The following is a 56,605-nucleotide window of genomic DNA, read 5'->3' as shown; positions in this document are numbered from 1 at the left end:
TGCCGGCGAGTGCCTGGGAGACCGTGGTGCTGCCTGCGAGGATCCCCGGGTATGCGCCTGCGGATCTCGACGATCTCATGACCTCAGGTGAGGTCGTGGTCGTCGGTGCCGGTGCGGCGTCGCCGACGGATCCGCTGGTCATGCTGCTGCCCGCGGACCTGGCGCCGCTGCTGGTCGCCGCGACCGAGGGATCCGATGTGCCGCTCGGGCCGGTCGCGCAGCTGATCCGTGACCGGGTCGCAGGGGGAGGGGCCTTCCTCGCCGCGGAGATCGGGCGTGCGCTCGGGGAGGCCGAGGACTCTCCCGACAGTCCGTCGCATGATGCGGTGGACGCCGCGATCCGTGAGCTCTTCGACGCGGGCGTCCTCATGCCCGATTCCTTCGCTGCGGTCCGGGCCCGGCTGGCCGGTACCGGGATCACTGACGTGGCTGGTCACCGGGGTGGGGCAGTATCGAAGGGCGCGCACAAGGCGCCGCGGCGCGGACGCGGTCGGGGTTCCACCGCGCGGCTGCGCATGGGTCGCACCACCTTCGCCCAGACCGTGAGGTCGGAGGAGGTCCGTTCGCGCCGGGCGGCGATGAACGCCCATGCCGGGGTACCGGGACGTTGGTCCCTGGCGCCCGCGCCCGGTGGTGCAGCGGCCGACCGCGCAATCGCCCGTGGCGAAGCCTGGCTCGACCGGTACGCGGTGGTGACCAGGGGCTCCGTTATGGCGGAGCACACCGAGGGAGGCTTTGCTGCGGCGTACCGGATGCTCACAGCCTGGGAGGACAACGGCACGGTACTGCGCGGGTATGTCGTCGACGGTCTCGGTGGTGCACAGTTCGCATCACGGGAGGTCATCGACCGGCTCCGCGAGATCGAGGAGGACGCGGTAACTGACCCGGGCGTTCCGGTTGTGCTGGCCGCCTCGGACCCGGCGAACCCCTTCGGCGCGGCGGTGCCGTGGCCGGAGGTTTACGGGGCAGGTGGTGACTCTCCCGGTGGTGCCGGGCGACCGACCCGTGGCGCCGGAGCGTTGGTCGTGGTACAGGACGGCCGCCTGCTCGCCCATCTCACCCGGGGAGGACGCAGTGTGCTGCTGTTCTCTCGACCGACGCTTGGTGAGGGTGATGGTGCCAGTGGTGTAGGTGCCGGCAGTGCTGCCGTTGCCGCTGATCCGGCGGATGTGCAGGCCGTGGTGACGGGGTTGACGGCTCTCATCTCGGCCGGACGCCTGTCCCCGGTGACCGTGGAGAAGATCAACGGCACAGAGGTCATGGCGCTGGGTACGGCGACCCGGGCGTGGACCGAGGCGGGTGCCCGGTTCACCCCGAAGGGACTGGTCGTGCGCTGACTCCCGCGCTGACCCACTCCGCACTCTGACGGTCGGATCCTCGAGTGGAGAAGGCGTCCGTCTCAGTCCCGGGACGGGCGCTTCCGGTGCGTGTCCTCGTTGAACAGTGCGGTCATCGCATCGAGGAAACCGATGACCGCCTCGCGCGCCTCGGCGGGGACGCCGCGCGCCACCTCGAACATGGCTTCGTGCATCGGGCCGGCCCACGCGGCAAGTTCCCGGTGGGAGCGCTCAGTCGCGCCCAGGAGGACGGCCCTGCGGTCCTCGGGATGGCTGTTGCGGGCCATATGGCCGGACCCGGTGAGCCGGGTGATGAGCTTCGCTGTGGCAGCGGTGCTGATCCTGAGCTGATCAGCGAGCTCCCTCGCGGTCAGGGGGTGACCGGACCGCTCGGCGGCGATCACACGGCGCAGGGCCTCCAGGTCGGTGCCGTTCATCCGCATGTCCGCGCCCAGCCGACGCCGCATCTCCTGGTCCGCGGTGCGGAACCGGCGTACTGCGGCAAGCAGTGCGACCGGCGGTGCCTCTTCGTCGTACCAGTATTCCCGGGGCATTCACGGGTCCTTCCGCGCCAGATGTGTCACAGGTTTCCCAATATACAAGGCCCAGGATAAGCCCACGGGGGAGGTGGGGAGGGTATTGAGGTATGCGCTTCGCCATTATGCTAACTTGGTTAGCGTTATCGAGAGGCTATGTTGACCGGAAGGAGACACCCTATGACCACCGGGCCCGCCACCACGCTCGTCTGGTTCCGCGACGATCTCCGCCTCGCCGACAACGCTGCACTTCAGTGGGCTGCGCAACGGGGTCAGGTCATTGCGGTCGTCATCGACGAGGATGCCGCTGCCACCGGGGCCCGCCCGCGCGGTGCCGCGGCATCCTGGTGGCGCGACCGGAGTCTCTCACAGCTCTCCGGGCGTCTGCTCGACCACGGTGTCCGGTTGCTCCACCTGGCGGGGGACCCGGTGGAGATCATGACGACCCTTCCCGGCATCCTCGACGTGGACGCGGTCGTGTGGAACCGGCGGTATGAGGAACCGCTTCGGGCCGTCGACCGTCGCGTCAAGGACATTCTGCAGGGCGGTGGCAACGAAGTCCACAGCTTCCCCGGCCACCTGCTCACGGAACCCTGGCAGATCACCACCGGGGAGGGCCGACCCTACCGGGTCTTCACCCCGTACTCCCGTGCCGCGGCGCCGGTCGCCCAGGACGCGGTGGAGCGGTTGGTGGAAGCCACGGCGCAGGCGCCCGATGCACTGCACGGTCCCGAGGGGGATCTTCCCGAGGTTCCGTTCCACTCGGTCCGGTCGTCGGCCGCTGCGTCGTGGACCGCGACTCTGGCAGCCCACTGGACACCGGGTGAGGAAGCGGGGCAGGCGACCCTCGCTGCGTTCGTGACAGGTGACCGGAGGACGACGGCGACCGGTAGCCCCGGTTACGCCGACGGGCGTGACATCCCGGATTCCGACGCGACCACCAGGCTCTCTCCGCACCTGCGTTTCGGTGAGGTCAGCCCGCACCGGGTGTGGTTCGCGGTGGCCCGTGCCGTGGCTGCCGGTGACCTGCCTGTCGCAGACGGCACGTCACTGCACAGCGAGCTGTTGTGGCGGGACTTCGCGTGGCAGCGCCTCTACCATAGGCCCGATCTCGCAGCCCGGTGTGTCCGTGAACAGTTCACACAGTTTCCGTGGCGGTGGGACAATTCTCTGCCCGGGGACGTGAAGCACCTCGGTGATGCCACAGCCCTGGCGCAGGACCTGTCGGCGTGGCGTTCCGGGACCACCGGCATTCCACTGGTGGACGCAGGCATGCGGGAACTCTGGACCACAGGCTGGATGCACAACCGGGTGCGGATGGTGGTGGGCAGCTTCCTCACGAAGAATCTGCTCATCGACTGGCGCCACGGTGAGCAGTGGTTCTGGGACACCCTCGTCGACGCAGACCCTGCGTCCAACCCGTTCAACTGGCAGTGGATCGCCGGATGCGGCGACGACGCCTCCCCCTACTTCCGGATCTTCAACCCGGAGACCCAGCGCAAGAAGTTCGATCCGGAACTCGGGTACGTCAACCGGTGGGTCCCCGAGTTCGCAGGCCCGGAAGCGGCGCACGCGGGGCCGTACCCGCCGCCGATGGTCGACCTCAGAGAGTCGAGGCAACGCGCCTTGGCCGCCTACGAGTGTCTCAACGCCCCGTGACCTGTTCAACTGTGTCCGTTACCGTCAGGAAGATCTGTGAATACCCTCGTCAACACGCACCCCGTCGATGCCCTGCTGTTCCTTTCCTTCGGTGGTCCGGAGCGGGCCGAGGACGTCGTCCCTTTTCTGGAAAATGTCACCCGCGGCCGGGGTATACCCCGCGCCCGGTTGGAGGTGGTCGGTGAGCACTACTTCGCGCTCGGCGGACGTAGCCCCCTCAATGACCTCAACCGCGAGATCATCGCCCATGTCGAGACCGAACTCGCCTCACGTCACCGTGACCTGCCGGTCTACTTCGGCAACCGGAACTGGCATCCGATGGTCGAGGACACCGTGGAACGGATGGCCGACGACGGTATCCGTAACGCGCTCGTCTTCGCGACCTCGGCCTGGGGTGGATATTCCGGGTGCCGCCAGTATCACGAGGACATAGCCAGAGCCCGCCGGGCGGTCCTGGAGCTCGGCAAGACTCCGCCCCGGCTTCAACGGCTGCGGCAGTTCCATGATCATCCGCTGTTGATCAACACTTTCGCCTCCGCTGTCGATGACGCCCGGCGCTCCCTCGGTGACCCGGGTGACCTCAGCGACAGGGTCGTGGACGCCGATCTTGTCTTCACCGCCCATTCCGTGCCGGTTCGTGCAGACCGGGAATCAGGTCCGGCCCAGGGTGATGGCCACCTCTACTCAGGTCAGGTCCGGGAGTCCGCACGGTTGATCCGGGCGGCGTCCTCGTTCGGAGATGCCACGGACGCGGATGTGGAACTGGTATGGCAGTCCCGTTCCGGTCCGCCGTCGGTGCCGTGGTTGGATCCGGACATCTGCGACCATCTGCGGGACCGGGTGAGCCACGGCAACCGCCGCCCGGTGGTGCTGTGCCCCGTGGGATTCGTTTCGGACCATGTCGAAGTGCTGTGGGATCTGGACACCGAGGCGAAGGAGGTTGCCGATGAGCTGGGGATCGGCTTCCGACGGGCCGCTACTCCCGGGCCGACGCGGTCCTTCGCACAACTCGTCTGCGATCTCATCGATGAGGTTGTGGTTTCTGACGATGTATCGAACACCGCAGGTGCAGGCGACCGTTGCGGAACAGTGCCCAATTACGGCGGTGCCGTCAACGGCTCACCGTGTGCGGTCGGGTGCTGCGGGACCTGAACAGCGGCGGCCCACTCCTGTACGTCGGTCGCGGCGTCCTACAACTCCGTCAGGTCCAGGTGTCCGGACACGGTGCTCCGGTTGAAGTCCGAGGTTCCGGTGGCGAAGGCCACGGAGTGCGCGTCGAACGGTCTCAGGGCCGAGACCGTGTCGTTGCCGAGACCGATGGTGAAGCCGGAGACCATTCCCACCAGTGCTGCGACGAGGGCGACGACAACCCCGATCATGGTGAACCGGCCCCAGGCGGAGCGCAGTTCCCGTAGGGCGATGAACACTGACATCTCACTCTTGTGACATTCTGTCGCTATGCATGGCGCAGTCGCCCCCCCCCGGGCCGGAGGACGCCATTCTCAGACGGGGCCGACCGGGGCGTCGGGGGCAGCTCTGAGTCGGGCAGGGCCTGCTGGAGCCCATGCTGACCGGAGAACGCCTGCGTCAGGTTGCAGTGCACATAGGCGATGACCGCGGACCGACCCTCCACGTCAAGCCTATAACCCGCAGTCGTCGTCGGTGGCGGTGGAGTAGTCTCCCCGGTGACATGGTCACCGCAGGAACCGACGGATGACTGAACCGACGGAGGTCAGAGAGGAGCCACCCATGCCCGAAGGCGATTCCGTCCTGCAGCTGTCCAACCGCATGCAGTGGATGGGCGGCCGCACACTCACCCGCTCCGATATCCGCGTCCCCCGTTTCGCCACCGAGGACCTCACCGGACGCACCGTCACCGAGGTGTGGCCCTACGGGAAACACCTGTTCATGGACATCGGCGGGCGCGTCCTGCACACCCACCTGAAAATGGAGGGCGTCTGGTCGATCCACACCGCCGGCACCCGGTGGAGGCGCCCCGGCCACACCGCCCGCGTCGTGCTCGGCTTCGCACCGCAGCATGCCGGCGGCCCGGAGATCGAGGTCGTCGGGCATTCACTGGGTTTCGTGCGTCTCTTCGACCGAGACCGGTACGGGGAAGTCGTCGCCCATCTCGGTCCTGACATCCTTGCCCCGGACTGGGCGTCCACTCCGCCGGACGGCATCTCGGGACGCGACGAGGCACTGCGACGCATTCTCGACCGGCCAGAACGGTCCATCGGCGCTGCGCTGCTTGACCAGCGCAATGTCGCCGGCATCGGCAACGAGTACCGGGCGGAGGTCTGCTTCCTCGGCGGCGTCGACCCACGGCGTCCCGTCGGAACGGGGGAGGTCGCCACGACCACCGCCGCGCACCTGCTCGACCTCTCACGTCGGGTGATGTGGGAGAACCGCCTGGAACCGCGGCGCCTGTTCACCGGCGACCGACGCCCCGGCATGGGCAACTACGTCTTCGGACGCGCGGAGAAGGCCTGCCGACGCTGTGGATCCCCGATCATGAAGAGCTTCCTCGGCGGGGTGGACGCCGACGGTGACGAGGGCGAGCTCGAACGCGTCATCTGGTGGTGCCCGGTCTGCCAGGCGGAGTGATTTCGCCAGATCGGTTGCCCCACCCACATCGCCCTCGCCCCCTTCCCGGATGAGGTGCGCGTCGAGAGGGCGGTCGACGACGCTGAAACCACCCTGTCGACGCGCACCTGTGGCGCCGGGAGGTGCGGAGCGGGGCGTGGGGAGAGGTGAAGCGCGTGGCGCCCGGGGTCAACGGTTCTGCAGTGCTCTCCTGATCGCCTTTACGACGAGTTCCCGCATGTCTCCCGGGCAGCGCAGATGGGACTTGGTGAACCGGATCACCTCCCACCCCAGGTCACGCAGGGCATGGAACTGGTTGAAGTCGACCTCGGTCTGCGCTCCCTCTGAGTGGTGACCCCCGTCGTAGTACAGGGCGATCTTCAGCTCCGGGCATCCCAGGTCGGGCAGAGTTCTCGGGGTCCATCCGCGGTGTGCGTCCGGAAGGAGATCGACCCGGACCTGTGACTGCCACCGGTACGGTTCCGGCAGGAGGTCCCGGACGATCAGGCGCATCGCCGTCTCCATCGGGGACTGGGCGCCGTCATCGGCGAGATCCAGAAGCGGAGCCAGGATGTCGCGCGGGACGAGCCCCTTCGACGCCGCGAGGATCTCCGCCCGGGTGATCCAGGTGGCCTGCGCGAGAGCGTCCAGGAACTGCACAGCGCATCGGCCTTCCCTGGACATGTCGGGGATGTCATGGACCCACCAGCTGTGGCGACCGTTGAGGATGGTCCACAAACACTGGACGGCTGCCACCGGCGGTGTCACCACTTTCATCTGTGGAAAAAGAGGACACGGTGTGCATGTCTCCAATCCCGGAGGGAGAGGGCGGAAAACCGGACGTAGCGGTGTTTTCGCTGCTGACGTCGAGATCAGTGATCCGTTGCGACGGTGGCCGGCGAGCAGCAGCACGGGAGCGGAATCGCCCCAGTCGGGTCCCAGACCGTGGATGTCTGCGGCCTGCCAGCCGCCGATCACGGCGTCCGGATGGTTGAGATGGTTCGCCCAGGCCCGGGTGACGCCGTCGACCGCGAAGCCCCCGAAGGCGGAAGGGTCATGGTCCTCGGGGGTGGGGATGACAACGCCTCGCGCGACGGCAGTGAAGTCGTGTCGGAGCTTCCAGTCGGTGACCGCGCCCTGCGCCGCGAGTGCCGTGCGCTTCACCGGTATGACGCTCGGCATGGTCCGTCGTGTGTGGTCGGGGCCCCGTCCCGGTGATCTGCCCTGTCCCTCTTGACGCCCTGAGTTCCGCATGTGGTGTCTCCGTTCGGTGCCCGCATCGGTATGTGTGCAGCGCAGCACATCACGGAATCCCGGAACTGTCGAGAATCGGGTCCGGCCCTGTGGATAACTCACTTTCAGTTCGTCGCACCCCTTGTGGATGACGCCATGCCGGATCCGATGCAGGACTGACGACGCCAGGTGCGCGCCGAGAGGGTGGTCAGCGAGGCTGAAACCAACCAGTCGACGCGCACCTGGCGGGGAGAGGGAGAAAAAGTGACCTAACGCACCCGGCAGGGAGCAGGTAGGAGGGGAGGGGGACGCCGCTACCGCACCCGGCGGGACCTGATGTGCTCCACCAGGTCATCGGTGGAGGCGTCGCCGGTGTCCACGGACAGGGAGCTGCCCTCGGTCAGCAGGGGGAGCAGGTCAGAGGCCCGCTTCTTGCCGAGTTCCACGCCCCACTGGTCGAAGCTGTTCACACCCCACACCAGGCCCTGGACGAAGGTGATGTGCTCGTAGAGGGCGATCAGCGCACCCAGCACCCGCGGGGTGAGCTTGTCGGCGAGGATCGTCGTCGACGGCCGGTTACCCGGCATGACCTTGTGCGGGATCAGCGACTCCTCGACCCCGGCCTCACGCAGTTCCTCCTCGGACCGGCCGAAGGCCAGGACCTTGGTCTGCGCCAGGAAGTTGGCCAGCAGCATGTCGTGCATGCTGGTCGACCCGTCGGCGGCGACCAGGTCGTCCTGCGGGTTGACGAAACCGATGAAGTCGGCGGGGATCAGGTGGGTGCCCTGGTGCAGCAGCTGGAAGAAGGCGTGCTGGCCGTTGGTGCCCGGCTCACCCCAGTAGATCTCGCCGGTTTCCGTGGTCACCTGCGAGCCGTCGAGGCAGACCGACTTACCGTTGGACTCCATCGTCAGCTGCTGCAGGTAGGCGGGGAAACGCCCCAGGTCATGGGAGTAGGGGAGCACCGCATGGGACTGCGCGCCGAGCACGCTGGTGTACCAGACCCCGAGCATGCCCATGAGCACGGGCACGTTCATCTCGAGCGGTTCGGACGAGAAGTGGTCGTCGACCTCGCGGAACCCGGCGACGAACTCCATGAAGTCCCGGGGTCCGATCGCGGCCATGAGGGACAGTCCGATGGCGGAGTCCACCGAGTAGCGTCCGCCCACCCAGTCCCAGAAGCCGAACATGTGCCGGGTGTCGATTCCGAACTTCGAGACCTCGTCGGCGTTCGTCGACACGGCCACGAAGTGCCTGGACACCACGGCACGCACGGCGTCCTCGTCGGAGGTGTCGGTGCCGAGCCTGCCCAGCAGCCAGCGACGCGCGGCGTGGGCGTTCGCCAGGGTCTCCGAGGTGGTGAAGGTCTTCGAGGAGATGACGAAGAGGGTGGATTCGGCGTCCAGTCCGTCGAGCGTCTCCATCAGGTCTGTCGGGTCCACATTGGACACGAAGTGCGGGGTGATCCCCGCCGTCAGATAGGGGCGCAGTGCCTTGGCCGCCATCATCGGGCCCAGGTCGGACCCGCCGATGCCGATGTTGACGACCTCCTTGACGGTGTGGTTCGTCGAGCCGCGCCAGGAACCGGAGCGCAGTGCCTTGGCGAAGTCACGCATCCGGCCGAGGACGTCGTGGACGTCCGCGGCGACATCCTGACCGTCGACCGACAGGTCCTGGTCCACCGGGATGCGCAGCGCAGTGTGCAGCACCGCCCGGTCCTCGGTGACGTTGATGTGCTCGCCGGCGAACATCGCCGCGCGGCGCTTCTCCAGCCCCGAGGCCTGGGCAAGACCGGTGAGCTTCCGCAGCAGCGGGAAATCCACCAGGTTCTTCGACAGGTCGACATGCAGTGGTCCGCAGTCGAACGAAAGGTCTCCGGACCGGCCGGGGTCGTCGCGGAACATGTCCCGCAGCGTGGTGTTGCGGATCCGCGCAGTCTCGTCGACCAGAGCGTTCCATTCAGGGAGGGACGTGAGTGGCGTCATGTTTTCCACGGTAACCTACTCTGCCCCGGTCTCGCCGTGGGCCCCGCCGCCGACGCCGCCGCCGAGCGCGGCGAGGACGTCATCGTGCAGCAGCCCGTTGGAGCCGACCGCCGAACCCTGGTCAGGGCCGGGGACCCCGGACAGCGAGGTGAAGGTCCCCCCGGCCTCCCTCACGATGATGTCGAGTGCGGCGAGGTCCCACAGGTTGACCTCGGGCTCCGCGGCGACGTCCACGGTTCCCTCGGCGACCATGCAGTAGGACCAGAAGTCGCCGTAGCCGCGAAGCCGCCAGGCCGAGTCAGTGAGGGTGATCAACTCGTCTCGCAGGCCGGCGTCCCGCCACCCGGTCAGGGAGGACAGGGAGACCGAGGCGTCCGCCACGTCGGCGACCTTGGAGACGTGCATCCGACGTGCGGTGTCGGTTCCGCCGGCGCTGAAGGTACGCCAGGCACCCATACCCTCGGCCGCCCACCAGCGCCGTGCCAGAGCGGGGGCGGAGACCACACCCACGACGGGGACGCCGTCAACGAGCAGGGAGATCAGTGTGGCCCACACCGGAACGCCGCGGACGTAGTTCTTGGTGCCGTCGATGGGGTCCACCACCCACTGGCGTCCGGCCTTTCCGGCATCGCCGCCGAACTCCTCGCCCAGGACGGCGTCCTCGGGACGATGGGTGGAAATGAGGTCGCGCACCTTCTGCTCGGTGGCGGTGTCCGCGTCGGTGACCGGGGTGAGGTCCGGCTTGGCATGGACCTCCAGATCGCCGGCGCCGAACCGGTCCATGGTGATGGCGTCGGCGGCGTTGGCGATGTTCAGTGCCAGATTGAGGTCGTCGGCGTACGTGTGGTTCGGGCTCGCGGCCGGAGGCTGACTCATGGCCTACAGAATAGGCGGGGGCCGAAATGCCTGCAGTGTGAGCCCGGCGGAATCTGGGGTCCGTGCGGCGTCCCCGGTCTTCCGTCGCCGTGGCCCCCTGCGCCGGGATGGGCACCGGGCGGATCCACGGTGAGGCGGAGGGGGTGCGGGAGCAGCCGGTCCGTCCGGGTGATGGCGTGGAGTCGGCCCGGGCACATCGTCGGTGACGCTCACCCGGCCGAGAACACCACCACGGACTGTCCGAGGACGGGGTAGGGGCCGGTGCCGTCCCAGGTTCCTTCTCCGGTGCTGTCCCCGGTACGACCCGAGGGGGTGGTCTCAGCATCCTGAACCACCCTGTCGGGTCGCTTCCGTGACTCGTTGAGGACGCCGGGACGCGCAGAGTCGAGTTCGAGCGTCCAGGTACGACTGTTGTCGTCACCACCGACCGGGCCGCCGACACCCTCCTCAGCACTGCCGCCCTCGCCTCCACTTCCACCTGAGGGCAGGGACACCTCGGCACCACAGCCGGTGTTCACCACCAGAGCCACGGCACCGCAGTTCGCCTCGCCGTCGGTGTCCCCCGCCGTGCCCCGCAGGATCACCCCGACCGGGCGGCCGTCGGTCGCGTGCCAGTCGGTGTCGGTCATCGGGGTGCCGTCGACGCGGAACCACTCCACGTCCCGGTGCCCGTCGGCGCGGAGCCGCCCGTGGCGGTACGCCGACTGACGTAGCACCGGCAGCCGTCGACGAAGAGCAATGAGTTCACGGGTGAAGGCCAGCAGGTCACCGTGGACCCCCGACCAGTCGACCCAGCCGGTGGGGTTGTCCTGCACATAGGCGTTGTTGTTCCCGCCCTGGCCGTTGCCCAGTTCATCACCGGCGAGCAGCATCGGCGTCCCCTGGGACAGCAGCAGCGTGGCGAGCATCCCGCGGACGCGCCGTGCCCGGGCCTCGACCACGCCCGGGTCGTCGGTGGGCCCCTCGGCCCCGAGATTGTCGGAGAAGTTCTCGCCGTGGCCGTCATTGCCGTGCTCGCCGTTGGCCTCGTTGTGCCGGTCGTTGTAGGAGACCACGTCGGTGAGGGTGAAGCCGTCGTGGGCGGTGAGGAAGTTCACGGAGGTGGTCGCCGGTGCCGCCGGCCAGCGTGTCGGACCGTCGAACAGCCCCGCCGAGCCGAGCAGCAGAGACCCCAGGTCGGTCACGCCGGGACTGTCCCCACGCCACAGCCGGCGTATCCCGTCGCGGAACCGGTCGTTCCATTCGGCCCACGGCCAAGGGAACTGGCCGAGCCGGTAGCCGTCCGGCCCGATGTCCCAGGGCTCGGCGATGAACCGGACCTGCGAGAGCACCGGGTCCTGGGCGACGGCGCGGAAGAACGCGGCATCCGGGGTGAATCCGGCGGAGGATCCCACCCCGACACGTCCGAGGGTGGCGCCGAGATCGAAGCGGAAACCGTCGACGCCGATGTCCGTCACCCAGTACCGCAGACTGTCGGTGACCAGGCGGAGCATCGGTGGACGGTCGACGGCGAGAGTGTTGCCGGTGCCGGTGTCGTCGACGAACTCGGGTCCGTCCATGAGGTGGTAGCCGTTGTTGTCCAGGCCGCGCAGCGACAAGGTGGGACCCAGTTCGTCACCTTCACCGGAATGGTTGTAGACGACGTCGAGGATGACCTCGATCCTTGCGGTGTGGAGGGTGTCGACGAGTTCCCGCAGTTCCCGGTCCGCGGTGACGCCGCTCCGGTCCGTGGCGTAGCGGGGTTCGGGAGCGAACCAGTTCACCGGCTGGTAGCCCCAGTAGTTCGTCAGCCCGCGGTTGACGAGGAATCGGTCGTCGATGAAGGTCTGCAGCGGCAGCAGTTCCACCGCGGTGACGCCCAGGCCGGTGAGATGGTCGATGATCGCCGGATGAGTCATGCCCGCATAGGTGCCGCGCAGGTCCTCGGGCACCTCCGGGTGCGCGGCAGAAAGACCTCTGAGGTGGGACTCGTAGATGATGAGGTCGGCAGCGTCATGCCGGGGGCGTTCCGGCCGGGATGACAGGGAGGACAGGGAGGACACCCCGGGGATCACACATTTCGGCACGACCGGCGCACTGTCCCGTGGGTCGGCGTCCCCGTCATCGGTGAAGCCGGACATCAGCGGATGCCAGGTCAGCGGGGTTTCGATGATCCGCGCGTACGGGTCGATGAGCAGCTTGGCGTGGTTGGCGTAGCGGCCGGTGTCCGGGTCCCACACACCGTCGACCCGCAGGCCGTAGCGGTCGCCGGGCCCGGGGCCGGTGATGCGGGCGTGGCGGATTCCGCCGGAACGCCAGGGCAGGGGGACGCGCAGCTCGGTGTCTGTCCCGTCGTCCCGCGCCGTGAACAGGCAGAACTCCACGGTGGTCGCCTCCGGAGCCCACACCGCGACATTCACGGCGTCCCCGTCGACGGTCACCCCGAGCGGTGCAGGTGTGCCCCGTGAGACGGTCAGTCTGCTCACCCGACCAGCTCCCCGAAGAGGTCGGCGTAGCGGGACGCCGAGGTGCCCCAGTCCACCGGGGTGGTCATCGCGGTACGTCGCAGTCGGTCCCAGGCGTCCGTATCGCGGTACAGGTCGGCGGCCCGACCGAGGGCGAAGCCGAGACCACCGGCGTCGATCGTCCCGCCGAGGCGCACGTCACTGAAGCTGAACCCGGTGGCGGTCCCGGCATCGAGATTCTCCGGGGTGGCGTCGGTGACGGTGTCGCGCAGCCCACCGGTCGCGGCGACGAGCGGCAGGGCACCGTAGCGCTGCCCGTAGAGCTGGGTCAGCCCGCACGGTTCGAACCGTGAGGGCACGAGCACCAGGTCCCCGCCCGCGTACATGCGGTGGCTCAGGGCCTCGTCGTAGCCGATCCACACACCCATCGCCCCGGGGTAGCGGGCGGCCAGCTCACCGAGGGCGAACTCATAGCCGGGATCGCCTGAACCGAGCACGGCGACGGTCCCGCCGGCATCGAGGAAACCGGGCAGTGCGTCACACAGCAGGTCGACACCCTTCTGGTGGGTCAGCCTGGTGACGACGACCGCCAGTGGCCCGGGGCGGTCACCGGCAGGGTCCAGCCCGAACTCGGCGAGCAGTGCCCCGCGGTTGGCGTCCTTCCCTGCGAGGTCGGACGCCGAGAACGGCGTCACCGCGGGATCGGTGGAGGGATCCCAGGCTGCGGTGTCGATGCCGTTGAGGATGCCGGTCATCTCGCCACGGTCCAGGCGCATCGCCGCGACGCCCTCCAACCCGAAGCCGAACTCCGGGGTGGCGAGTTCCGTGGCGTAGCTGGGGGAGACGGTGGTGACCCGCGAGGCGTGCACCATCCCGGCCTTCAGCGTGGAGACCAGACCGTGGTACTCCAGGGACTCCGGGTGGAAGTCCCAGGTCGGCAGTTTCAGCCGGTCGAGCTGGTCGGGGCCGAAGATGCCCTGGAAGGCGATGTTGTGCACGGTCACCACCGTGGGGACGTCACAGCCGGCGTACTTCAGGTAGGAGGGCACCAGCCCGGCCTGCCAGTCATGGGCGTGCACCAGATCCGGACGCCACCGGTCGGCCGTGCCCTCCACCGCCAGCCGTGCCCCGACCCAGGACAGGGCGGCGAAGCGCACATGGTTGTCATGGTGGTCGTGGCCGTCGACGGAGTAGGGGCCGCCGGGTCGGTCGAACAGGTGCGGGGCATCCAGCACCATGAGATCGAGTTCGGTGCCGCCGGTACCGCCGGTGGTCCGGTACACGCCGCGCCGCACCGTCGCCGGACCACCGAAGAGGTCTTCGGTGGCCCACACCCGGCGCAGCGTCGTCCCGGCCTCGGCCAGTTGGGCGAGGACGCCCGGGTAACCGGGCAGCAGGACACGGGTGTGCCATCCCAGGGGTTCGAGGGCGGCGGGCAGGGCGCCGACGACGTCGGCGAGACCACCGGTCTTGATCAGCGGTGCGCATTCGGAGGCGACGGAGAGGACGCGCCGGGTGCGGGGACAGGGAGACATGCCGGTCACTGCCCCAGCTCACCGCGACGGTCGAGCATCGGCTGGGTCACCAGGGTGATGCCGGACTCGGTCCGGCGGAACCATCTGGCGTCCTCCTCCGGATCCTCGCCGATGACCAGCCCCTCGGGGACGACCACACCGCTGTCGACGACGCAGTTCGTCAGCCGGGCGCTGCGTTCGACGTGCGCGCCGGGCAGCAGTATCGCATGGTCGAGTTCGGAGTAGGACCGCAGGCGCGTGTTGGTGAACAGCATGGAGTTCTTCACCTCGGCACCGGAGATGATGCAGCCGCCGGAGACCATCGACTGGACCGCGGAGCCGCGGCGTCCGTCCTCGTCATGGACGAACTTCGCCGGCGGCACCAGCTCGGAGTAGGTCCAGATCGGCCAGGAGTTGTCGTAGAGATCCAGGTCGGGGATGAAGGCGGTGAGGTCGATATTGGCCTGCCAGAATGCGTCGACGGTACCGACGTCACGCCAGTAGGGTCGGGTCTCATGCCCGGTCATCACGCAGGACTCGCTGAACCGGTGGGCGTAGGCGGAGCCGTCCTTGACGATCTTCGGGATGATGTTGTGGCCGAAGTCGTGGGCGGAGGTCGGGTCGTCGGCGTCCTCCCGGAGCAGTTCGCGCAGGAAGGACCACTCGAAGACGTAGATGCCCATGGACGCCAGGGACATGTCCGGGTGCCCGGGCATCGACGGCGGGTCGGCCGGCTTCTCAAGGAAGTCGACGATGCGGCCGGTGACGTCGGTGTGCATGACGCCGAAGCCGGACGCCTCCTCCCGTGGCACGGTGAGGCAGCCGACGGTCACCTTCGCACCGGTGTCGACGTGCTGACGCAGCATCAGCTCGTAGTCCATCTTGTAGATGTGGTCGCCGGCCAGGACGATGACGTACTTCACGCCGTAGTCGTCGACGATGTCGATGTTCTGGGTGACGGCGTCCGCGGTACCCGCGTACCACTTCTCCCCGGCGACGCGTTGGGACGCCGGGAGGATGTCGAGGAACTCATTGCGCTCGGCGCGGAAGAAGCTCCAGCCGCGCTGCATGTGCCGGATCAGTGAATGGGCCTTGTACTGGGTGGCGACGGCGATCTTGCGGATACCGGAGTTCAGCGCATTCGACAGGGCGAAGTCGATGATCCGTGACTTACCTCCGAAGTACACCGCCGGCTTGGCGCGCCGGTCCGTGAGCTCCTGGAGCCGGGAGCCGCGTCCACCGGCGAGGACGAAGGCCATGGTCTGGGCCGTGAGCCGTGGCTGCGCGCCGACGGGCATGCCACCGGATTCCGGTCGAGGAAGGTCTGCTGTGGTCATGGTGTTTCCTCCGTGATGTCAGGTGTGGAGTCAGGTGTGGAGTCTGGTGCGGTGTCAGGTTTCTCGACGAAGAAGATGGCGGACAGGGGCGGCAGGGTGACCAGGGCGGAGTGTCTCTCACCACCACAGGGCACGGCGTCGGTGGTCACGGCGCCGCAGTTGCCGACGTCACCGCCGCCGTAGAAGGACGAGTCGGTGTTGAGCGCCTCGGCCCAGGTGCCGGCGGCGGGGAAGGGCAGGCGGTAGCCGGAGCGCTCCACCGGGGTCAGGTTGAGGACCACGACGACCCGCGGATCACCCGGATCACCGTGGCGTACCCAGGCGAAGACCTCGTCGGCGGCCTCCGGGGTGTCCGGGGAACCGGACCCGTCGGCGTCGACGATGAGCCAGTGGAACCCGCCCGGGTCACCGTCACGCCGGTACAGGGCCGGTGTGGTGCGGTAGAGCCGGTTGAGGTCCCGGACCAGGGACTGCACCCCAGTGTGGCCGGCGTCGTCCAGGCAGTTCCACTCCAGCTCACCGGCGAAGTCCCACTCGGCGACCTGGCCGAACTCGGTGCCCATGAACAGCAGCTTCTTGCCCGGATGCCCCCACATGTAGCCGTAGAAGGCCCGCATGTTCGCCAGCCGTGCCGCATGGTCGGGGCCGCCGGGCATCCGGCCGTACATCGACCCCTTGCCGTGCACCACCTCGTCATGGCTGACCGGAAGGACGAACGCCTCGGTGAAGGCGTAGGTCAGCCCGAAGGTCACCTGGTTGTGGTGGAACCTCCGGTACAGCGGGTCGCGGCCGAAGTAGGTCAGCGAGTCATTCATCCAGCCGAGGTTCCACTTGTAGTCGAAGCCCAGCCCGGCGGGGCGTCCGTCAGCGTCCGGTGGCCCGGTGACGCCGGGGAAGGTGGTGGATTCCTCGGCGATCATCGTGGTGCCCGGGAACTCTGCGGCAGTCTCCGCGGTCGTGTCCCGCAGCATGTCGATGCCCTCGTAGTTCTCGCGTCCGCCCTCGTCATTGGGCACCCACTCGCCGACGCGACGGGAGTAGTCCCGCCAGACGACCGAGGAGACGGCGTCCACCCGCAGCCCGTCGAGGTGGTACTCGTCGAGCCAGTAGAGGGCGTTGGCGGTGAGGTAGTTCGCCACCTCCGGGCGCCCGTAGTTGAAGATCCAGGTCGTCCAGTCCGGGTGGAAGCCGCGGCGCGGGTCGAGGTGCTCGTAGAGGGCGGAGCCATCGAACCGGCCGAGGCCGTGGGCGTCGGTGGGGAAGTGGCCGGGTACCCAGTCGGCGAGCACCGCCAGACCCCTGGCATGGGCGGCGTCCACGAAGAAGGCGAAGTCCTCCGGCGTGCCGTAGCGGTTCGTCGGCGCGTACAGCCCGATCGGCTGGTAGCCCCAGGATCCGGGGAAGGGATACTCCGAGACCGGAAGCATCTCGATATGGGTGAAGCCCAGGTCGGCGACATAGTCGACGAGGTCCACGGCCAGTTCCCGGTAGGTCAGTGGGGTGCCGTCGGCGTGCCGGCGCCAGGACCCCAGATGGACCTCGAAGATGCTCACCGGCCGGTCGCGGTTGCCGACCCCCGGTGTGGTCGGGTCTGTACGGCGGGTGATCCACGCGGCGTCCTGCCAGTCGTGGACGCCGAGACGACGCACGACCGACCCGGTCGCCGGGGCGGGCTCGGCGCCGAACCCCACCGGATCGGCCTTCTGCGGCAGCTGCCCCCCGTGCGCGTCCAGCAGGTCGTACTTGTACACCGCCCCCTCGCCCAGGCCGGGCAGGAACAGTTCCCACACCCCGGTCGAGCCACGCAGCCGCATCGGATGGGCCGACGCGTTCCAGGCGTCGTGGTCACCGACCACACTTACCCGTGACGCCTCCGGGGCCCACACTGCGAAGTGGACGCCGTCGACCCCCTCGTGCGTCGTCACATGCGCCCCGAGGACTTCCCACAGCCGACGATGTGTGCCTTTTCTCAGCAGCTCCTCGTCAGCCGGGCCGATGACCGGGCCGAAGCGGTACGGGTCCTCGCGGAGCTCGGTGGCCCCTTCGCCGTAGCCGATCCCCGGCCAGGTCACCCGCAGCCGGTAGTAGGGCAGGATGACCCCGGTGAAGACGCCGGGGGCGTCCGGGAACGGGGTCAGGTCCACCTCGTCGGTGTCGTTGACCACCGCGACCGCGGACGCGCCGGGGATGTACACCACGACGTGGCGTCCGTCGGAGGTCGGGCCGAGCACGGCGAAGGGGTCGCGCAGGGTGCCGGCGACGATGTGCGCGGCATCCTCGGCGGTGAGGACGCCACCAGGGGGAGGGCGGCCGGTCACAGCGCGCTCCTGACGTCCCAGATCTTCTCCATGTACTCGCGGATCGACCGGTCCGAGGAGAAAAATCCCATCCGCGCCACGTTGATCAGGGCCTTGCGCTGCCACTGTGCGGTATCGCGGTAGATCTCGTCGACCCGGTCCTGGGCGGCATCGTAGGAGTCGAAGTCGGAGGCGACGAGGAACCAGTCACTGTTCCACATGTTGTCGACCAGCCCGCCGTAGCGGTACATCTCGCCGGGGCTGAAGGTGCCCTCGGCGACGGCCTGCAGCACATCGCGCAGCGCCTGACTCTGGTCGATGGCCGCACGGGAGTGGTCCGGCATCTGACGCCGCTCGGCGACCTCGTCGGTGGTGAGACCGAAGAGGAAGAAGTTGTCGGCGCCGACCTGCTCGCGGATCTCCACGTTCGCGCCGTCGAGGGTGCCGATCGTCAGCGCACCGTTGAGGGCGAACTTCATGTTGCCGGTGCCGGACGCCTCCATGCCGGCGGTCGAGATCTGCTCGGAGAGGTCCGCCGCGGGGATGAGCTCCTCCGCCATGGAGACGTCGTAGTTCGGCGGGTAGATCACGCGCAGGTGGTCGCGGGTGTCGGGGTCGTTGTTGACGATCTCGGCGACGTCGTTGATCAGCCGGATGATGTCCTTGGCGGCCTCGTAGCTGGCGGCGGCCTTGCCGCCGAAGATCTTCACCCGGGGCACCCAGCCCTTCCCGCCGTTGGTCGGGTCGCGCTTGATGCGCTGCCACCGGGCGATGGTCCAGAGAATGTTGAGCAGCTGGCGCTTGTACTCGTGCTGACGCTTGATCTGGATGTCGTAGAGGGCGTCCACCGGCACCTCGATGTCGTGATGCTCCTTCAGCCAGGCGACCAGCCGTTCCTTGGCCAGCCGCTTGGTCTCGCCGAAGGCGTCGAACAGACCCGGGTCGTCGAGATGGTCCTCGATCTCGGCGAGCCGGTCAAGGTGGGTCTCCCACCCCTCGCCGATGGTGTCGGTGACCAGCTCCGCCAACGGGGGGTTCGCCAGCTTCATCCAGCGCCGGGGCGTCACGCCGTTGGTGACGTTGAGGATTCGGCCCGGATGCCGCCGGTCCATCACGGGGAACAGGTCCCGCTTGACCAGGTCGGAGTGCAGGGCGGAGACACCGTTGACCTTGTGGCTGGTGACGAAGGCCAGCTCACCCATCTTCACGTGTCCGTCACCGATCAGTCCGACCCCGTAGGGGCGTGGTCCGCACAGTTCGATCTCGCGGTGGTCGAGGCGCTCGATGATCTCCAGGTGGCGGGGCAGGGTCTTGCCCATCAGCCCGATCGACCAGCGTTCCAGGGCCTCCGGCAGCAGGGTGTGGTTGGTGTACCCGAGGACCTGTGTGGTGATGTCGGCGGCGGAGTCGAAGTCGAAGCCGTGCTCGTCGACGAGCAGGCGGATCAGTTCCGGGCCGGCGATCGCCGGGTGGGTGTCGTTCATCTGGATCGCCACGAACTCCGGCAGACGCGACAGGTCGGAGTGCGAGGTCAGGTAGCGCCGCAGGATGTCCTGGACGGAGGCCGAGGTGAGGAAGAACTCCTGGGACAGGCGCAGTTCCTTGCCGCCCTCGGTCGAGTCGTTGGGGTACAGCACCTTCGACAGGGCCCGTGCCATGGCCTCGTGGTTGGACGCCGCGACGAACTCTCCGGCATTGAAGCGGTCCAGGTCGAAGAGGTCGGCGGTGGGCAGTGCGGCCCACAGTCGCAGCGTGTTCGCCCAGTTGCCGCCGTAACCGATGACGGGCGTGTCATGGGCGGCGGCCTGCACCCGGGCGCGGGGGTGCCAGACGCGGTGTCCGTCCCCGCCGTCCTCGACATGTCCACCGAAGCCGACGTCGTAGGCGGACTCCGGCCGGACGAAGTCCCACGGGTTCGGCGTAGCCAGCCAGTCCTCCGGGGTCTCGATCTGGCGTCCGTGGTCGAAACTCTGCTTGAACAGGCCGTGCTCGTAGCGCAGGCCGTAGCCGAAACCGGGGCAGCCGAGTGTGGCCATGGACTCCATGTAGCAGGCCGCCAGCCGGCCCAGACCGCCGTTACCGAGGGCGGCGTCCGGCTCATCGTCGGTGAGCTCGGCGAAACTGAGGCCCAGCTGGTCGAGTGCCTCTTCGGCGACGTCGCGCAGCCCGAGATTGATCGTGGCGTCCTCGAGGAGACGTCCGATGAGGAACTCCATGGACAGGTAGTGGACGCGCTTGCGGTCATCGGTCCAGGTCCTGCGGGTCGATTCGAACCAGGGGGTCACCGCCCGGTCGCGGATCGTGTGGGTCAGGGCGAGTCGCCAGTCGGTCTTCGAGGCGTTGTCAGGATCCTTGCCGACGGTGAACTGGAGGTGGTGCAGCAGCCACCAGCGGAACGTGTCGGCGGTCGGCTCGGGCAGCGTGAGATCGTCACGGTCAACGCCACGGACGGGGATTCTCTCGGACATGGGGCTCCAGGTTGTCCTCAGGGGACACCGGCGTCACGTTCGGCGGGGCCCGGCGTCCCGACCGGATGGTTTCGTCACTCTACATGCGATCCTAGGCCAGCCAGCCAGACGGTGCAGTCCACCGGGACCGAGGTGGTGACACCCGGGCGACTTGCGGCGATGACCTGTCTGTCCGCCGGAACCAGCCAGTCGTCGGTGCCCAGGTTGGCGACGATGAGAACGCTCCCGTCGGCCTCTTCTGTCGGTGTGACCTCCACAGCGACGGTGTCTGTGACGGTGTCTGTCCGGGTCTCGAGGACCCGCGCCGTGCCGTCGGCGATCCCGAGCTCCTTCCGCAGGTGCAGCAGCGAGCGGTACAGCTCCAGGGTGGACGCCGCGTCCCCGGTCTGCCGGTCGACCGCCAGGTCGGCAAAGATCTCCGGTTGCGGGAGCCACGGCGCTGCCTTGTCCGCTGCCGGGTTCCGCACCTCGTCGGCGGACCAGGGAACCGGGACGCGGCAGCCGTCGCGTCCCAGTTCCGGTGTGTCCGTGCCACGGGTGCGGAAGAAGGTCGGGTCCTGGCGCCTGTCGTCCGGGATGTCGAGGACCTCGGGAAGTCCCAGCTCCTCGCCCTGGTAGAGGTACGCCGAGCCAGGAAGGCCGAGCATGAGGGTGGTCGCGGCGCGGGCCCGGTCCAGGCCGACTGTGCGGTCCGGCTCTGTCACCGGGCCTGCGAGCTGGGTGACCGCCTCCTCCGGAGCGAGTGCCAGGCGGGTGGCGTGCCGGATGACGTCGTGGTTGGAGAGCACCCAGGTCGTCGGCGCGCCGACGGCGTCATTGACCCGGTAGGACTCACCGATGACCTCGCGCAGCGCGGCGGCGTCCCACCGGGTATCGAGGAAGGAGAAGTTGAAGGCCTGGTGGTGCTCGTCAGGGCGGACGTACCGGGCGATCCGGTCGATCGGCTGCACCCACGCCTCGGCGACCATGATCCGCTCGGCGGTGTCTGTGCTGTAACTGTCCAGGATCTTCCGCCACCGGCGGTAGATGTCGTGGACGCCGTCCCGGTCCCAGTAGGGCGTGGAGGTGGACGCCATGGCCGCGTCGTCGGTGCCTGCCTCGGCGTCGCGGATCTCCACGTCCGGCAGGCCAGGCTCCTTGATCATCCCGTGGGCCACATCGACCCGGAAGCCGTCGACACCCCGGTCCAGCCAGAACCGCAGGACACCGTCGAAGGTGTCCCTGACCTCCTGGTTCCCCCAGTTCAGGTCGGGCTGGGAGGAGTCGAAGAGGTGCAGGTACCACTGGTCGCCGCCGGTCGCTCCCTCGGTCTTCGACCACGCTGCGCCGCCGAAGTTGGACTCCCAGTTGTTCGGCGGGGTGTCCGGGTCATTCTCGTCGATGTCGCGGAACATGTACCGGTCGCGTTCCAGGCTCCCGGGAGCGGAGGCCAGGGCGGCCTGGAACCACTCGTGCCGCTCACTGGTGTGGTTCGGAACCAGGTCGACGATGACGCGTAGACCGAGGTCATGGGCAGTGGCGATGAGGGTGTCGGCGTCGTCGAGGGAGCCGAAGAGGGGGTCGACATCGCAGTAGTCGGCGACGTCGTAGCCGGCGTCCTTCTGCGGGGAAGGGTAGAACGGCGAGATCCACACGGCGTCCACCCCGAGATCGCGCAGGTAGGGCAGGTGCGCGGTGATGCCGGGGAGATCACCGAGGCCGTCGCCGTCGGAGTCCGCGAAGGAACGGGGATAGACCTGGTAGATCACGGCGCGGCGCCACCAGTCGGTGGGTGTGTGGCTCATGGCGCCACCCTACGTGGTCAGGGACGACCCGGCAGGGTGGTGACGCTGCCGGAAACCAACCGGTCGGGTCGATCCCGGCTGAGGCGTCGGTGTGAAGGTGGCGCTCAGTCCTGGGCGCCGAAAATCTCGACGACCTTGGCGACCGAGGCCGGAGCACCGGCGACCGACCAGAGCCTGCCGGCGGCCTCGACACGCTCGACGCGTCCGCCCGCACCCTCGACCAGCGCACGGCCGGGCAGCAGGTCCCACGGCAGGACGCTGTGCTGCATCCAGCAGCCGGTGTTGCCCTGCGCCACATTGCCCAGGTCCACCGAGGCCGAGCCGTTCCAGCGGACCGTCGCGAACTCCTTGACGACTGCGGTGTAGGCCGCGCCGACTGCCGGGTCAGCGATGTCGGTGGGGTGCAGGTAACCGCCGAGGCAGGTCCGGTCCGGGGTGACGTTGAGCGGGGAGTCATCGAGGCGTCCGACCGGGCGGCCGTCGACGGTGGTGGGAAAGTCCGCGCCGCCGAACCAGGTGTAGCCCATCGCCGGGCGGTGGACCGCACCGAAGTGGAGCAGGTCGGGGTCCTCCGGATCGCCCTCGACCAGGGCGAGTGCGGAGCACCAGTAGTCCGAGCCGGTGGTGAAGTTGTAGGTGCCGTCGACCGGGTCGATGACCCAGGTGCGTCCGGAGTGCGAGGGGGCGGAGGTACCCTCCTCGCCGAGCAGACCGTCCTCGGGACGCAGGGTACGCAGTGTGGTGGCGATGAACTCCTCGGCGGCCTTGTCGGCGACGGTGACGACATCGGAGACCGAGGTCTTGTACTCGGTGGTCAGTCCGGCTTCACGCATCCGCCACGCGAGACGGCCGGCGTTGTAGACGAGGGCCTGCGCAAGGGCGGCGTCGTCATCGCGGTCGTGGGCGATGATGAAGGTCTTGGTGATGGCCTGGAGTGCTTCGGCAGGGATCGGTGAGGTCTGCGAACTCATGCTGCCCATTGTGCCGTGGCGGGTCGGGGTCCGCGCGATGGGGTGGGGTGTGGGGCGGTAGAGTAGGCGACCATGCAGCCGGATGTCACCCAAGCGCTCGACCACCTCGACAGCACCCTCACCACCATTGAGAAGGTGCTGGACCTCGACGAACTCGATGACCGTGTCCGCGAGCTCGAGGCGCAGGCCGCCGACCCGTCGCTGTGGGACGACCCCGACCACGCCCAGCAGGTCACCTCGCAGCTGAGCCATGTGCAGTCGCGGCTGAAGAAAGTCCGTGGGCTGCGCTCGCGGCTCGATGATCTGCCGGTGATGTACGAGATGGCCGACGAGGCCGCCGTGGAGGACGCCGCCGAGGGCGCCGAGGCCAAGGAACTGGCGGACGCCGAGCTGGCTGATCTCCGGGCCGACATCGAGTCCCTCGAAGTCACGACCATGCTCTCCGGTGAATACGACGACCGCGAGGCCGTGGTGAACATCCGTTCCGCCGCCGGTGGCGTGGATGCCGCGGACTGGGCCGAGATGCTCATGCGCATGTACACCCGCTGGGCCGAGAAGAACGGCCACAAGGTCGAGGTCTACGACATCTCCTACGCCGAGGAGGCGGGCATCAAGTCCGCGACCTTCGTCGTCCACGGCGACTACATGTACGGCACCCTCTCGGTCGAGCAGGGGACGCACCGCCTGGTGCGCATCAGCCCCTTCGACAACCAGGGACGCCGCCAGACCTCCTTCGCCGAGGTCGAGGTGCTGCCCGTGGTGGAGACCTCCGACCACGTCGACATCGACGAGAACGACGTGCGCGTGGACGTCTACCGCTCCTCCGGCCCCGGTGGTCAGTCGGTGAACACGACCGACTCCGCCGTGCGACTGACGCACATCCCGACGGGCATCGTCGTGACCTGTCAGAACGAGAAGTCGCAGATCCAGAACAAGGCCTCGGCCATGCGGGTGCTGGCGGCGAAACTGCTGGAGCGCAAGCGACAGGAAGAGGCCGCGGAGATGGACGCGCTGCGTGGCGACGGCTCCAACTCCTGGGGTAACCAGATGCGGTCCTATGTGCTGCACCCGTACCAGATGGTCAAGGATCTGCGGACGAACTACGAGGTCAACGACCCGTCCAAGGTGCTCGACGGTGGCATCGACGGGCTGCTCGAGGCCGGCATCCGCTGGCGCATGGCCCAGCAGCAGGGCGAGGACGCGTAGGGGTTCGCGTCTCGCTCCCAGGTTGACCCGGGTTAACCTACCCCTAGGGCGGTCAACCCGGACTGTCGGGTTCTGTCGTGTACGGCAGGGCCCTTGTGCTGCGTCGCATGTGGTCCGTGAGGCTGTCGCCGTGCTCGCGCTGGGCGAGGCGTCCTCCGGTGGTCTCGTCAGAGGCCTGCAGGAGAACTGCGGTGACCTCGGGATCGGCTCCCATCGTGCCGCGAGGTTGTCCGCGGGTCCGTGCTCCTACGTGCCCGTGTCATGAGCTGACCCGGATCGGAAGAATCTGTCCGACGGATCGTGCAGATCCGGGTCAGCTCATGACAGTCGTCGTGGGGGAGGTAGGTAAGCGGCCACCCCTCTGCTAATGTCTGACTGGTCAGTCAAAGAAACTATCTGAGTCAGTGGAGGCAAGCAGTGGCCAGGAAGGTCGACCCGGAGAAGATCGCGCAGAAGAAGGCGGAGATCGCCGAGGTCGCCGCCCGACTTTTCGCGACCAACGGGTTCGAGTCCACCTCCGTCGCTCAAGTCGCCCGCGAGGTCGGCACCAGCCCGGCCAGTATCTTCTACTACTTCCCTGACAAGGCGTCGCTGTTCCGGGCCCCGTTCGAGGCCGACCTGCCGGCGGCGGAAAAGCTCATCGAGCAGCACCGGAACACCGACAACCCCCTGGCGTCCATCCTCGACATCCTCAGCGAACTCTCGAAGGACGCCGCGTACCCCTATGCCCAGGGGATGCTCGTCGAGTCGCTGCGCCGGATGGGGCACGACCCGGAACTGGTCGCCGCGTCAGAAAAGGTCGCCGCCGTCCAGCGCAAGGGGCTCACTGATCTCATCCGACGATCCATCAATGCAGGTCAGGTCGATGCAATTCTCGACCCGGACCACACCGCAGGCTGGCTGATGACCGTCGTCGACGCCTGCTACCTCAACGCCGAACCCGGCCACGATCCGTCACCCGAGGTGCGACGCACCGCGCAGGGCTACCTGCGACCGGGCTACCTGAAAGAATCCGACCATGTCTGAACGGCCTGAGAAGTTCGATCCCACCACCGTCACCATTCCCGCCTGGTACCGGCCGATCTTCACCGTCGTCGGTGCCGTCCTCGGGCTGGTGCTCGCCTTCCTCGTCGGGCCGTTGGTCGGCTGGCTTGTCGACCTGTTCGGCGAGGCCCCGGTGATTCTGCGCGCTCTCGACCAGCTCTCCCTCGCCTGGGTTCTGCCGATCCTCGTCGCCTTCGGCGGCATCGCCGGCTTCGTGATCTGCACCGCGTGGATGGATGATTCGGGGGCGATCGAGGTCGCCGACTGGGGTATCACCCTCCACCACAAGACCGATGACAGGTTCCTCTCCAAGGACAGGATGACGCTGCTGGTGGCGTCCGAGAAGGAGTTTGTGGTCCTCGACGGGGACGCCGAGGTCTACCGCGGTGGCATCGAGGACGAGATGGTCCCGGGGCTGCGTGCCGCGCTGGAGGAGCACGACTATCCGCCTCTGGCGGACGCCGACCCCTTCGCCGCCGACTTCACCGACTGGATCGACGGGGACGGACGCAAGGACGCCGCGGTCGATGATCTGCTCCGTGCACGCAAGCGGGCCCTGGCGGACAAGAAGGACGGGGAAGCGGAGGCTGCGCTGGAGAAGCTCCGAGCTGCCGGTGTCGCCGTGCGGGACCGGAAGGGGCGCCAGCAGTACCGGCTGGTGTGACCCGGAGCGTCCTCCCTATGCCGGGTACTCCATCGGGGTGCCCGGACCCAGCGGGATGTCCAGCGCCCACCAGCCGAGGAAGAAGAGGTACCAGCCGATGATGACGACGATGCAGTAGGGGAGCATCATCGACATCACCGTGCCGAGTCCGGCCTTCCGGTAGTAGCGCATGAGGAAGGCGAAGGCCATGGCGAAGTAGGGGTTCAGCGGGGTGACGACGGCGGTAGCGGAGTCTCCGATGCGGAAGAGCATCTGGGAGACCTCGGGGGTGACACCGATGTACATCAGCATCGGCACGATGACCGGTGCCATCAGTGCCCACTGTGCTGAGCCGGAGGTGACCAGCATATTGAGCACGGCGACCATGACGACCACACCGAAGAAGAGCACGGGCGCGGGGAGATCCCAGCTCTGCAGCAGGTCAGAGCCCTTGATCGAGACCCAGATGCCGATGTTGGACGCCGAGAACCAGGAGACGAACTGGGCCACCACGAAGAACAGCACGAGGATCGGCAGCATGGTCTGCAGTCCGCGGGCCATGAAGTCGGACACGTCGGTGGCGGTCGTGATGGTCTTCACCGCCAGGCCGTAGACCAGACCGAGGATGAAGAAGATCACGGCGATCGGTACGGCGATGTTGGTGATCAGCGGGCTCTCCATCACGGCGCCACCTTCGCCCTGCAGCGGGGAACCTCCGACGAAGAGAGGGGCGAAGTAGAGCGCCAGGCAGACCACGAGCGCGAGACCCGCGAGCTTCAGGCCCCGTGACTCGTTCGGCTTGAGGGTGAGACCGGTGATCTCCCGGCCCTCGTCGTCGGTGAAGCTCACCTCGCTGTAGTCGACCTGGTCGTGATCGACGATCTGGTGGATCTTCCGGTCCATGTACAGCTCGGTGAGCAGGGTGATGATGATCGCCAGGACGATGGACGAGCCGATGACGAAGTAGTAGTTGGAGAGCGGGTTGACCTCGTAGTCCGGGTCGACGATGTGCGCCGCGGAAGTCGAGATACCGGACAGCAGCACGTCGGTGATGTTGAGCAGCAGTGAGGCGTTGAATCCGGTGGCGGACGCGGCGAAGGCGACGACCGCACCGACGATGGGCGAGCGTCCCAGGGCGTTGAACGCCATGGCACCCAGCGGGATCATGATGACGAAGATCGCGTCGGAGGCGATGGAGCCGGTGACGGCGGTCAGGGCGACGACGAAGGTCAGGGTCTTCGGTCCGGTCCGGGCGACAACGGCCCGGACGGCGGCGGAGATGAGGCCCGAATGCTCGGTGACGGAGACGCCCAGCATGACGGTGATGATGACCCCGAGCGGCGGGAACCCGGTGAAGTTGGTGACCGCCCCGGAGACGATGTCGGTCAGTCCGTCACTGCTGAGCAGGTTGACGACCTCGACCTTGTCGCCGGTCTCCGGGTCCGTCGCGGACATCCCGATCAGCGAGCCGAGCCAGCTGAGGACCAGGACGATTCCGGCGAGGCCGACGAAGAGCCAGAAGGGGTTGGGCAGCAGGTTGCCCATCCGTTCGACGACGCCGAGCAGACCCGGCGTCCTCGTCTCCCCGGAGGAGGTGTTCTCTGGTGGGCTCGGGGATTCCGGTGGCCCCGCATCGTTGCTGAGGGTTTCTACTGCATCCTGCTAGATTTCTGAGGGGGTCGGTGTATCACTGTCACACATTTCTGCACAGTATCAACGGTGTTCGAGGGTCGCACGCAGAATGCGGGTCTGGGCGGCGGAAGTGATCCTCATACACCAGTCGACCTGCAGTGATGTGGTACTAGCATCGGAGTCATGTCACAGTGGAAGAGCAGTCTGGCACCCGCGGTGCACCTCCGTGGCCTCGTCAAACGCTACGGGGACACCACCGTTCTCGACGATCTCGACCTCGACGTCCGCGCCGGCGAGGTCCACGGTTTCCTCGGCCCCAACGGTGCGGGCAAATCCACCACAGTCCGGATCCTCATGGGGGAGTTGCGCTGCGACGCCGGGGAGGTCAGCGTCCTCGGATTCGACCCGTGGACGGACGCCGTCGCCCTGCACCGGCGCACCGCCTACGTCCCCGGGGACGTCGAACTCTGGCCGAACCTCACGGGCGGGGAGATCCTCGACGTCCTCGGCAGGCTCCACGGCGGCACTGACCGGGCACGTCGGGACGCCTTGGTCGACCGGTTCGGCCTCGACCTCACGAGAAAAGGACGGCAGTACTCCAAGGGGAACCGGCAGAAGGGCGCCCTCGTCGCGGCCATGTCCACCGATGCGGACCTGTTCCACTTCGATGAACCGACCTCCGGACTCGACCCGCTGATGGAGTCGGAGTTCCGGCACTGTGTCCACTAACTGACCCGCCGTGGCGCGACGGTCCTGCTGTCCAGCCACATTCTCGCCGAAGTGGAGGCACTGGCCGACCGGATCTCCGTGATCCGTGACGGCCGCATCGTCGAGACCGGCACCCCGGAGGAGATGCGGCACCTGTCCCGCACCACGGTCACCGTGCGGGCCGGGGAACCCGTCACCGACCTTGCCGACCTGCCCGGTGTCCACGACCCTGAGGTGCTCGGGGAGGACGCCTGCCATGTCCATTTCGACGTCGACAGTGCCGACCTCGCTGCGGTGATCCGCGCGCTCGGCGAGCACGACGTCCGCAGTATCTCCGCGGCACCGCCGAGTCTCGAGCAGCTCCTGCTCCGGCACTACGGGCGGGCGGACGACGGGCGGGCGGACGCATGACCACGGTCACCGGCACCGGTGCCGCCCTGCGGTTCCAGCTGCGCCGTGACCGGCTCCGCCTGCCACTGTGGGTGGCGGGCGTGCCGATGTTCGCCCTGTACTTCTCCGTGGCGATCACGGTCGTCACCGACCACGGCACCGAGCTCGGATCCTTCGCTCCGATCCTCGGCAACCCGGTGACCATGCTCGTCGGCGGGCCCGGCTACGGCTACGACCACATCACCGTGCCGCGGATGATCGCCGGCGTCTACCTTCTCTACCTCATGCTCGCCGCCGCGGTCCTCGGTATGACGACCGTCATCCGGCATACCCGCGTCGACGAGCGGACCGGTCGGGCGAGCCTGCTGCCCGACCGTCCCGGATCCGCGGTGGCACCGGGGTGGGTCCGCACCGTCCCGGCCCTGGTCTGGCGGTTGCAGCGGACCGGGGTGATGGGGTGGGCGGTGTCCCTGGCGATCGGAGGACTTGTCTTCGGCCTCTTCGCGGGCACGATCGGCGGAGGTGCGGACGACCTGCCGAGCACGCTCACCGACCTGCTCGGCGGACGTGACGGCCTCGTCGACGGCTACCTCGGGTTCATGGGGCTCTTCTTCGGGCTCGCCGTCACCGCGTATGCACTGCTGGAGGTGCAGGACCTTGCAGGACACGAGGAGCAGGGGTTCACTGCGACCGTACTGGCCACCGGGGTAGGGCGGATGCGCTGGTATCTGTTCTGGGCCGGAGTACGGGCGGTGACGGTGGTGCTGCTGCTCGGGCTCGCCAGCCTGGGGGAGGGGGTCGGAGCAGCGCTGGTCACCGGTCGCGGCGGCGACGTTGTGTCCTGTCTGGCCGGTCATGTACTGCTCACGCCGGCGGTGTAGGTGTTCGGTGCCGCTGCAGCGGCACTGCACGGCCTGCGCCCGGAGATCTGGCGACTGGTGTGGGTGGCTTTCGTCGTTGCCGACGTCCTCTCTCCGGCGGGATGATGAGGCTGGGTGACGACGTGCTTCAGTTGTCCCCGTACGAGCATGTCGGCCGGGTCCCGGGCGGGGAAGCGGACGTGGTCGGGCTGGTGGTGCTCATGGCGGTGGTGTTCACCGGGGTTGGCGTCCTCGGATTCTCCCGACGGGACCTGCAGACACCATGAACAACATCAGTCACATCTGTTTCATCAGCCCCACCCGACCAGGTAGGGTAGCCGTCGTGATCACTTTCGAGAAGGTCAGCAAGACGTACCGCGGGTCAGGTCGGCCCGCGCTGAAGGATGTCTCGGTCAACATCGACAAGGGGGAGTTCGTCTTCCTCATCGGTCCGTCCGGCTCGGGCAAATCGACGTTCCTGGAACTCATGATCCGCGAGGAGGTCGCGGACAGCGGCACGATCAGTGTCGCCGATTACCAGGTCAACACGCTCAAGCCCCGGGACGTCCCGAAACTCCGCCAGCGCATCGGCTACGTCTTCCAGGACTTCCGGCTGCTGCCGAAGAAGAACGTCTTCGACAACGTCGCCTTCGCCATGCAGGTCATCGGCAAGGACAAGGAGGAGACTGCCACCGCCGTGTCGCGGGCCCTCGAGCTCGTCGGACTGTCCGGCAAGGAGAACCGCCTGCCCAACGAGCTCTCCGGTGGTGAGCAGCAGCGCGTCGCCATCGCCCGTGCCGTGGTCAACCGCCCGCTGGTTCTGCTCGCCGACGAGCCGACCGGCAACCTCGACCCGGACACCTCCACCGAGCTCATGGGGCTGCTCAGCCGCATCAACCGCGACGGCACCACCGTGGTCATGTCCACGCATGACAACACGGCGGTGGATTCGATGCGTCGTCGCGTTCTCGAACTGTCCAAGGGAAAGCTCGTCCGCGATGACGCCCACGGCGTCTACGGTGTGGGACGCTAGGGGAGAAACGAACGATGAAGCTCGGATTCATTCTCAGGGAGGCCTTCGACGGCTTCCGGCGCAATATCACGATCACTGTCGCCATGGTCATCACCACGGCGATCTCCCTGGCCCTGGTCGCGACGGGCATCCTGCTGACCAATATGACCTCCGATACCAAGGAGATCTACCTCGACCGCATCGAGGTCATGGTCCAGCTCGACGACGACACCTCCGGCACCGACACTGACTGCTCCGGCGCCGAGTGCGCGGCGGTCAAGGACAAGCTCGACGCCAATGACGAGGTCGAGGCGGTCACTTTCCGCAACAAGGACCAGAGCTTCGAGCGCTTCGTGGAGCTGTTCAAGGACTCGGACCCGCAGCTCGTCGCACAGACCAGTCCGGACGCCTTCCCCGCGGCCCTGCACGTGCGGCTCGCGGACCCGCTGGACACCTCCGCCATCGACGAGATCCGTGAGATGCCCGGCGTGGCCACCATCGTCGACCAGGGTGATGACCTGCGCGGCGCGACCCGCAACCTCGACGCCATCAGGAACGCCAGCTTCATCCTCGCCGTGGTGCAGGGCATCGCCGCGATCCTGCTGATCATGAACATGGTGCAGATGGCCGCCTTCCAGCGACGGACCGAAGTCTCCATCATGCGTATGGTCGGCGCGACCCGCTGGTACACCCAGGCCCCGTTCGTCATCGAGGCGGTTCTCGCCGCCCTGCTGGGGTCGGTGCTGGCCGTGGTCGGCATGTTCGCCGGCAAGCAGTTCATCCTCGACAAGGCGCTGAAGTCTCTCTATGACTCGCACCTCATCGCACGCATCGACACCTCGGACATCTGGGTGATCGCGCCGGTGGTCGTCATTGTCGGCGTCCTCATCGCGGCGGTGACCGCACAGGTGACGCTGCGCTGGTACGTGAAGAAATAGCGGTGACCGGGTAGTATTACCCGGGTTATGGTGAAGAAGAGTACGCCGGTGGATTCCGGCAAGGGTGCGGGCAAGAAGGCCGCCAAGGCGAAGGGGACGCCGGGGCGCAAGGGCGGCGGCCCGCTGGTCGTCGCGACCAACCGCAAGGCGCGGCACAACTTCAAGATCCTCGAGACCTACGAGGCGGGTCTGGCCCTGGTGGGTACCGAGGTGAAGTCGCTGCGTGAGGGCAAGGCATCCCTGGTGGACGCCTTCGCCACCGTCGACGACGGCGAGATCTGGCTGCGCGGCCTGCACATCCCCGAATACACCCACGGCACGTGGACCAACCACGCGCCGCGGCGGACCCGCAAGCTGCTCATGCACCGCGGTGAGATCGACTCGGTCATGGGTAAGGTCCGCGACGGCAAGAACACCCTCGTGCCCCTGCAGATCTACTTCTCCGGAGGACGCGCCAAGGTCGAACTCGCGCTGGCCACCGGTAAGCAGGACTACGACAAGCGGCAGGACATCAAGCGCCGCACCGAGGAGCGCGAGGTCACCCGCGAACTGGGACGCCGCGTCAAGGGCATCAACGCCTGACGGGAATTGTCTGAGTGGGTGCCGCGTTATAGTCTGTAGATCCTGCCGTTGACCGAGCTTTCCGGCGGCAGGGGATGTACAGAGGGGTCGATCAGGTTTCGACTTCGTGCATTGAGCCAGGGGAAGCGTGCCGGTGCAGGCTAGAGACCACCGCAAGCGTCGCAGCAACCAATTAAGCGCCGAGAACACTCAGCGCGACTACGCTCTCGCTGCCTAATCCAGCGAAGCGTGTCTGTCGGCCCGGGGTCTGTTCCCCCTCCGGTCACCGGCATCGTTCCGGGAACTTACCTGACGGCCCCGTCATCCGGACCGTCAGGGACATTTCAGGGTGACTGGGCTCATCGTCCGGGCAGGTCTGCGTGACCCGGAGAGCCGAGCAGGGATAGAGCGGACTGCGCACGGAGAAGCCCTGGCGAGGTCGCGAAGGACCCGGGTTCAATTCCCGGCGGCTCCACGACTAGACCCCCTGACCTATTGCAGGTCAGGGGGTCTTTCTCATTCCTCCGGAAGGGGCTGTACCCCTGCCGTGCCCACACTTTGCCCACACTCCGGCGGAAACAAGGCCGTCCCCATGGCGTCCGCGATTACGTCGAGGTCGTCCTCGAAGAGGTGCCCGTACTGGTTCAACGTCATGGCCGCGTCCTTGTGCCCCAACTGCCGCTGGATCGTCTTCACGTGCGCCCCGGAAGAAATCATGATCGACGCCGCGGTGTGTCGGAGCTCGTGCGCGGTCAGGTGCTCCGGAAACGTCTCGTCTGCCGCGTGACACTCGGCGACTGCAAGGCCCAACCAGTGGCCGGCCCGCGGTGGTTTCAGTGGGCCTCCGGTCCTCGGTGCCTCCCATAGGAGCGCGTCCCGGTCCTTGCCCGCGGCGACCTCCGTGAGCATGTCCTCGACCGGCGGGGGCACTACGACGGTTCGCGCCTCGTGTCCCTTCAAGTCGGTCAACGCCACGCCGTTATCGACCTTGGAGTACGCGCGGGATAGTCGGACGCGTCCCCGCCCCTGCATGTCCTTCGGGCGTAGGGCGGACATTTCGCCCCACCGGGCGCCGGCGGTCGCTAGGAACCACACGACGGGCCTGTAGAACTCCGGGGCGGCTGCGGCTAGTGCTCGTACCTGCTCGGCGGTCAGCGCCTGTTTCTCGGCCTGCATGGTGCGCGGTAGGCGGATCCCCTGCCGGGCCGGGTTGGTGACCAGGCGCCGGTCGTTCACGGCAACGTCGAGGATGGACGCTAGGACGCCGTGAACGTGCCGGATGGTCTTCGGTGCCAGCGGGCGGGGCTCGCGGGTGGGGGCGTGCAGGCTGTTGATCCACCGTTGTACGTCTCCGGGCTCGATCTTGGCGACCTGCCACGGGCCCCACTTCGGCTGTACGTGGACACGCCAGAGCGATTCCTGCCGGCGGCGCCATGACTCGGACACGTCAACGAGCCCGGCCTGCCACTGTTCGCCGATCGTGTCGATGGTGGCGCGTCCTGCGGTCGGTGGAATGTACCCGCCGGTGATCTTGTCTACCTCGACGGTGGCGGCGAACGTGTTGGCGTCTCGGCGGGTGCGGAAGCCGCGCTTGTCGGTCTGGCGGCGGTCTGGGGTGCGGTAGCGGACCCGGTAGCGGCGTTCGCCGGCCTTCGTGGTGTACGGCTCAATCGTTGCCACGGGCCGGGCTCTCGTGGCGCTGCTGTTCGCGGGTGATGGTGCCGGCGGCGACGTTCAGGAGTAGTTCCACGTCGTCGGTTCCCATGGCGGCGCGTAGTTGGTCGATGGTCTGCAACGCCTGGTGCTCGTAGCGCCACCGTAGGCCGGTCCTGTTGCCGATCGCCTCCGGGATCCAGTCGGGTTGGCCGGGGGGAAGGGTGAAGTTCCGGGCGACTATCTCGCCGGCGGTGGCGTCCGGGTTGAAGGCGTCGCCGAGGGTGTCTTCGGGCTCGACGGGGCGGGTGCCGTCCTCGTCGGTGAAGACGGTGGGGGCTAGTAGGGCGGCGGCGGACGCGTCGATGTAGGCGGCGACTGTGACGAGCTCGTCAACGTCGATTCGGCGTTGGCCGTTCTCCATCTGGGATATGACGCTGTGCGACATGTGGTGTCCGCTGCGGGTCATCTCGGCGGCGAGGCTGCGGATGGTGTGGCCTGCCTTTTTCCGGTAGTGGGCGATGTTCTGGCCGACCATGAAGGTAGTGGCCTTCGGGGGGTTGGGTGTCGGTGGCATAACGAGACCGTAGCACCGGTTCTTGCTATCCAAAAGGCGTCGAGTTACTATCTCCATCATCACGCCAGACGGTGTGGTTACCAGAACACATGGCACCTATTGCCAGATCACGGAGGACAAAATGACCGCCCCACTCTCGATCGACGACATGATGGACCGGTACCCCGGTACCTCGCGCCAGGGCTGGGCCCAAATGCGCTACCGCGGCGACGGCCCCGCGTACTTCAAGGTCGGACGCAGCGTGTTCTACCGCCCGGAAGACGTGGCCGCGTGGGAAGCCGCCGGCGTCCGCAACCGCACCGACGAGGTGCCCGCATGACCGACACCACCGATTACGGGATCCTCGCGGCTGAACTCCGCGCCGTCGCTGCCCGCCTGTTCGCCCACCGCGGCGGATACGAGCTCTACGCGTTCGACGCCGCGCACATTCTCGCCGACGAGCACGGGATCACCGACGCTATCGGCCTCGACGACAACGAGACCGTGCGTACCGTCCTGCGGTCCTGCGCGTACTTCTTCACCGACGACGAGGACGACGAAGACACCCCGGCTACGTCCGCTGCGGACGCCCCTGACCTCCCGACGATGGTCGTCGCCCTCCACGCCCGCATGACCGACATGGAGAACACTCTCGCCGTGCTGTTGAACCGAACGGCCCAGGTTCACGGCTCTACGGCGTTCCTCGCGGCCCTGGCGCCCCGTGTCGCCGACGAGAACGCGGTCACCGCCGCGCTCGACACGGCCCGCGTGTTCTCGATGGAGGAACACGAGCGCCTGCTCGACGCCCTCGGCGCCCTCGACGACGGGGAGGCGTGACATGCCGCTTGACGCGAAGATTCTCGACCCGATCGGGTGGCACCGTCGCTGGCTCGAGGTCCGCGACCGGGCCGCGGTGATCCTCCGCCCCGGCTACATGCTCGACGCTGACGCGGTGGTGTTCGACATGTTCGATCTGGGCGTGAACACCCTCGTCGGCTGCGGACTCGACGTGTGCGTGATCGACGACTCTATCCGCCGGAACGCCACCTACCCCGGCGGTGACCATGTCTGACGGGACGTACTGCCGCCGCGGCCACCTCGTCGCCGGCAACAACCGCAACGCCACGGGCGCCTGCAGCGCCTGCCACAACGCGTGGGGCTACCTCGCCTACTACGGCCCGCCGGACCCGGACGCCCTGCGCCGTACCGCTGACGCCTACGCCGCTCACTACCTATTCGACGGGCCCCACCCGGCCCGAACCAAGGAGAACTAACCATGACCTCGACAAAGCAAACCGCCGCCGTGAGTGCAATCACGACGACGGGTAACGAGCTGCTTGCAACGGCCTGCTCGACCAATGACCCTACCCCGTCCGCCCGCGTGTGTCTGCAGCCCGGTTCCGTCGGCTGGTGGGTGCTGTCCGTGGACGGGCGCCCCGCCGTGAAGTTCCACGACCCGGTTCACGCCGCTCTGACGCTCCGTGATGTGGTGGATGACCTCCGCGACGGCTTCACCTTCTGGAAGGAGCACGACGACGGGCGTTATACCCGCGTGTCTGGCGTGTATCTCAACGCTGTCGCCGAGGGGAACCTGCCCGCGGCCCGTCTCGCCGCTACCGCGCCGGACTCCCGCGGGTTCACCGTCTGCAAGGGGTGGTGACCGTGTTCATCCTCGCTCTGCTCGCCTGCTGGCCCGTGTGGCTGCTCATCGGCGTCCTGGCCTACATCGAAGCCCGTCCCCGTCCGCGCACCTGAAACATGCGAAAACCCCGGCGTGCGTTAATCCGCCGGGGCCTGGTCGCTCAACTGCCTTCTCAACTAGAGGCGGCGCCCACATTACCCCGTCCCCACACCTCTATGACAGCCGAACTACTGGAAGGAAAACCCGTGAGCATAGAAGCCTATGCGTGGGTGACGCATGACGCTCCGCCGCCGGGGCTCGCCGCCCGTGCGGTGCTGTACGCCCTAGCCGACTACGCGGGGCATGACGGACGGGGTGCTTACCCCTCGTCAAAGACTCTCGCCGTGAAGGCGGCGATGGACGCGAGCAACGTCCGGCGGTGTCTCCGGGAACTGGAAGCCGGCGGGTGGATCCGGCGGGGTAACCCGGCTGTCGTGGCTCACCTGCCGAAGGGACAGCGACCGACTGTGTGGGAGCTGAATCTAGCCCTCCGCGATCCTGACCGCTCCGTCACTGTGACGGACACCCCCGGTCATGGTGACACCCCTGTCACCACGACCCCGGTCACTGTGACAGGCGACCCCGGTCATGGTGACCCGCGGACCCCGGTCACTGTGACAGGCGACCCCGGTCATGGTGACCCACAAACCGTCATTGAACCGTCAGTAGAACCGTCATTGAACCGAACCCCCTGTAGTCCCCCGCCGGGGGACGCGACCGCCGGTGGTCACGACGGCTCGGGCGCCGCGGCGGATCCGGCACCCGCTCGGAAGCCTGCCGGGTACTCGGAAGCGTTCGAGCGGTGGTGGTCCGACTACCCACGCAAGGACGCGAAGAAGGACGCCTACCGCGCGTGGACTAAAGCCGTGAAGACGATCACCGCCGACGAGCTCCACGCCCGCCTGCTCGACCGACTGCCCGAACTCAACGCCCGTGAGCCCCGATACCGGCCCATGCCGGCGACATGGCTCAACGGCGGGCGCTACGACGACCCTGTGAAATCACCCGAACCTGACCGTGCCGACTCCCCCGACACGGATACCGGTTTCGCCGGCGCCCACCGCCGCCTGCTCGCGAAACTCAACGGCGACACTGCCCCATCCCCTTCCCACATCGACTGTGAACGCCTCGACATCGAACCGAAGGAGATCAACTCATGGCACTAGCCACTGCCGAAGCACTCGACATTGCCGCCCGGATCCTCGACACCGGTAAGGCAATCGTCCCTGACCGTTTCCCCGCCACCCGCGGGGAAGCCGGGGAACGGACCCTAGCCGCGTGGGCTGACGTGTTCGCTGACGCCGGCGCGAATTACCCACCCGAAGTATGGGCGCCCGCCGTGCGCTCGTGGGCTGCACGCTCCGTAGGCGAACGCATGGTGGCCCCGCGGGAAATCCTGAACGCCGCTCGTGAAGTTGTCGCGGTCTGGGAGGGTGACCCTGAAAAGGCGGCGTTCCTCGACCGTCACCGGAACGCGTATCTAAGCCGTCGGGAAGCCGCCGGGGCACTCCCGGTAGGCACAACGCCTGTAAACCCGCCGGACGCCCGCACGGCGGCTATCTCGGCACATCAGGGCAACGGACGGGCACGCGCCCGCGCCTTCATGGACGAACTCGCCACCCGGAACCTGGCCGCGCTCGACGACCCGGACGCCACCCCACACGACCGCGCACGCGCCCGGAAACGCGCCGAAGAACGCGCACAACGCCGCGCCGCCCGCGACGCCCGAACCACCCGCAACCACCCCCAAATCGGCGCCTAGGAGGCCACCATGACCAACCGCCCGAACCCCCAATCTCTGGCGTATCAGATCGACGGGCACTCACCCCACCGCGCCCGGTTCACCGTCAGGCTCGCCAGTCGCGGGAAGGGCCGAGCCAAGGGCGTACGGGTGGACTTCGGGCCCCTCCGCGTCACGCTCCGCAAGGGGCAGGCCTACGCCCTCGCTAACGCTCTCGTGGACGCCCTCGAACGCCCCAGGGCCGACAACTGACCCCCTCAACCCTGCTACGCTGTTTCGCTAACCGGTTTCGCCGCTAACCCCCCTGGGGTGGCCGCGGATCCTGCAGCCGCTACGGACTGCCGCCCCGCCCTGCGGGGTCGCAAGCCCCCGCCGCTACGCGAAACAGAATCAACCATTTACAGAAGGATCAACATCATGCGACGCATGAACTGGTCCGGTGATCTTCGCGTACGCGCAGTAGGGGCCTCCGACGGCCTCTCTGACGGCGAGTTCACCGGCTACGCCTCCGTCTTCGGAAACATCGACTCCTACGGTGATGTGGTCGCCCCCGGCGCCTTCACCGACACCCTGGCCGAGCTGAAAGCCTCCGGGCGGGTCCTCCCCGTCCTGTACGGCCACGACTTCACGGATCCCACCTCGAACATCGGCGAGGTGCTGGACGCCACCGAGGACGATCACGGGCTCCTGGTCCGCTGCCGTCTCGACATGGACGACGAGAAGGCCGCGAAGGTCTACCGACTCATGAAGGGGCGACGCGTCAACGAAATGTCGTTCGCTTTCGACGTGCTCGACGCTGAACCCGGCGAGGTCAACGGAACCCCCGTGAACCTGCTCACCCGCGTGAAGCTCTACGAGGTCTCCGTCGTCCCGATCGGCGCGAACCCCAAGGCCAGCGTCCTCTCCGTGAAGGCCGACGACGACACCACCGGCGACACCACCGGCGACCCGGACGACGACAACCCGGACGACGGGCCCAGCGCCGCTGACGTTCTCGAGGACGTGCAGGCCTATGTCGGCTCCCTGCTCGACTCACTCGACGCCGCCGCGGAAGGCGCCACCTCCGCCGCCGAAAAGGGCGCCGCCCTCGAACACCGGAAGGCTGCGACCACCGCCGCCGCCCCGGTCCTCGCACTACTCAAGGCCCGTAGCGGATCCGCCGCCGGACGCCTCACCGAACACGACATGAAGGACGTGAACCGAACAATGGACACCCTGCACACCAAGGCCGGCAACTGGAAGGCTGACCTCGACCGCACCCGCCGCCAGGTCGCCGAAGGCCAGGCCGTCTACGCCGCCCTCGGAATCGGCGGCAACAACGGCGGAACCTACCGCAAGGACGCCAACGGCACCGCCCACCGCGTAGACGGCCACGGCAACGGCGACCGCCCGGCACGCCTCGCCGTCACCCCGTCTGCCCTCCGCTCCGCTATCACCCCCGCCGTCCGCGCCCTCGCCGCCGGCGGCATGAAGGCCGAGGCCACGGTCTCCATCATCGACGAGAACCCGCCGGTTCCGCTGACCGCGCTGACCACCGTGGAGCCCGAGCGCGTCTTCGGTCTCCTCGGCAACGTCCAGCTCGTCACCGTCACCGGCGGGGAGGCCTTCACCTACCTGCGCCAGGCCACCCGCGACCTGAACGCCGCCGTCGTCCCGATCGGCACCGAGAAGCCCACCTCGAACATCACCATGGAGACCGTCAACGACACGCTCGACCGCGTGGCCCACATCTCCGGCGCCGTCGATGTGTACACCATGCAGGACAGCGCGGAAGCCCGAACCCTGCTGACGAATGAACTCCGCTACGGCGTCTACCTCGCCGTCGAGCAGCAGTTCACCACCGCCGTCATGAACGCATCCGGTGCCGTCGTCAACGCCTACACCGGCGGCGTCCTCGACACCCTCCGCCACTCACTCACCGCCCTGCACAACCAGGAGCTCGAGCCCGGCCTCGTCATCGTCAACCCCGACACCTGGGAGCAGATCGAACTGTCCCGCGCCGACGGCTCCGGCCAGTTCGTCTTCGGCTCCACGCCCGTGAACCCCGTCGATCGGACCCTGTACGGCGTCCCGGTCGTCGTCTCCACCAGCGTCCCCGCGGGGAAGGCAATCACCACCGCGACCGACGCCGTGGCACTCGCCACTGACGGCATGGTCGCCATGGCCTCCGACACCTCCGGCGACCTCTTCACCCACAACCAGATGAAGATCCGCGCCGAGGGCCGCTTCAAGCCCGTCATCCGCCGCCCCCAGGGCCTGGTCCTCTCGGACCTCGCCGCGCCCGCCGGCGACTAGCCCCCGGCCCTCTCCGGGGTAGGGGGGTCGAAATCACTACGATCCCCGATCACGGACACCTTCGGGGGGGTGTTCTGTCCTCTCTCCCCACGGGCGACGGGCCCCCTATCGCGCCCGCGCGGGGGCTCGGCGGGCCCCTGCTCGACCGTCACGGGCGGCGTGCCCGGCGGTGCGGGCGGTGGCGTCCTCCGGGTGCTCGGTGGGGCGGGGGAGTGGTGCCCACATTTTGCCCACACTCTCCGATCACTCGGGGGTATTCCGGGCAACTGACGAGGGCACTAAACCCCTGGTCGTGATCGGTGGGCCCTCCTGTACTGCAGGCCTGGCCGGGTTCAATTCCCGGCGGCTCCACGATCAAGACCCCCTGACCTGATGGTCAGGGGGTCTTTCTCTGTCTGTGTGGGGGGCGAAGGGAGTCAGGCGAAGCCGGGGTTCATGCCGCGACCGAAGCCGCGGAAGCCTCCGAATCCCCCGAATCCCCCGAATCCCCCGGAGCCTTCGTGGCCACGACCGTCACAGTCGTCCCGGAGTCCACGGTGCCCATGTCCGACCCGGGACTCGCGGGTCTCGCGGTACTCCCGGAACTCCGCCTCGTGAGGTCGACCGTGGCCATGTCGACCTCGACGGGGGACGTCCTCGGGGACGCAGTCCGGCCCACCGTGGGGACCTCCGTGAGGGCCGCCGTGGGGCCCGCCGTGAGGCGCACCGTGGGGCCCACTGTGGGGGTGCGGCCCGCCGTGCGGACCTGGTCCGAACCCGGGTCCGAACCCGGGGCCGAACCCGGGGCCGCGACCGAACTCCCGGCCCGCCTCGCGGAAGTGCCTGGCGCGCTCGCCGATCTCCGGGTACTTCTCCTCCAGAGCGTCGGTCACCTTGGTGGTCAGCGCGCACCACGTCTCCCGCTCCTCATCGGTGAGCACATCGAAGGGATCCTCTCCGGTGGACGCGTCGATCTCGGACGCTGCCTCACGGCCGGCGTCAGTGAGCTCGATGAGGAAAGACCGGCGGTCGTTCTCGTCGCGCTCCCGGGTGACCAGGCCCGCAGTCTCCAGCTTGACGATCAGTTCGCTGAGAGACTGGGGGCGGACGCCGAGCATGAAGGCGAGGTTCTTCTGGGGGAGCGGGGACTGCAGCGCGAGGATGCCGAGCACCCGGCCCTGGCCGGAGCGGATCTCCCCACGGAAACCGCCGCGACCGCCGCGTCCGCGGAGCCCCTCGTGTTCCCCCCGGGGGCTGTCGCCGCGGCGTTGCTCCCGGTCGGCGGCACGCATGAGCACGAACAGGCGGGCGGCGAGCTCGGCGGTGTTCTCTCCGGTGCTTCCGGTGGTGTTGTCGTTGTTGATGTCAGTCATGAGCTCTCCTTGAGTTGTGTAGGTACCTGACCATCACCATGATACGCAGGTACCTGACAATATCAACAGGTACCTGACTAATTGTCGGCCTGTGCAGGTCGGCACAGATACATCGATGCCCGCGTCCTCTCCGGAAGAAGGAGATGACGCGGGCGTCGGACAGGTGCAGCGTCAGCTGCGGAGAGCAGTACCCGGGGAGGGGAGAACTACATGTGCGGCTTGATCAGGTCGGCGATGAGCTGGCTTCCCTTGTCCGAGGGGTGGAAGAGGAAGTTGTAGTTCGGGGTGGTGGTGTCCACCACGCCGGCCACGTACCGCTCAACGTCCGGGGTGGAGCAGGTGTCGTGGCCGGCCGAGGCGGCACGGACATCGACGAAAGCCGCGCCGATCTCACGGGCGGCGTCGCGCTGGGTGGCCTGCAGCCACCGCTCCACATCGCCGAGCACCGGCACCGGAATGCCCAGCGGAAACTCGGGGATGACGTTGAGCGGGCAGACCATGCTGTTGCCGCTGATCTGCAGCATGCCCGGCATCACGATATTCGCGTTCGGGGCGTAGCTGCGGATCTTGTTCGCGATGGTGTGCATGTCCCGGATGTAGGTGGAGCGCACCACACCCGGGTCGAGGAAGTTGTTTCCGTCGTGGAAGTAGCCCCACGGGCCGTAGTTGTTCATGCCCACGGCGACCGCCACGGTGCCGGTACCGGCGTTGAGTGCGCCGGCCTTGCGGGCGGCCTCGATGCGGTTGATCACGTCACCGGTGGTGTGGCCGTTGCAGGACCAGTCGTTGAGTGCGCGACCGGTCTGGGCCGCCAGCTTCCGCGGCCAGTTGTTCGGGGACTGCACGCAGCCGCCGGTGCGGGGGTAGTTGTCGTCCGGGGCAAGGCCGTAGGTCACCCAGAAGTCCGGGTTGGAGGCGTAGGAGTCACCGAAGACGGTCAGCGAACCCGGGTTCGCCTCGGCGGCCGGAGTGTCGTTGCCGGACACTGCCAGGCCTCCGGCGATCAGGGCCGCCGCGGAGACGGTGGCGGCCACCGTCCCGGCGATCCGCCGCCGGAGACGGGAAGCAGGCTTGTCGGTCTTGTGGCGCGCGTGCATGGATGCCTTTCTCTAAACGTCAGTACAACTGTCATACCATCGCACATTCGCAGGGAAAAGTTACCTCCGTTGATGAAAACCCTGGCCGGCAGCTATGTGGTGGGGGAGGAAAGGTGTCGCCGACATCACCCCTGCACGTTGTCGTCACCGGTTGTGGAGAGACCCCTCACCCCATAGATTCATCACTTATGCGCCTTTTCCCGAACCGCGGTCGTGCGACCGCAGCGACCGCAGTGACCACAGCTGCTGCCGCAACTGCCGTCCTCGCCGCCGGTGTCAGCCTGCTGACCGCCCCCACCGCCGGAGCGTTCAGCGTCTCGCTCGGCCCGGTCGCCACCCCGGTCCTCCCGCGGTGCGAGCCGAGCATCGTCATCATCGTCCCCGGCGGCGGCAACTCCGTGGACGGCACCCCGGAGAACCTCCCGGTCGGCGGCTACACCGCGGACATGGGTGCACGGGTCGACCAGATCGGCCGCTCCACCAGCCGCACGGTCTCCTACAACTCCGGCGCTTTCGTCGCCCGCGACTACCTCGATGCCGCCGCGGACGCCACCAACCAGACCCGTGACCTCGTCCGACGCACCGCCGCCGAGTGCCCGGGCGCGAAGATCAGTCTCTACGGCTACTCCCTCGGCGCGGATGCCGCGGCCCATGTCGCCGCCGAGATCGGCCGGGGCAACGGCCCGGTCTCCGCGGAGCGTTTCGGCTCCGGCGTCTTCCAGGCCAACCCCTACCGGGGCGCGGCAACCGCCCAGGGTGGGACGGCCACCCCCGGCACCGGCATCCTCGGCGACCTCTCCGACAGCTACGGCTCAGTGAGCGACCGGATCATGGACGTCTGCGACCGTGGTGACTTCACCTGCGACTCCGACACCTGGACAGGCGAGGTCCGTGCCAACCGTGAGGCCTTCCTCGGCGTCTCCGCCCGCGAGGGCTACCAGGGACTGACCACTATCCCGGGTGATCAGCGCAGGTCCCTTGCCTTCGAGACGCTGATCGGCGTCCTCCCCGGAACCTGGCTGCACACCAACAGCTATTCCGCGACCGGCAGTTTCTCCCGCGGTGAGGGCTTCCTCCGCGGCCACATGGGCTGACCGTCGCGACTGTCGCCGCGCAGCAGCCACAGCGACACCGCTCCGGCGATGAGGACGACCAGCGCGCCCTGCCACGTGTACCAGGTCGCTCCCCAGGCACCCTTGCCCATCATGACCCAGTAGGTGAGGTTGAAGTAGAAGGTCGTGCTGACATACGGCAGCATGACCAGCGCCACGGCCGCTGCTCCGATAAGGACGCCGACCTGGGGCACCCACCACCCCCCGACACCGGCGCGCGCGGCCGTCTTCTCGGTGGCCCGGACCGCGAGGTCGATCAGGCACAGTGCCAGCGGCACCAGCCAGACCCAGTGGTGGTGCCAGGAGAAGGGGGAGATCAGGCAGGCGGTGATCCCGCCCAGCGCCATGACCAGGGCGTCGTTGCCGCGACGGGTGGCGGCGATGACCGCCACCGTCGCCGCCGCGAGGATGACCACCGCCAGCACCAGCCACAGCAGGGTCGCGCCGGTGCCCTCGTGACCGATCCAGCGCACCGCCGTCGACTTCAGGGACTGGGCACCCGGGTTGTCGAGGGCACCGATGCGGGAGTCGTCGAAGAGGGCGGAGGTCCAGAACTTCGTGGCGTCCGGCACCATGACCAGGCCGATGACCACGGTGGCCAGGAAAGTGCCGGTGGCGACTGCGGCGTCCCGGAAGCGACGTTGCAGCAGCATCACCCCGATGAAGATCGCGGGGGTGAGTTTCAGTCCGGCGGCCAGACCGACGCCGATGCCGCTCAACTGGTCCCGGCGTCGCAGGAAGTCCAGGGAGACCAGCAGCATGAGGACCAGGTTGATCTGCCCGTAGAAGAAGCTTTCCCGGACCGGAGCCAGGGACATCGCACCCCAGGCCGCGAGGACGCCGAGGGCCGCGGTGCCGGCGTCCGGTCGCCAGCCGCGCTGCACGAGTACCCCGATGGTGACGGCGACGAGGCATCCGGCACAGACCATCGCCCAGAGGATCGCCGCGTCCTGAGGGGGGAACAGCGGCAGGACGCGGAACACGGCGGCGGAGAAGGGCGGGTAGGTGAACGGCAGGGGGCCCCAGAGTCCGCCCTCGTAGACGCCCTGGCCGTTGCTCAGGTGCTCACCGGCGGTGTAGTAGACCATGAAATCCGGGGAGAGCCGGAAGAGGTTGAGTCCACGTTCCCCGAAGATGAAGGGGTTGGTGTCCCGTTTGAGGACGATGAGCGCCAGGACGAGGAGAATCACCCAGAGTGCTGCACGGGGGCGACGGGCGGACGGTGGCGAGGTCGGCGCGACGGGCTGAGGGGCGCCGTCCGGTGTTTCGGTCAGGGACATATCTCCCACAATTACCAGTGCGCTGCAGTGTATCCGGTGAGGCGGCACCGGCGGGGGTGAACACTCACAGGTTCGGTTCACTCCGCCGACATACCCGCGTCAGTTCACACGTTGCCCGTTCTCCGCCTCGTGCTCGGCCCAGGCGTCGTCGCGCAGTGCGTTCTTGCGGACCTTACCGGTGGAGGTGCGGGGGAGTTCATCGATGACGCGGTAGTCGCGGGGCACCTTGTACCCGGCGATCTGGCCGCGGCAGTGGTCGATGACGGACTGTTCGACCTTCGCCGCGGCGTCCCCGGAGATGTCTGTCCCGGGGGTGAGGACGACATAGGCGCGCAGCCGCTCGCCCCACTTCTCGTCGGGGACACCGATGACCGCGACATCGTCGACCGCCGGGTGGCTGATCACGGCCTGCTCGACCTCGATGGTGGAGATGTTCTCACCGCCGGAGATGACGACGTCCTTGGCCCGGTCGAGGATCTGGATGTAGCCGTCGGGATGCTTCACCGCGAGGTCCCCGGAGTGGAACCAGCCGCCGACGAAGGCCTCCGCCGTGGCGTCCGGATTGTGGAAGTACTCCTTCATGACGCCGTTGCCGCCGAGCACGATCTCACCCATGGTCACCCCGTCGGCGGGGACGTCGATGAGGACGGTGTCCGCCGGGGCTCCGGCAGGGACCGCCTCGACGACGCGGGCGTCCGCGTTGGTGATCATGGGGACGCCCTGGCGGGCCTTGAGTTTCGCCCGGCCGGCGACGGGCAGGTCAGTCCAGTCAGGCTGCGGTTCGCAGACGGTGTAGGGGCCGTAGCTCTCGGTGAGGCCGTAGACGTGGGTGACGACGATGCCGAGGTTCTCGCAGGCCTCGATGACCGTCGGGCTCGGCGGGGCGCCGGCGGTGACGACGGACAGTCCCTCGGCCTGATGCGCGGCGTCCGCTCCGACGAGTGTGGAGAGTACCGCCGGGGCGCCGCACATGGCGGTTACGCCCTCGGTGTCGATGAGGTCCCACATCTCGGGTCCCCGCACAGCACGCAGCGCGACCTGGGTGGCGGAGACCGCCATGGCCGCCCAGCCCGTGCACCAGCCGGAGCAGTGGAACATCGGCAGGGTCCACAGGTAGACCGTGTCGCGGGTGAAGTCCTGGGTGGTGACCTCGCCGAGGGCGTTGAGGTAGGCGCCGCGGTGGGTGTAGACCACGCCCTTGGGTCGCCCCGTGGTGCCGGAGGTGTAGTTGATGGCGATGGCGGCGTCCTCGTCATCGACGGTGAAGGGGAAGGTCGTGTCGTCGTCCGCGTCCTCCTCATGATGGACACCCTCATCGAGGAACTCGTCCCAGGTGGTCACGGTGCCGGCGTCCGGGTGCTTCGGCTGCGGCTGGGATCCGTCGGCGTTGTGGATGAGCACGAAGGTGTCGACCAGTCCGGCGGAGCCGAGAGTGCGACGCGAGTTGAGGATGAGGTCCTGCTCACCGAAGAGGATGTGGATGTCGGAGTGGTCGCAGATGTAGCGGACCTCGGCAGGGGCGAGGCGGGTGTTGATCGCCACGAGGACGCCGCCGGCCAGGGGGACGGCGAACTGGGCGAGCAGGGCCTCGTAGCTGTTGGACGCCAGCATGCCGACCCGGTCACCCTCGCGCACTCCGCGGCGGCGCAGTGCACGGGCCATGAGCACGGCGTCCGCCCGCATGGTGGCGAAGGTGATGCGGCGAGGTCCGTCGATGCAGGCGGTCTTGCCGGGGTGCACCTGGGCCGAGCGGTCGAGGAAGCGCAACGGGGTGAGGGAGGACTGTGCTGAACGTGCCACGGGGATGATCTCCTTGTCGGGACGAAAGGTGTGGTGTGTGCCACTCTAGCGGTGCAGGGGTTGTGGGGAGCGGGGTTGTGTGGGTGGCGTGGTCAGTTGTCGGGCGACCGGGCTGCATTCAGGGCCGCCGACCCCTGTGCCACGGCGAGCAGGCGCTGCAGGAACTGCGAGTATCCGAATGCGCCCCGGGCGACGAAGAGCGCGAGGCGGTCACGGGTGAGATTGTGCGGCGGTGGCAGTTCCATCTCGAACTGTGCGACCTGGTCCGCGGCGCGGGCGTAGACAAGTGCGGTCTCCATGTCCGGGGCGAGACCCCACCAGGCCATGCGGTCCAGTTCAATGTCGAGTGCGGCCGTCGCATCCTCCGCGCCCGGATTCCATTCCATGGTGGTGACGATGTCGGACGCGGTGACGGGGGATCCATGGGTTCCGGTCGGGGTTGCGGGTGATGTCGTGGATGTCGCCGGGCCCGCCGCAGTCGGCAGGCCGAGCACCGTCGACTGCACGACGCCCATGAGCTGTGCCGGGGGCATCTCGGGATCACGTACGGCGTCCACCACAGACACTGTCCTCGCCACTGTCGCCGCTGTTCTCGCGGCCTGTCTGATCGTCATCCGCTTCAGTTTCTTCCTCCACCTCCACCTCGTGCGCCGCGATCTCAGTCCGGTGCGCAACACCGTCAGTGACCTCGGTACGGGCCGGTCCCGCCGGGAGTTCACCGTCATGGGAGCGCTCACTGCCGTGGCGTATGTCCTCGTCCTCCTGGCCTGCCAGGGTCAGGGGACAGGCCCGGGCGTCCAGCTCGTCATCCTCGCTGCCGCCATCGCCGACATGATCGTCATGCTCGGCTTCCCGACCGATCTCACCGGTACCGGACGGACCCGGTCAGGTCGCATCCACCTGATTCTCGCCGTCGTGCAGTTCACCGGCATCTTCGTGGCGACGGTGAACCTCGATTTCACCCCGGTGCTGCCGGCGGGCCTGCAGGAGGCGATGCGGTGGGCGGTGCGCGTCAGTTTCCACGTCTTTGTCGCCGCCCTGATCCTTCCGAAGCTCCGCCGCCGCTGGCCCGGTCTCGCCGAGCGGGTCTTCCTCGTGGTCACGCCGCTGTGGTTCCTCGTGGTCGCGGTAGCGCTGGGCGTCGCCTGATCCGCAGTGGCGGACTCAAATGTAGGACATTTGGCACTATCGCGTAGGATGGCGGCCATGCCCAGGATCGAACCAGTACAGACCAGGTCGGAACAGGTCGCTGACCAGCTCCGTGACCGGATCGCCGCCGGGGAGTTCCCCGTCGGGTCCCTCATCCCGACCGAGAAGGACCTGGCCGAAGAGACCGGCGTGAGCCGCAACAGTGTCCGTGAAGCCGTCCGCGCACTCGTCCACGCCGGGATGCTCGCCTCCCGCGCCGGCTACGGCACCTATGTCACGGACACCAGCGATCTCGCTCCCACGCTCGCCCGGCACATCGACCGCGACCGGGAGCAGGACGTCGCCGAAGTCCGTGTGATCCTGGAACGTGAGGGCGCCCGGCTCGCGGCACTGCGTGCGACCCCAGAGCAGATCGACGCGCTGCGATCTGCTCTGGCCGTCCGCTCTGACGCTCTCGCCGACGGGGACGAGGATGCCTTCACCGCCGCCGACATCGACTTCCACCGCATGCTCATGGCGGCCTCGGGCAATGCTCTGCTCGCCGAGCTCTACCGGGGAGTCGGTGGAAACGAACTCGCCCTGCACAACGTCGGGATGTCCCGGGAGACCGCCGAGATGACCGCGGCCCATGAGGCGGTCGTCACCGAGGTCGCGGCCCACGACCCGGGTGCCGCCGCCGCTGCCGCCGACCACCTCATCGCACTGGTGGAGGCCCTGTCGTGACTGCCGACACGACGGTTCCGACCATCCGCCGCCACGCGCCCACCACCCTGATCATCGCCGGCATCCTGCTCGTCGCCGGGAACCTCCGCGCCGCCCTCACCACTGTCGGTCCGGTCCTCAACAACCTCCGTGACGACCTGGGACTCTCATCCTCCGCTGCGTCCTTCCTGGTCAGCCTTCCGCTGTTGGCGTTCGCCGTGGTATCCCCGTTCGTGCCGCGGGTCGCACTCCGACTGGGCCTGGAGCGCACCATCGCCGCGGCACTGGGTGTCCTCGCCGTCGGACTCGTTGTCCGCTCCACCCCGCCGACCGTGCTGCTGTGGGTCGGCACGCTGCTCATCGGTGTTGCGATCGCGGTGCTCAACGTGGTGCTGCCCTCCTGGGTGAAGCGCGACTTCCCGACGAAGATCGGCCAGGTCACCGGCGCCTATTCCGCGGCGCAGTCCGGATTCGCCGCCGTGGCCTCCGGTGTTGCGGTGCCGGTCGCCGGACTCTCCGGGCTGGGCTGGCGGCTCCCGGCCGCCATGTGGGCTGGGATGGCCCTGATCGCGGTCGGCGTCCTGCTGCCGCTGATGTGGCGGGAGGCTGGAGAGACGACGGAGGAGGCCACGGACGCTCCTGGCCTCGTGCCGACGGACACCGGGCACGCTGTCCATCCCGGTCCTCCGCTGTGGCGCTCCCTGCTGGCCTGGCAGGTCGCCGCGTTCATGGGCCTGCAGTCCACCAACTACTACGTGCTCATCACCTGGCTTCCCTCGATCGAACAGGACGCCGGCATCAGCGACACCACTGCCGGCCTGCACCTTGTGCTGTTCAGCATCTTCGGCATCGGCGGCAGTCTCGGCTGCTCGGCACTGCTGGCCCGGCTGCGCAACCAGCAGGTGCTCGGTGCATGCATCGCGCTGGTCCTGGTGGTAGCGAACCTGGGGATCATGCTCGCGCCGGGTGCCACGGTGGTGTGGGCGTGTGTCGCCGGTATCGGTGGCGGATCTTCGATAGTCTTCGCCCTGTCGCTGTTCGGGATGCGCGCCCGGTCACACCGGACCGCAGCATCCCTGTCCGGTATGGCGCAGAGCCTCGGCTACATCCTCGCGGCGGTGGGACCGGTCGCCGTCGGTGCCCTGCACGATGCGACCGGATCGTGGACGCCGCCGATGGCCGTCCTGCTCGTGCTGTCCGGATGCCTGGTGGTGGCGGGTCTTCTCGCCGGACGTGACCGGACAGTCGACTGAGCTGCCTGCGGAGGTCGGTTCGTCTCATCGGAGGACGCCGCCTGGCCTGTCCCGCCACGGGTTCACACACGGGTCGCTTCAGTACGGACCACACCCCCCTCCATCCCGGCGGCACAGTCGTCTCCACCGTGACCACGGTCCCGTCGGCGTCCCCTGTCGGACTCGGTAAGGCGCTGCTGCGGGCGCGGCGGCTCGTCGGCCCGGTCCGGCGGGCTGGCGGCGGTGGAGGCGTTCAGCAGGGTCGCCTCAGGCGTGCATTACGTCCACGACGCGCTGTCCGGGCTGGCACTGGGACTCGTGGTCACCACCGCGACGGTGCTTGTGCTCGTGCCGCGGCTGACCCCGGTTGTCGCCCGGCGGATGCCGGGACTGCTCACTCCGCCCGGCCGTCAGTTGTAGTCGTAGAAGCCCTTGCCGGACTTGTGGCCCAGCTCCCCGACGGCGACCTTGTCGCGCAGGATCTGCGGCGGGGTGAAGCGGTCACCCAGCTCCTCCGAGAGGTATTCGGCGATACCGAGGCGGACGTCCAGCCCGACGATGTCTGTGAGCGCGAGCGGGCCCACCGGGTGCTTGTAGCCCAGCGTCATCGCGTTGTCGATGTCCTCGGCAGAGGCGACACCCTCCTCGACCATGCGCATCGCCTCGAGTCCGAGGGCGAGTCCCAGTCGGGAGGACGCGAACCCGGGCCGGTTCTTCACCACGACCGGGGTCTTGCCCAGCGCGGTGACCCACTGCGGGGCCAGCTCACGCAGTTCCCTGGCGGAGGCGTCCGCGATGATGACCTCGATGAGTTTCGATGCGGGCACCGGGTTGAAGAAGTGCAGACCGCAGATCCGCTCCGGGTGTCCGGTGACCTCACCGACAGCCTGGGCGAGGTCGTCGACGGCGGCGATGACCGGCATGGCGAGCGTGGCGATGCGGTCGATGATCCGGGAGCTGATGCCGGCCAGTGCGTTCGCCCGGCGCCGATCGCGCAGCTGGGTGATGTCCGCGCCGGAAGCGAAGATTCCCTTGGGACTGTTGCGTCCCTCGACCTCGCAACCGGTGATGACGAGGACGCGGGGATCGTCTTCCAGCTCGTCACAGACGGCGTGCAGGTCATCGACCATGGCCTTGTCGACGGCGTTGCGGATCTCGGGGCGGTTGAGACGGACGAGCGTGTGGGTATCGGTGGTCTCGACAGTCAGGGTGGAGAAGGTCATCCCTGAAGTATGGTTCAGTTCCATTCCTTTTCACATCCTTTCGAGGGGAATAGCGCGGGCGAGGTCTCCCCGAGGGGGGTTGCCGCTGACGGTTTCCTGTCAACTGTGCTCACAGGACCCGCATGTCTGGTGGTTGACGTGTCCCGGGGGATAGGGTGGACGCTGGTACAGCAGTGCTGACCGGGCACATGCATTCGAAGAAAGAGCAGGATTCAGGTGAGCCAGAAGATCAAGGCCCCGAACGAGAAGAGCAACGGCTTCCTCTGGGGACTCGTGGCGATCGTCGTGATCGCCGTCGTCGTCATCGCCGTGGTGGTCATCCAGGGCCGCGACAGCAAGTCCGGCAATGAGGGGCTCGCCCCGGCTGAGAACGTCAACTTCTCCGTCGGTGTCGAAGACGGCAACATCGTGCTCGCCTCCGACGCTGTCGCAGATGATGCACCGGTCGCAGACCTCTACGAGGACTACAGCTGCCACTTCTGTTCTGACCTGGTCACTGCTGACCACGAGTCCCTGAAGGCCGCCCTCAACGACGGCAAGATCACCATGCGCTACAACACGGTGAACTTCCTGGACGGCGGCGAGGGCGGACATTCGACCGTCGCGGGTGCAGTGGCCATGGCCATCGCAGACTCCGGCAACGCCGAGGCGTTCTGGGCGTTCCACGACTGGGCCTTCATGAACCGCACGGACATCTCCGGTTATGACTACGGTGATTTCGCGGACGCTGCCGAGAACCTCGGCGTGGACGAAGACACTGTCGCCTCCATCCGTGACGAGTCCGTCGGCGACAAGTACCAGTCGGTACTGGAGTCCAACATGGACAGGCTGAAGGAGAAGGAAGGCGATGACACGGGCACTCCCTCCCTGTACGTCGACGGAGAGAAGTTCCAGCTCCAGAAGGATCCGGAGATGGACACCCAGACCCAGATGGCAGACTGGGTCCCCGATGTCGTGAAGTAACCGACGCCGGTCCAGGCACGCAGGCTGACGGCCCCTTCCCCGCTGACCGGGGGAGGGGCCGTCAGTCTGTCGTCAGGGGGTCTGGCCGGGAGTGACACGTTCAGGTGGCGTTCAGCGGGGCGTCCGTAGCATGACGGACAACAGCATTCACCCACTCAGATCACCGGAGGTAACCCCCATGAACAGCCGATACATCCGCACCACCCTCGCGGCGCTGACCGCATCCGTCCTCAGCGTCGGCGCGCTCGCCGCCTGCGGCGACGATTCGGATGACGCAAAATCGACCGTCACCGTGACCCAGTCGGCCCCCGCGGACAACGCCTCGGGGTCGGACTCTACCGCCGCCACGACCACCTCGCAGTCCGACGGCACCGGCAGCTCGGATACTGCGGGCAGCACAGGCGGCACCGATTCGACCGGCTCCTCCGTGGACGCCGCCGGCGCCCTCGAGGCCGCACTGGACGCGAAGCCGGGCTCCTACGCCGTGGAAGTCGACGAGGAGGACGGTCGCGCCTGGGAGATCACACTCGTCGCCGACGGCAAGGGTGTGGAGGTGACCGTCGACAATGCCACCGGTGAGGTCACCGGCGAGCAGTCGACTGACCTGGACGCCGAGCAGCGCGAGGCACCCTCCGTCACCGCCGCCGAGGCCGTCGACGCCGCGCTCGCCGAGAAGCCCGGCACCCTGGACTCCCTCGACCTGGACCAGGACAACGGGACCATCGTGTGGGATGCGACCGTCATCGACGGCACCCGGGAGTGGGACATCGTCATCGACGCGTCCTCCGGAGACATCCTGCGCGCGAACCAGGACGACTGATACGACAGAACCCCCGGTCGGAATCTCCTCCGACCGGGGGTTCCCGATTCTGTGGAGCTAAGGGGACTCGAACCCCTGACCCCCACACTGCCAGTGTGGTGCGCTACCAGCTGCGCCATAGCCCCGTAACGATGGCCCGTGAAGACCGCGTTGCGAACGTGGGATAAGGTACAACACCCCGTGGTGTCCTGCCAAATGAGCAGGTCAGAAAGTGAGAGACTGATCGTCATGCGGATTCTGGTGGTGGACGATGAGGTGCGGCTCGCCGACGGCGTGCGACGCGGTCTTGAGGCTGAGGGCATGGTCGTCGACGTCGCCAACGACGGGGAGACCGGCCTGGCCATGGCCTCCGACGCCGACTATGACGCCATCGTCCTCGACGTGATGATGCCCGGCATGAACGGCTGCCGCGTCTGCGAGGCGCTGCGCGAGGACGGCAACTGGACCCCGGTCCTCTTCCTCACCGCCAAGGACGGCGAATGGGACGAGGTCGAGGGGCTCGACACCGGTGGCGACGACTGGCTCACCAAGCCCTTCTCCTACCCGGTCCTCGTCGCCCGGCTGCGGGCGATGGTCCGCCGCGGCACCCGCGGACGCCCTGAGATCCTCACCGCCGGAGACCTACGGCTCGACCCGGCTGCCCGTCAGGCCTTCCGCGGAGACACCGAGATCCCGCTGACCGCCCGGGAACTCGCCGTGCTCGACTTCCTGCTGCGCCACGCCGGCGAGGTCGTCACCAAACAGGAGGTGCTCGCCAATGTCTGGGGCGGCTCCTTCGACGGGGACACCAATATCGTCGAGGTCTACATCGGCCATCTGCGGGCCAAGGTCGACCGGCCTTTCGGTCGTGCCGCGATCGGAACCGTCCGTGGCGCCGGCTACCGACTCGACCGGAACGGAGGCTGACATGGGCAGGCTTCTCCGGGGAATCCGTCCGATGCGCTCGATCCGTGCCCGCGTCACCGCCGGAGCGACACTCTTCGTCGCCGTCATCCTCATTGTCGCCGCGGTCATCGCGGTGCCGGTGCTCGGCCGGGTACTCACCGACTCGGTCGCCGAATCCGTGGACCAGGATCTGGACTCCCTGGAATCGCAGCTGGAGGCGGCCCCCGACCGGGCGGAGGCGGTGGTCGCCGGGATCGACGATGATCTGCTCGTCCGGCTGCAGACCCGGGACGGGACGGAGGTCGTCAACGACGAGGACGCGGCAGAACTGGCCGGCACCGACGGGGAGGACGCCACGACCGTCACCGTCGACGACGAGTCCTGGCTCGCCGCGACGGAGGACACGGACGCCGGGACGCTGACCGTCGCCCGTCCGATGGAGCATGTCGATGACACGGTCTCGGCGACGACGGTGCTGCTGGTCGTGGCTGTGCCGCTGATGGTTGTCCTCGTCGGGCTGGTGGTGTGGGTCGTCACCGGTCGCGCCCTGCGTCCGGTGGAGCGGCTGCGTCGGCAGGTCGACAGCATCGGGGCTTCGGACCTGTCCCGTCGGGTGGATGCCGGCGATGACGAACTCGGTGCCCTGGCCGCGACGATGAACCGGATGCTCGGCCGGCTGGAACAGTCCCAGGCGGTGCAGCACCGCTTCGTCAGTGACGCCTCCCATGAACTGCGCTCGCCCCTGGCGACGATGCGGCAGTACGCTGAACTCGCCGTCGCCCACCCCGAGGCGGTCAGCACCGGCGAACTCGGCGAGGTCGTCGTCGCCGAAGGGGAGCGGATGCAGGACCTTGTCGAGGGGCTGCTGCTGCTCGCCCGGCTCGATGAGGGGCAGCGTCCTCCCACCGCCCCGGTGGACCTCGATGACCTGGTCCTGCGGGACGCCGACCGGCTGCGTCGGTCGGGTGGCGGGACGGGTGCCGCCGTGGAGGTCGACACCTCCGGCGTCGGACCGGGGCGTGTCGAGGGCAATGACCGACTGCTGGCCCGGGTGGTCCGCAACCTCGTCGATAACGCCGCCCGACATGCGGAAGGACGCATCACACTGCGGGTGCGCAGTGAATCGAGCGAGCGGGGTCAGCGGGTGCAGTTCACTGTCGCGGACGACGGTGCGGGTGTGCCGCCGGAGGACCGGGAGAGGATCTTCGACCGCTTCACCAGACTGGATGAGGGGCGTGCCCGGGATGCCGGTGGCAGTGGACTGGGGTTGGCCATCGTCCGGGACGTGGTGGAGGCGCACGGCGGCACGGTGTCGGTCAGTACCGGTGACGGTGCAGGCGCGGTGTTCACCGTGGACCTTCCGGCGGATCCGGGCGAATAGACTGAAACCGCGTTCAATCGCTGCTAGTTTTGGTGAGGTAATCGTCAGAGTCGACAGGAGACCCCGTGAGCAGCACCGCGCAGCCAGACAAGTTGACCGTCCAGACCACCGAAGGGCCGGTCACCGGCGTGAGCCAGGGCGCGACCACCGCCTGGAACGGCGTCCCCTATGCGACGCCACCGGTCGGCGAACTCCGGTTCCGTCGGCCGCAGCCGGCCGCCCACCGGGATGAGCCGCTGGAGACCACCACCTGGGGTCCGTCGCCGATGCAGCCCCCGGCGCCGGAGACCATGGGAGGGGTCGGGGACCACGGCGTCACCGACGAGGACTGCCTGACTCTCAACATCGTCCGACCGGCCGGGGACGCGACTGACCTGCCGGTGATGGTGTGGATCTACGGCGGTGCGTTCACTGTCGGTGCGTCCCGCAACTACGACGGACGCCACCTCGCCGCCCGTGGCGACGTGGTCGTCGTCACCGTGAACTACCGGGTGGGACCCTGGGGGTTCCTCGACCTGTCCTCGCTGTCCACGCCGGAGCACACCCTCGAGTCGAACACCGGACTCCACGACCAGATCGCCGCACTGCGGTGGGTGCGGGACAATATCTCGGCCTTCGGTGGCGATCCGACGAATATCACCCTGTTCGGGGAATCCGCCGGCGGCTCCTCGGTCCTGTCACTGATGTGCATGCCGGAGGCTGACGGGCTGTTCCACCGCGTCATCGCGCAGTCCCCGGCGGTGGCAGGTACGCCTGCCTCCGTCCATGCGAAGGACGCCGCCCACCTCGCGCAGATCGTCACCGGGGGCACCGGGGGCACCGGGGACGCCGGGAGTTCTGACCCTGCCGCCGCCGCTGCCGCCCTCCACGACATGTCGGCCGAGGTGCTGCTCGCCGCGTCCCTCCGGTTGGCTGCGGAGACCGGGGCGACGGACCCGGGCCGGCTCATCTACGGTCCGACCGTGGACGGGGAGTCTCTGCCGGCGGCCCTGCTGGCGGCGTTCGCCACCGGGCGGCAGGCGCAGGTCCCCCTTGTCATCGGGACGAACGCCTCAGAAGGGCTGTCCTTCCTGCTCTCCGCCCAGGCCACCGGCAGCGAGATCCTGCCTGTCCTGCCGGACACCATGCGGGCGACCCTGGGGGAGTCCGCTGCCGCCGACGCCGTGTTCGCCGCGTACCCGGGTTTCCCGGAACCGGAGGCCTCGGCGCAGGCCGGCGGGGACATGGTCTTCTGGTACCCGGCCACTGTCGTCGGGGACGCCCATGCGACGGTCGCTCCGACCTGGTTCTACCGCTTCGACCACGTGTCCCCGGATCCGCGGTTCGGTGCGCTCGGTGCGTCCCACGGTGCCGAGGTACCTGTCGTCTTCGGTCGGATGGGTGCGGTGCTGCAGAGCGAGGGTGCGTCCGCGGACGACCCGGATGTGGTCTTCACCGGGCAGGTCATGGACCGCTGGCTGGCATTCGCCCGGACCGGTGAGCCGGGGGAGGGGTGGCCCGGGTACTCGACGGACCTCCGCCGCGTCCTCGTGCTCGACGGGGCCGCTGACGGCGGCTGTGCCGTGGAGGCTGACCCGCAGGCCGGGCGACGGGAGGCGTGGGCCGCGCTGTACAACTGAGTGCAGGTGCCCTGCATGACAGAACCCCCGGTCGGAATCTCTT

General features: G+C 68.0%; 52 protein-coding genes, 1 tRNA gene, 1 other RNA gene and 3 pseudogenes (1 of these 57 cut by a window edge). 34 read left to right on the top strand and 23 right to left on the bottom strand.

The window, feature by feature from the left end:
• Positions 1-1,337, top strand: partial view of a DEAD/DEAH box helicase gene (locus CVA01_RS12125; protein ID WP_141331043.1) — the end only. 3,589 nt of this gene lie to the left of the window's left edge; only the last 1,337 of its 4,926 coding nucleotides appear in the window; its start codon lies beyond the left edge, outside the window; the stop codon is at positions 1,335-1,337.
• Positions 1,338-1,399: 62 nt separating this feature from the next.
• On the opposite strand, the gene CVA01_RS12120 is transcribed toward CVA01_RS12125, so the two are convergent.
• Complete coding sequence (locus tag CVA01_RS12120; RefSeq protein WP_073884138.1) at positions 1,400-1,891, bottom strand: MarR family winged helix-turn-helix transcriptional regulator; 492 nt, start codon at positions 1,889-1,891, stop codon at positions 1,400-1,402.
• 162 nt (positions 1,892-2,053) lie between these two features.
• On the opposite strand from CVA01_RS12120, the gene CVA01_RS12115 reads away from it, so the two are divergent.
• Both CVA01_RS12115 and CVA01_RS12110 read left to right on the top strand, forming a co-directional pair.
• Positions 2,054-3,532 (top strand): cryptochrome/photolyase family protein, encoded by a 1,479-nt coding sequence (locus tag CVA01_RS12115; protein ID WP_141331041.1) that lies wholly within the window; start codon positions 2,054-2,056, stop codon positions 3,530-3,532.
• A gap of 36 nt (positions 3,533-3,568) precedes the next feature.
• The gene (locus tag CVA01_RS12110; protein ID WP_141331039.1) at positions 3,569-4,684 is read left to right on the top strand and encodes a ferrochelatase; all 1,116 of its coding nucleotides are present in this window, start codon (positions 3,569-3,571) and stop codon (positions 4,682-4,684) included.
• A 59-nt stretch (positions 4,685-4,743) separates the two neighbouring features.
• On the opposite strand, the pseudogene CVA01_RS12105 reads toward CVA01_RS12110, so the two are convergent.
• Positions 4,744-4,959 (bottom strand): annotated as a pseudogene (locus CVA01_RS12105) (ABC transporter permease); the annotation flags it as partial.
• 322 nt (positions 4,960-5,281) lie between these two features.
• On the opposite strand from CVA01_RS12105, the gene CVA01_RS12100 reads away from it, so the two are divergent.
• Positions 5,282-6,139: a DNA-formamidopyrimidine glycosylase family protein gene (locus CVA01_RS12100; protein ID WP_141331037.1), complete on the top strand. Its 858-nt coding sequence runs from the start codon at positions 5,282-5,284 to the stop codon at positions 6,137-6,139.
• Positions 6,140-6,307: 168 nt separating this feature from the next.
• Here CVA01_RS12100 and CVA01_RS12095 read toward each other — a convergent pair whose 3' ends face one another.
• From CVA01_RS12095 to CVA01_RS12050, 10 genes are all read right to left on the bottom strand, one after another.
• Positions 6,308-7,300 carry an endonuclease domain-containing protein gene (locus CVA01_RS12095; protein ID WP_244938288.1) on the bottom strand — a complete coding sequence of 331 codons (993 nt, stop codon included), beginning with the start codon at positions 7,298-7,300 and terminating at the stop codon, positions 6,308-6,310.
• Between the two features lie 365 nt (positions 7,301-7,665).
• Positions 7,666-9,336, bottom strand: coding sequence for a glucose-6-phosphate isomerase (gene pgi / locus CVA01_RS12090; protein ID WP_141331033.1), 1,671 nt, complete (start codon positions 9,334-9,336; stop codon positions 7,666-7,668).
• A 15-nt stretch (positions 9,337-9,351) separates the two neighbouring features.
• Positions 9,352-10,212, bottom strand: coding sequence for a histidinol-phosphatase (hisN, locus tag CVA01_RS12085; RefSeq protein WP_141331031.1), 861 nt, complete (start codon positions 10,210-10,212; stop codon positions 9,352-9,354).
• Positions 10,213-10,421: 209 nt separating this feature from the next.
• On the bottom strand, positions 10,422-12,677 hold the full coding sequence (gene glgX, locus CVA01_RS12080) for a glycogen debranching protein GlgX (RefSeq protein ID WP_244938287.1): 2,256 nt from the start codon (positions 12,675-12,677) through the stop codon (positions 10,422-10,424).
• The gene (gene glgA / locus CVA01_RS12075) at positions 12,674-14,191 is read right to left on the bottom strand and encodes a glycogen synthase GlgA (RefSeq protein ID WP_141331029.1); all 1,518 of its coding nucleotides are present in this window, start codon (positions 14,189-14,191) and stop codon (positions 12,674-12,676) included. Before glgA ends, glgX begins: the two co-directional genes overlap by 4 nt.
• A gap of 5 nt (positions 14,192-14,196) precedes the next feature.
• A complete protein-coding gene (gene glgC / locus CVA01_RS12070) occupies positions 14,197-15,507 on the bottom strand; it encodes a glucose-1-phosphate adenylyltransferase (protein ID WP_244938286.1) in 1,311 nt (436 codons plus the stop codon).
• A complete protein-coding gene (glgB, locus tag CVA01_RS12065; RefSeq protein ID WP_141331027.1) occupies positions 15,504-17,825 on the bottom strand; it encodes a 1,4-alpha-glucan branching protein GlgB in 2,322 nt (773 codons plus the stop codon). The genes glgC and glgB overlap by 4 nt, the downstream gene beginning before the upstream one ends.
• Positions 17,822-20,272 (bottom strand): glycogen/starch/alpha-glucan phosphorylase, encoded by a 2,451-nt coding sequence (locus tag CVA01_RS12060; protein WP_141331025.1) that lies wholly within the window; start codon positions 20,270-20,272, stop codon positions 17,822-17,824. Before CVA01_RS12060 ends, glgB begins: the two co-directional genes overlap by 4 nt.
• A 74-nt stretch (positions 20,273-20,346) precedes the next feature.
• Positions 20,347-22,056: a glycoside hydrolase family 13 protein gene (locus CVA01_RS12055; protein ID WP_141331023.1), complete on the bottom strand. Its 1,710-nt coding sequence runs from the start codon at positions 22,054-22,056 to the stop codon at positions 20,347-20,349.
• Between the two features lie 104 nt (positions 22,057-22,160).
• Positions 22,161-23,027, bottom strand: coding sequence for an inositol monophosphatase family protein (locus CVA01_RS12050; protein WP_373862680.1), 867 nt, complete (start codon positions 23,025-23,027; stop codon positions 22,161-22,163).
• Positions 23,028-23,099: 72 nt separating this feature from the next.
• On the opposite strand from CVA01_RS12050, the gene prfB reads away from it, so the two are divergent.
• Positions 23,100-24,233, top strand: coding sequence for a peptide chain release factor 2 (prfB, locus tag CVA01_RS12045; protein WP_014009228.1), 1,134 nt, complete (start codon positions 23,100-23,102; stop codon positions 24,231-24,233).
• 52 nt (positions 24,234-24,285) lie between these two features.
• Here prfB and CVA01_RS14965 read toward each other — a convergent pair whose 3' ends face one another.
• The gene (locus CVA01_RS14965) at positions 24,286-24,447 is read right to left on the bottom strand and encodes a hypothetical protein (protein WP_170209780.1); all 162 of its coding nucleotides are present in this window, start codon (positions 24,445-24,447) and stop codon (positions 24,286-24,288) included.
• A gap of 203 nt (positions 24,448-24,650) precedes the next feature.
• Here CVA01_RS14965 and CVA01_RS12040 point away from each other — a divergent pair, with 203 nt between their 5' ends.
• Complete coding sequence (locus CVA01_RS12040; RefSeq protein WP_141331019.1) at positions 24,651-25,259, top strand: TetR/AcrR family transcriptional regulator; 609 nt, start codon at positions 24,651-24,653, stop codon at positions 25,257-25,259.
• Positions 25,252-25,941, top strand: coding sequence for a YqeB family protein (locus tag CVA01_RS12035; protein WP_141331017.1), 690 nt, complete (start codon positions 25,252-25,254; stop codon positions 25,939-25,941). Before CVA01_RS12040 ends, CVA01_RS12035 begins: the two co-directional genes overlap by 8 nt.
• Positions 25,942-25,956: 15 nt before the next feature.
• Here the strand turns inward: CVA01_RS12035 and CVA01_RS12030 are convergent, their stop codons facing one another.
• Entirely contained in the window at positions 25,957-27,486 is a 1,530-nt protein-coding gene (locus CVA01_RS12030; protein WP_141331015.1) for an AbgT family transporter, read from the bottom strand.
• A gap of 270 nt (positions 27,487-27,756) precedes the next feature.
• On the opposite strand from CVA01_RS12030, the pseudogene CVA01_RS12025 reads away from it, so the two are divergent.
• From CVA01_RS12025 to ssrA, 7 genes and pseudogenes are all read left to right on the top strand, one after another.
• Positions 27,757-28,671 (top strand): annotated as a pseudogene (locus CVA01_RS12025) (ABC transporter ATP-binding protein).
• Positions 28,668-29,531, top strand: a complete 864-nt coding sequence (locus CVA01_RS12020) for an efflux permease Rv1217c-related protein (RefSeq protein WP_141331013.1) — start codon at positions 28,668-28,670, stop codon at positions 29,529-29,531. The pseudogene CVA01_RS12025 and the gene CVA01_RS12020 overlap by 4 nt, the downstream one beginning before the upstream one ends.
• 101 nt (positions 29,532-29,632) lie before the next feature.
• Entirely contained in the window at positions 29,633-29,797 is a 165-nt protein-coding gene (locus tag CVA01_RS14960; protein ID WP_507762521.1) for an efflux permease Rv1217c-related protein, read from the top strand.
• 56 nt (positions 29,798-29,853) lie between these two features.
• The gene (gene ftsE / locus CVA01_RS12015) at positions 29,854-30,543 is read left to right on the top strand and encodes a cell division ATP-binding protein FtsE (protein ID WP_141331011.1); all 690 of its coding nucleotides are present in this window, start codon (positions 29,854-29,856) and stop codon (positions 30,541-30,543) included.
• Between the two features lie 14 nt (positions 30,544-30,557).
• Positions 30,558-31,460, top strand: coding sequence for a permease-like cell division protein FtsX (gene ftsX / locus CVA01_RS12010; protein WP_014009237.1), 903 nt, complete (start codon positions 30,558-30,560; stop codon positions 31,458-31,460).
• A gap of 27 nt (positions 31,461-31,487) precedes the next feature.
• Positions 31,488-32,042 (top strand): SsrA-binding protein SmpB, encoded by a 555-nt coding sequence (smpB, locus tag CVA01_RS12005; protein ID WP_141331009.1) that lies wholly within the window; start codon positions 31,488-31,490, stop codon positions 32,040-32,042.
• A gap of 83 nt (positions 32,043-32,125) precedes the next feature.
• Positions 32,126-32,499, top strand: a transfer-messenger RNA (tmRNA) gene (ssrA, locus tag CVA01_RS12000).
• 38 nt (positions 32,500-32,537) lie between these two features.
• Here the strand turns inward: ssrA and CVA01_RS11995 are convergent.
• Together CVA01_RS11995 and CVA01_RS11990 are read right to left on the bottom strand one after the other, a co-directional pair.
• Positions 32,538-33,701: a tyrosine-type recombinase/integrase gene (locus tag CVA01_RS11995; RefSeq protein ID WP_141331007.1), complete on the bottom strand. Its 1,164-nt coding sequence runs from the start codon at positions 33,699-33,701 to the stop codon at positions 32,538-32,540.
• Positions 33,688-34,251: a helix-turn-helix domain-containing protein gene (locus CVA01_RS11990; protein WP_170209779.1), complete on the bottom strand. Its 564-nt coding sequence runs from the start codon at positions 34,249-34,251 to the stop codon at positions 33,688-33,690. The genes CVA01_RS11995 and CVA01_RS11990 overlap by 14 nt, the downstream gene beginning before the upstream one ends.
• A 121-nt stretch (positions 34,252-34,372) precedes the next feature.
• Between CVA01_RS11990 and CVA01_RS11985 the strand changes: the two genes are divergently transcribed.
• The 10 genes and pseudogenes from CVA01_RS11985 to CVA01_RS11945 all read left to right on the top strand — a co-directional run bounded on the left by CVA01_RS11985 (position 34,373) and on the right by CVA01_RS11945 (position 39,947).
• The gene (locus tag CVA01_RS11985) at positions 34,373-34,570 is read left to right on the top strand and encodes a helix-turn-helix transcriptional regulator (RefSeq protein WP_141331003.1); all 198 of its coding nucleotides are present in this window, start codon (positions 34,373-34,375) and stop codon (positions 34,568-34,570) included.
• Positions 34,567-35,067 (top strand): hypothetical protein, encoded by a 501-nt coding sequence (locus tag CVA01_RS11980; protein ID WP_141331001.1) that lies wholly within the window; start codon positions 34,567-34,569, stop codon positions 35,065-35,067. Before CVA01_RS11985 ends, CVA01_RS11980 begins: the two co-directional genes overlap by 4 nt.
• A 1-nt stretch (position 35,068) precedes the next feature.
• A complete protein-coding gene (locus tag CVA01_RS11975) occupies positions 35,069-35,302 on the top strand; it encodes a hypothetical protein (protein ID WP_141330998.1) in 234 nt (77 codons plus the stop codon).
• Positions 35,295-35,504 (top strand): hypothetical protein, encoded by a 210-nt coding sequence (locus CVA01_RS11970; RefSeq protein WP_141330996.1) that lies wholly within the window; start codon positions 35,295-35,297, stop codon positions 35,502-35,504. The genes CVA01_RS11975 and CVA01_RS11970 overlap by 8 nt, the downstream gene beginning before the upstream one ends.
• 2 nt (positions 35,505-35,506) lie before the next feature.
• Positions 35,507-35,890: a hypothetical protein gene (locus CVA01_RS11965; protein WP_141330993.1), complete on the top strand. Its 384-nt coding sequence runs from the start codon at positions 35,507-35,509 to the stop codon at positions 35,888-35,890.
• A 98-nt stretch (positions 35,891-35,988) separates the two neighbouring features.
• Positions 35,989-36,312 (top strand): annotated as a pseudogene (locus CVA01_RS15600) (helix-turn-helix domain-containing protein); the annotation flags it as partial.
• Between the two features lie 276 nt (positions 36,313-36,588).
• Complete coding sequence (locus tag CVA01_RS15360) at positions 36,589-37,077, top strand: LvrA C-terminal domain-related protein (RefSeq protein WP_244938284.1); 489 nt, start codon at positions 36,589-36,591, stop codon at positions 37,075-37,077.
• On the top strand, positions 37,068-37,673 hold the full coding sequence (locus tag CVA01_RS11955; protein WP_141330988.1) for a hypothetical protein: 606 nt from the start codon (positions 37,068-37,070) through the stop codon (positions 37,671-37,673). The genes CVA01_RS15360 and CVA01_RS11955 overlap by 10 nt, the downstream gene beginning before the upstream one ends.
• 9 nt (positions 37,674-37,682) lie before the next feature.
• The gene (locus tag CVA01_RS11950; protein ID WP_141330986.1) at positions 37,683-37,904 is read left to right on the top strand and encodes a hypothetical protein; all 222 of its coding nucleotides are present in this window, start codon (positions 37,683-37,685) and stop codon (positions 37,902-37,904) included.
• Positions 37,905-38,069: 165 nt separating this feature from the next.
• A complete protein-coding gene (locus tag CVA01_RS11945) occupies positions 38,070-39,947 on the top strand; it encodes an HK97 family phage prohead protease (protein ID WP_141330984.1) in 1,878 nt (625 codons plus the stop codon).
• Positions 39,948-40,363: 416 nt separating this feature from the next.
• On the opposite strand, the gene CVA01_RS11940 is transcribed toward CVA01_RS11945, so the two are convergent.
• Together CVA01_RS11940 and CVA01_RS11935 are read right to left on the bottom strand one after the other, a co-directional pair.
• A complete protein-coding gene (locus tag CVA01_RS11940) occupies positions 40,364-41,299 on the bottom strand; it encodes a MarR family winged helix-turn-helix transcriptional regulator (protein ID WP_141330982.1) in 936 nt (311 codons plus the stop codon).
• Between the two features lie 206 nt (positions 41,300-41,505).
• Entirely contained in the window at positions 41,506-42,396 is an 891-nt protein-coding gene (locus CVA01_RS11935; protein ID WP_141330980.1) for a GDSL-type esterase/lipase family protein, read from the bottom strand.
• Between the two features lie 188 nt (positions 42,397-42,584).
• Between CVA01_RS11935 and CVA01_RS11930 the strand changes: the two genes are divergently transcribed.
• On the top strand, positions 42,585-43,490 hold the full coding sequence (locus tag CVA01_RS11930) for a cutinase family protein (protein WP_244938283.1): 906 nt from the start codon (positions 42,585-42,587) through the stop codon (positions 43,488-43,490).
• Here the strand turns inward: CVA01_RS11930 and CVA01_RS11925 are convergent.
• From CVA01_RS11925 to CVA01_RS11915, 3 genes are all read right to left on the bottom strand, one after another.
• The gene (locus CVA01_RS11925) at positions 43,430-44,788 is read right to left on the bottom strand and encodes a glycosyltransferase 87 family protein (RefSeq protein ID WP_244938282.1); all 1,359 of its coding nucleotides are present in this window, start codon (positions 44,786-44,788) and stop codon (positions 43,430-43,432) included. The two genes, CVA01_RS11930 and CVA01_RS11925, sit on opposite strands and share 61 nt — an antisense overlap.
• A 99-nt stretch (positions 44,789-44,887) precedes the next feature.
• Positions 44,888-46,588, bottom strand: a complete 1,701-nt coding sequence (locus CVA01_RS11920; protein WP_141330974.1) for an AMP-binding protein — start codon at positions 46,586-46,588, stop codon at positions 44,888-44,890.
• A 92-nt stretch (positions 46,589-46,680) separates the two neighbouring features.
• Positions 46,681-47,121, bottom strand: coding sequence for a hypothetical protein (locus CVA01_RS11915; protein ID WP_170209777.1), 441 nt, complete (start codon positions 47,119-47,121; stop codon positions 46,681-46,683).
• On the opposite strand from CVA01_RS11915, the gene CVA01_RS11910 reads away from it, so the two are divergent.
• From CVA01_RS11910 to CVA01_RS14955, 4 genes are all read left to right on the top strand, one after another.
• On the top strand, positions 47,102-47,737 hold the full coding sequence (locus CVA01_RS11910; protein WP_170209776.1) for a DUF998 domain-containing protein: 636 nt from the start codon (positions 47,102-47,104) through the stop codon (positions 47,735-47,737). The genes CVA01_RS11915 and CVA01_RS11910 overlap by 20 nt on opposite strands.
• Positions 47,738-47,794: 57 nt before the next feature.
• Complete coding sequence (locus tag CVA01_RS11905; RefSeq protein WP_073884168.1) at positions 47,795-48,460, top strand: FadR/GntR family transcriptional regulator; 666 nt, start codon at positions 47,795-47,797, stop codon at positions 48,458-48,460.
• A complete protein-coding gene (locus tag CVA01_RS11900) occupies positions 48,457-49,692 on the top strand; it encodes a CynX/NimT family MFS transporter (RefSeq protein ID WP_141330970.1) in 1,236 nt (411 codons plus the stop codon). The genes CVA01_RS11905 and CVA01_RS11900 overlap by 4 nt, the downstream gene beginning before the upstream one ends.
• A gap of 252 nt (positions 49,693-49,944) precedes the next feature.
• A complete protein-coding gene (locus tag CVA01_RS14955; protein ID WP_158307482.1) occupies positions 49,945-50,091 on the top strand; it encodes a hypothetical protein in 147 nt (48 codons plus the stop codon).
• Here CVA01_RS14955 and CVA01_RS11895 read toward each other — a convergent pair.
• Positions 50,082-50,894, bottom strand: coding sequence for a 3-hydroxyacyl-CoA dehydrogenase family protein (locus CVA01_RS11895; RefSeq protein WP_170209775.1), 813 nt, complete (start codon positions 50,892-50,894; stop codon positions 50,082-50,084). The genes CVA01_RS14955 and CVA01_RS11895 overlap by 10 nt on opposite strands.
• 216 nt (positions 50,895-51,110) lie before the next feature.
• On the opposite strand from CVA01_RS11895, the gene CVA01_RS11890 reads away from it, so the two are divergent.
• On the top strand, positions 51,111-51,857 hold the full coding sequence (locus CVA01_RS11890) for a DsbA family protein (RefSeq protein ID WP_141330966.1): 747 nt from the start codon (positions 51,111-51,113) through the stop codon (positions 51,855-51,857).
• 178 nt (positions 51,858-52,035) lie between these two features.
• Positions 52,036-52,677, top strand: a complete 642-nt coding sequence (locus CVA01_RS11885; protein WP_170209774.1) for a PepSY domain-containing protein — start codon at positions 52,036-52,038, stop codon at positions 52,675-52,677.
• A 52-nt stretch (positions 52,678-52,729) separates the two neighbouring features.
• On the opposite strand, the gene CVA01_RS11880 is transcribed toward CVA01_RS11885, so the two are convergent.
• Positions 52,730-52,802: transfer RNA gene (locus tag CVA01_RS11880), tRNA-Ala, on the bottom strand.
• Between the two features lie 103 nt (positions 52,803-52,905).
• Here CVA01_RS11880 and CVA01_RS11875 point away from each other — a divergent pair.
• The 3 genes from CVA01_RS11875 to CVA01_RS11865 all read left to right on the top strand — a co-directional run bounded on the left by CVA01_RS11875 (position 52,906) and on the right by CVA01_RS11865 (position 56,562).
• Positions 52,906-53,583: a response regulator transcription factor gene (locus CVA01_RS11875; RefSeq protein WP_141331059.1), complete on the top strand. Its 678-nt coding sequence runs from the start codon at positions 52,906-52,908 to the stop codon at positions 53,581-53,583.
• 1 nt (position 53,584) lies between these two features.
• Positions 53,585-54,943: a sensor histidine kinase gene (locus tag CVA01_RS11870; RefSeq protein WP_141330962.1), complete on the top strand. Its 1,359-nt coding sequence runs from the start codon at positions 53,585-53,587 to the stop codon at positions 54,941-54,943.
• 65 nt (positions 54,944-55,008) lie between these two features.
• Complete coding sequence (locus tag CVA01_RS11865; RefSeq protein WP_141330960.1) at positions 55,009-56,562, top strand: carboxylesterase/lipase family protein; 1,554 nt, start codon at positions 55,009-55,011, stop codon at positions 56,560-56,562.
• The last annotated feature ends 43 nt before the right edge of the window (positions 56,563-56,605 follow it).

The sequence above is a fragment of the Corynebacterium variabile genome, from assembly GCF_006539825.1.
Taxonomy (GTDB): Bacteria; Actinomycetota; Actinomycetes; order Mycobacteriales; family Mycobacteriaceae; genus Corynebacterium; species Corynebacterium variabile.
Note: the sequence above shows the minus strand (reverse complement) of the source record. Positions and strands in the feature narration are given on the sequence as shown.

What these genes read in the sequence shown, in the direction of transcription:
- CVA01_RS12120 (WP_073884138.1), bottom strand. Translation starts at nt 1,891, where the DNA reads ATGCCCCGGGAATACTGGTACGACGAAGAGGCACCGCCGGTCGCACTG.
- CVA01_RS12115 (WP_141331041.1), top strand. Translation starts at nt 2,054, where the DNA reads ATGACCACCGGGCCCGCCACCACGCTCGTCTGGTTCCGCGACGATCTC.
- CVA01_RS12100 (WP_141331037.1), top strand. Translation starts at nt 5,282, where the DNA reads ATGCCCGAAGGCGATTCCGTCCTGCAGCTGTCCAACCGCATGCAGTGG.
- CVA01_RS12095 (WP_244938288.1), bottom strand. Translation starts at nt 7,300, where the DNA reads ATGCCGAGCGTCATACCGGTGAAGCGCACGGCACTCGCGGCGCAGGGC.
- pgi (WP_141331033.1), bottom strand. Translation starts at nt 9,336, where the DNA reads ATGACGCCACTCACGTCCCTCCCTGAATGGAACGCTCTGGTCGACGAG.
- hisN (WP_141331031.1), bottom strand. Translation starts at nt 10,212, where the DNA reads ATGAGTCAGCCTCCGGCCGCGAGCCCGAACCACACGTACGCCGACGAC.
- glgA (WP_141331029.1), bottom strand. Translation starts at nt 14,191, where the DNA reads ATGTCTCCCTGTCCCCGCACCCGGCGCGTCCTCTCCGTCGCCTCCGAA.
- glgC (WP_244938286.1), bottom strand. Translation starts at nt 15,507, where the DNA reads ATGACCACAGCAGACCTTCCTCGACCGGAATCCGGTGGCATGCCCGTC.
- CVA01_RS12060 (WP_141331025.1), bottom strand. Translation starts at nt 20,272, where the DNA reads ATGTCCGAGAGAATCCCCGTCCGTGGCGTTGACCGTGACGATCTCACG.
- CVA01_RS12055 (WP_141331023.1), bottom strand. Translation starts at nt 22,056, where the DNA reads ATGAGCCACACACCCACCGACTGGTGGCGCCGCGCCGTGATCTACCAG.
- CVA01_RS12050 (WP_373862680.1), bottom strand. Translation starts at nt 23,027, where the DNA reads ATGAGTTCGCAGACCTCACCGATCCCTGCCGAAGCACTCCAGGCCATC.
- prfB (WP_014009228.1), top strand. Translation starts at nt 23,100, where the DNA reads ATGCAGCCGGATGTCACCCAAGCGCTCGACCACCTCGACAGCACCCTC.
- CVA01_RS14965 (WP_170209780.1), bottom strand. Translation starts at nt 24,447, where the DNA reads ATGGGAGCCGATCCCGAGGTCACCGCAGTTCTCCTGCAGGCCTCTGAC.
- CVA01_RS12035 (WP_141331017.1), top strand. Translation starts at nt 25,252, where the DNA reads ATGTCTGAACGGCCTGAGAAGTTCGATCCCACCACCGTCACCATTCCC.
- CVA01_RS12020 (WP_141331013.1), top strand. Translation starts at nt 28,668, where the DNA reads ATGACCACGGTCACCGGCACCGGTGCCGCCCTGCGGTTCCAGCTGCGC.
- CVA01_RS14960 (WP_507762521.1), top strand. Translation starts at nt 29,633, where the DNA reads ATGATGAGGCTGGGTGACGACGTGCTTCAGTTGTCCCCGTACGAGCAT.
- ftsX (WP_014009237.1), top strand. Translation starts at nt 30,558, where the DNA reads ATGAAGCTCGGATTCATTCTCAGGGAGGCCTTCGACGGCTTCCGGCGC.
- smpB (WP_141331009.1), top strand. Translation starts at nt 31,488, where the DNA reads ATGGTGAAGAAGAGTACGCCGGTGGATTCCGGCAAGGGTGCGGGCAAG.
- CVA01_RS11990 (WP_170209779.1), bottom strand. Translation starts at nt 34,251, where the DNA reads ATGCCACCGACACCCAACCCCCCGAAGGCCACTACCTTCATGGTCGGC.
- CVA01_RS11985 (WP_141331003.1), top strand. Translation starts at nt 34,373, where the DNA reads ATGACCGCCCCACTCTCGATCGACGACATGATGGACCGGTACCCCGGT.
- CVA01_RS11980 (WP_141331001.1), top strand. Translation starts at nt 34,567, where the DNA reads ATGACCGACACCACCGATTACGGGATCCTCGCGGCTGAACTCCGCGCC.
- CVA01_RS11975 (WP_141330998.1), top strand. Translation starts at nt 35,069, where the DNA reads ATGCCGCTTGACGCGAAGATTCTCGACCCGATCGGGTGGCACCGTCGC.
- CVA01_RS11970 (WP_141330996.1), top strand. Translation starts at nt 35,295, where the DNA reads ATGTCTGACGGGACGTACTGCCGCCGCGGCCACCTCGTCGCCGGCAAC.
- CVA01_RS11965 (WP_141330993.1), top strand. Translation starts at nt 35,507, where the DNA reads ATGACCTCGACAAAGCAAACCGCCGCCGTGAGTGCAATCACGACGACG.
- CVA01_RS11955 (WP_141330988.1), top strand. Translation starts at nt 37,068, where the DNA reads ATGGCACTAGCCACTGCCGAAGCACTCGACATTGCCGCCCGGATCCTC.
- CVA01_RS11950 (WP_141330986.1), top strand. Translation starts at nt 37,683, where the DNA reads ATGACCAACCGCCCGAACCCCCAATCTCTGGCGTATCAGATCGACGGG.
- CVA01_RS11945 (WP_141330984.1), top strand. Translation starts at nt 38,070, where the DNA reads ATGCGACGCATGAACTGGTCCGGTGATCTTCGCGTACGCGCAGTAGGG.
- CVA01_RS11940 (WP_141330982.1), bottom strand. Translation starts at nt 41,299, where the DNA reads ATGACTGACATCAACAACGACAACACCACCGGAAGCACCGGAGAGAAC.
- CVA01_RS11935 (WP_141330980.1), bottom strand. Translation starts at nt 42,396, where the DNA reads ATGCACGCGCGCCACAAGACCGACAAGCCTGCTTCCCGTCTCCGGCGG.
- CVA01_RS11930 (WP_244938283.1), top strand. Translation starts at nt 42,585, where the DNA reads ATGCGCCTTTTCCCGAACCGCGGTCGTGCGACCGCAGCGACCGCAGTG.
- CVA01_RS11925 (WP_244938282.1), bottom strand. Translation starts at nt 44,788, where the DNA reads ATGTCCCTGACCGAAACACCGGACGGCGCCCCTCAGCCCGTCGCGCCG.
- CVA01_RS11910 (WP_170209776.1), top strand. Translation starts at nt 47,102, where the DNA reads ATGAGCTGTGCCGGGGGCATCTCGGGATCACGTACGGCGTCCACCACA.
- CVA01_RS11915 (WP_170209777.1), bottom strand. Translation starts at nt 47,121, where the DNA reads ATGCCCCCGGCACAGCTCATGGGCGTCGTGCAGTCGACGGTGCTCGGC.
- CVA01_RS11905 (WP_073884168.1), top strand. Translation starts at nt 47,795, where the DNA reads ATGCCCAGGATCGAACCAGTACAGACCAGGTCGGAACAGGTCGCTGAC.
- CVA01_RS11895 (WP_170209775.1), bottom strand. Translation starts at nt 50,894, where the DNA reads ATGACCTTCTCCACCCTGACTGTCGAGACCACCGATACCCACACGCTC.
- CVA01_RS11885 (WP_170209774.1), top strand. Translation starts at nt 52,036, where the DNA reads ATGAACAGCCGATACATCCGCACCACCCTCGCGGCGCTGACCGCATCC.
- CVA01_RS11875 (WP_141331059.1), top strand. Translation starts at nt 52,906, where the DNA reads ATGCGGATTCTGGTGGTGGACGATGAGGTGCGGCTCGCCGACGGCGTG.
- CVA01_RS11870 (WP_141330962.1), top strand. Translation starts at nt 53,585, where the DNA reads ATGGGCAGGCTTCTCCGGGGAATCCGTCCGATGCGCTCGATCCGTGCC.